Source organism: Geobacillus sp. E263, from assembly GCF_007197795.1.
In the GTDB taxonomy this organism is placed as follows: Bacteria; Bacillota; Bacilli; order Bacillales; family Anoxybacillaceae; genus Parageobacillus_B; species Parageobacillus_B toebii.
In genome coordinates, this window is sequence record NZ_CP041632.1 from 115,344 (window position 1) to 173,014 (window position 57,671).

Sequence of the window (57,671 nt, forward strand, 5' to 3'; positions counted from 1 at the left end):
CCATAAAAGAAGAGGAAGTAAAGCGGGCAAGTATAGCAACGACGCCGTCTCCGTTTGTAGCAGAAAATGATCAACCTGTGGAAGTCAAATTTTTCGTGAAAGAACTTATTGAACAATTGATTCCATAATAGTTTGTGGATAAATGTGTAAAACTCACTCACATATCCACAAACTTATCCACTAAAATAACACATTTATCCACATTTTGTGGATAAATTTTGCGAAACTTTTTTTCTTTTTTTCATTTTAAGATATAATTCTCGAAGAGATTGTTGATATTTTTATACTATTTTGCTAGCAAGCAGCAACGATAGTTGGGGGGAACAGAGTGGAAACGAATATTTGGGTTGTGGATAATATTGTTGATAAACAAAGTATTTATCCACAGGTTAAAGAGGCTGCACAACTATTGAAATCCGGCGAGGTTGTCGCTTTCCCAACGGAAACGGTGTATGGACTGGGGGCAAACGCAAAAGATGCAAAAGCAGTGAAAAAAATTTTCGCGGCAAAAGGCCGCCCAAGTGATAATCCGCTTATTGTCCACATCGCTCATCTTAAACAGCTAGAAGAGATGGTTTCTGCCATTCCTGATGTGGCGCATACGTTAATAAAACGCTTTTGGCCAGGACCGCTTACGCTCGTTCTGCCAAAAAAAGAAGGAGTGATTTCTGATCCAGTAACAGCAGGGTTGCCTACTGTAGCGGTGCGCATGCCAGCACATCCAGTCGCCCTTGCGTTAATTGAAGCCAGCGGATTGCCATTGGCCGCGCCGAGTGCCAATATATCAGGGCGTCCGAGCCCAACGACAGCGGCGCATGTGTTCGCTGACTTAAATGGACGGATTGCTGGCATTGTTGATGGCGGGGAAACAGGTATTGGAGTGGAATCGACCGTTCTTGACTGTACGACGAAAGTGCCGACAATTTTACGTCCGGGCGGTGTAACAAAGGAAGCACTCGAGAAAGTGATCGGAAATGTTTTCGTAGATAGCGCGCTAACCGATGAACGGCAAACACCGAAATCACCGGGAATGAAATATACACATTACGCCCCAAAATCACCAATGGCGATTGTTCAAGGCTCTCCGGCTTTTTTGCAAACGCTTGTGAATAAACAACGTACGCTTGGAAAAAAAGTCGGTGTCCTAACGACAGAAGAAAACCGCTTTTTTTATGATGCCGATGTAGTGTTAGCGTGCGGATCGCGTCATGATTTACATACCGTAGCAAGCCATTTATATGATACGCTTCGAAAATTTGACGAAACAGATGTTGATTTCATTTATAGCGAATCGTTTCCGACAGAAGGAATTGGAGAAGCTATTATGAATCGGCTGAAAAAAGCCGCAGGTCATCAAGTGATTGATGAAAAATAAATCTTCTAAAATTCCCGGACATGCATATGTTAACAGTAAGGCAAGTCCGGGAGGGAAATCAAATGAAGATGTTCATCGGCGAACTTGTGGCACTATCGATGATGGCGTTTGCATTAGGAATGGATGCATTCTCCGTCGCATTAGGCATGGGGTTGTTTCGATTGCGATTAAAACAAATTTTTTACATAGGCATTATGATTGGGCTTTTTCATATTATTATGCCGTTTTTAGGAATGTTCCTCGGCCGCTTTTTATCACACCAATTTGGCAGCATCGCCTCTTATATCGGAGGGGCGTTGCTGCTATTGTTAGGAATTCAAATGATTGTTACATCCTTTAAAAAGGAAAGCGATAGATTTGTTTCGCCAATGGGAATAGGACTTATTTTTTTTGCTTTTAGTGTGAGCCTTGACAGCTTTTCTGTCGGGCTTAGTCTCGGCATTTACGGCGTGCGAACATTGCTTACGATTTTATTGTTTGGTTTTTTCAGCACGGTGTTGACGTGGATGGGATTAATGTTAGGGCGTCATTTCCAACAATGGCTTGGTGCTTACAGTGAGGCGCTTGGCGGCAGTATTTTGTTAGCGTTTGGGCTGAAACTATTATTTTCGTTTTAAGTTGGCCGCTGCTCACTAAAAAACAAAAGAGCTGCTCCAAAAAGAAGTTTGAACGTTTTGGGCCGCTTTTTTGACACTATATTTTGCTGGTAATTTTTATTATAATTAATTTGTACGTTAGTCGAGTTATGAACGGTAAGAGGTGTTTGTATGTCGCATCGCATTTTATTTGTTTGCACGGGAAACACATGCCGCAGCCCGATGGCGGCAGCGCTGCTGAAAAGCAAACAATTGCCAGATTTGGAGGTGAAATCAGCGGGGGTGTTTGCTGCGGAAGGAAGCGATGCTTCGCCTCACGCAAAAACGGTGTTGAAAGAAAAAGGAATTGAAGCAGAACATCGTTCGTCATTGCTAAAAAAGGAAGATATCGATTGGGCGACGCATATTTTTGCCATGACGGCTGGGCATAAGCAGTTAATCATTGAAAGATTTCCAGAAGCGAAAGAGAAAACATTCACTCTCAAAGAATTTGTTTTCGGAAAACAAGGGGACGTATCCGATCCATTTGGCGGTTCTGTTGAAACGTATCGCAAGACGAGAGATGAGCTGGAAAATCTGATTGATCATCTTGTATGTAAGCTTGGGGGAAATCAGTAGGGGGATATAGGGAATGGAAAAGCGAAAAAAGAGATATCGCTTTAGTTTACGGCTAAAGCTTGTTGTGTTTACAACCGTGTTAGCGCTTATTACATATTCGACGAGTGCGTTTTTTATTTATATTTTGTATGATTTATTCTTCACTTCGATGAACAAAAGCGCGTTTACCATTATTATACTATTGCTTGGAATCATTTGGTCAGGCTTGCTTGCATACATGGCATCAGGATTGATCGTAAAGCCGTTGCATCGGTTAGAACAGGCGGCAATCAAAGCAGCAAGCGGACAAATTAATGAAGATGTTCCGTTGCCCAAATCAGATGATGAAATCCGCTCATTAGGGATTGCTTTTAATGAAATGTTGCGAAGTTTGCGAACAATTGTGAAAAATATTGAAGATAATTTTTCTCGCACGAATGAGAAAGTCGTGGAAATTACGAACGCTTCCCTTGTTGCGGCAGAGCGCTCGAAAGATATTGCCCACACGATTGAAGAAATTTCTAAAGGCGCGAATGACTCTGCTGTATCGATGCAAACGGCTGCTGAGTCGGTGGATGATGTGCTGCGCATTGCGAATCAAGTGCAGCAAAAGGCGAATCAATCCGAACAATTAGCGAAGGAAATGGTGACAACATTACATAAAAGCCGTGAAGTCATTAGTTCGCTTGTCAGCGGAATCGAACAATTGGCGCGCAATAATCAAACGTCTTTAAGTGCGGTCGAGCGGCTGGAGCAACACGCGAAAGAAGTGGAAAACATTATCTCTCTAGTCGGTGATATTGCCGGGCAAACGAACTTGCTTGCCTTAAATGCCTCCATTGAAGCGGCGCGAGCTGGCGAGCATGGAAAAGGTTTTGCTGTTGTCGCGGAAGAAGTCCGGAAGCTTGCGGATGAGAGCGCAAAAGCGGTTCAAGGGATTTCTGAACTGATTCAAAACATTCAAAAGGAAGTCGCACATGTCGTATCACAAATTCATGAGCAAGTAAAATCCGCGAATGAAGAAGCCGCAAAAGGCTCCGATACGAACGACGCGATTGCGGAAATGACCAAATCGATTCACGAAGTCGTTCGTTCCGTCCATGAAATTGCGGAATTAGCGAAAGAACAAATGTCACATATCGAAAAAGCGTCGATTCAATCACAAGAAGTTGCGGCGATTGCCGAAGAAACGTCGGCTGGGGCGATGGAAGTAACGGCGGCGACACAAGAACAAACTTCTGTTATTCAGCATGTAAACAAACTAGCGGAAGAATTGGCGGAACAAGCGAAAAAATTAAAAGAAACGATCGACCAATTTGGTACAAGATAAAATTAGAAAGGTCGCCTTCTATATCGGAAACATGTAAAATGAATAGAAAGGCGGCTTTTTTCTATATGACAAAACAAGGAGGAAACGAACATGAAAGTAGCGATTGCATCTGATCACGGCGGAATTCATATTCGTGAAGAAATTAAAAAATTAATGGACGAAATGGGGATCGAGTACATCGACTTAGGATGTGAATGCGAAACATCGGTCGATTATCCTGATTACGCGATTCCAGTTGCGGAAAAAGTCGCAAACGGGGAAGTGGATCGCGGCATTTTAATTTGCGGCACCGGAATTGGCATGACGATTGCCGCTAATAAAGTAAAAGGCATTCGTTGCGCGCTCTGTCATGACGTATATAGCGCCAAATTAACGCGCCAGCATAATGATAGCAACATATTAGCGATGGGAGAACGCGTCATTGGGCCAGGATTAGCGCGTGAAATCGCGAAAGTGTGGTTGACGACGGAATTTGAAGGCGGACGTCACGCACGACGCGTGGAAAAAATTACACAATATGAAAACAAACATTTATAACATGGGAGGAATCGTCAATATGTCTTCCCCATTATCCGAATGGAAGCAGCAATGGCAGACGATTATTCGTGAATTTCGAAAGCAAGTCCCGCTTTCATCCGGGCATATTCTTGTCATCGGCTGCAGCACAAGCGAAGTGATCGGCGAGAAAATCGGAACAGCTGGCTCAACGGAAGTCGCCGAAATGCTGTTTGCCGAATTGAGAAAGTGGCATGAGGAAACAGGGGTGCAGCTAGCGTTTCAATGTTGCGAACATTTAAACCGCGCGCTTGTTGTAGAAAGACAGACCGCCATGTCCCGTCAGCTTGAAATCGTCTCGGTCATCCCTGTCCGAACAGCCGGCGGAGCAATGGCTGAATACGCGTATCGTCATATGAACGATCCCGTCGTTGTCGAATTTATTAAAGCAGATGCCGGCATTGATATCGGCGATACATTGATCGGCATGCATTTAAAGCATGTCGCTGTTCCTGTGCGCGTGTCGTTAAAGCAAGTGGGACATGCCCATGTGACATTGGCAAAAACGAGGCCGAAACTGATCGGCGGCGCCCGCGCAGTTTACTCTTTAGAAAATCCGAATACTTCTTGCACTTCCTGATGATTTTGTTCATTTTTTCTTTGAATCTACCCGCAAAAAGCTGGTAAAATAAAAAAGAATATTCATTATTTCGAAATGAGGGGGAGCTAGTGATGAACTACTTGCCACAACAAGATCCGCAAGTATTTGAAGCGATTCAAAATGAGTTGAAACGGCAGCAATCAAAAATTGAATTAATCGCGTCAGAAAATTTTGTCAGCCGCGCTGTTATGGAAGCGCAAGGATCGGTATTAACGAATAAATATGCCGAAGGATATCCGGGACGCCGCTATTATGGTGGCTGCGAATATGTCGATGTCGTCGAGGATCTCGCGCGCGAACGGGCGAAAAAATTGTTTGGCGCGGAACATGCCAACGTACAGCCGCATTCTGGCGCACAAGCGAACATGGCGGTATATTTTACTGTTTTGGAACATGGCGATACGGTGCTTGGGATGAATTTGTCGCACGGCGGTCATTTAACGCATGGCAGCCCAGTCAACTTTAGCGGCATTCAATATAACTTTGTCGAATATGGTGTCGATCCAGAAACACATGTCATTGATTATGATGATGTGCTTGAAAAAGCGCGCATACATAAGCCGAAACTGATTGTAGCAGGGGCAAGCGCTTATCCGCGCGTCATCGATTTTAAACGTTTCCGTGAAATCGCTGATGAAGTAGGGGCGTACTTGATGGTAGACATGGCGCACATTGCAGGTCTTGTTGCGGCAGGTCTTCATCCAAATCCGGTGCCATATGCGCATTTTGTGACTACAACGACGCATAAGACGCTCCGCGGGCCGCGCGGCGGCATGATCCTTTGCAAAGAAGAGTTTGCAAAACAAATTGACAAAGCGATCTTCCCAGGCATTCAAGGCGGACCGCTCATGCACGTCATCGCGGCGAAAGCAGTCGCGCTCGGTGAAGCACTGCAAGACAGCTTTAAAACATATGCGCAAAATATCATCAACAACGCAAAACGCCTCGCGGAAGCATTGAAAAAAGAAGGCTTTACACTCGTTTCCGGCGGAACAGACAACCACTTGTTGTTAATTGATTTACGTTCCCTTGGCCTCACTGGAAAAGTGGCGGAAAAAGTGTTGGACGAAGTCGGTATCACCGTCAACAAAAATACGATTCCGTACGATCCGGAAAGCCCATTTGTGACAAGCGGCATCCGTATCGGCACCGCCGCGGTAACGACGCGCGGATTCGGTTTGGAAGAAATGGATGAAATCGCAAGCATTATTAGTCTTACATTAAAACATCACGAAGACGAAGCAAAATTGGAAGAAGCGCGAAAACGCGTAGCGGCATTAACGGAAAAATTCCCATTATATCGTTGACAAAAAACGCGCCTCTAAGACGAATGTCTTTAGAGGCGCGTTTTTGTTTGTAGTTGAATACACGTATATTTTTCGGTAGAATTAATGGAAGTGTAAACTGCAAACAAAGAGGAGAGTGCAAAATGGGAAAAGTATATGTATTCGATCATCCACTTATTCAACATAAGCTGACATATATTCGCGACAAAAACACTGGCACGAAAGAGTTTCGTGAACTTGTCGAAGAAGTGGCGACGTTGATGGCGTTTGAAATTACGCGCGATCTCCCGCTTGAAGAAGTAGAAATTGAGACACCAGTCAGCAAAGCAAAATCGAAAGTAATCGCCGGCAAAAAACTTGGTGTAATCCCGATTTTGCGCGCAGGAATCGGTATGGTCGATGGCATTTTAAAATTGATTCCAGCCGCGAAAGTCGGCCATATCGGGTTATATCGCGACCCAGAAACGTTAAAACCGGTTGAATATTACGTGAAGCTGCCGACCGATGTAGAAGAGCGCGATTTTATTGTTGTGGACCCAATGCTCGCGACAGGCGGATCAGCGGTAGAAGCGATTAACGCCTTAAAAAAACGCGGCGCGAAAAGCATTAAATTTATGTGTTTGATCGCCGCTCCGGAAGGCGTTGAAGCGGTGAAAAAAGCGCATCCGGACGTTGACATTTATATCGCTGCGCTCGATGAAAAACTAAATGATCATGGTTATATTGTCCCAGGACTTGGGGACGCCGGCGATCGCCTGTTCGGCACCAAATAGGACGGCATTCAAGGACGGATCATTTCGTGGAAATGATGCCGTCTTTTTTTATCAAAAACAAAATTGTGTCTAAAAAAGTAAATATATCATTATACACTAGTTTAGTGAAAAGAAAATTAATAAATGTCACAAATTATTAACATTTTCGTTGTTATAATACAGTTTTTTTCTATGAAACACATTGACATCGACCCCATGGTATTGTATGCTTGACAGGGGATGTATGATAAGGTTTTCAGATACACTATATACATAGTTTTTACGATAGTTTTTACGAATGTGAGGACTATAACGATATGGGGCAAAACCAACGCTATCCTTTCCGGGCAATCGGTTTGATGTCTGCCATTGTTTCTCAGTTGGCTGGTTCTGTTTTAATTGGTATATTCGGCGGCAGATGGCTTGATCGAAAGTTTGACTCCGAACCTCTTTTTCTTATTATTGGTCTCCTTCTTGGACTAGCTGCGGGCATCTCTGCAATGTTAAGAACAATCCGTCAATTTTTTTCAGGGGAATAATAGAATTATGGAACATATAATGCGAAATTTGCGAAAATATTCGTTGTTTCTCCTTTTGATGTATGCGGCAGGCTGGGGGATGACAGAGTATAAAACATTATTTTTGAGCTTGCTGTTCGGAACATCTATAGGATTTTATAGTGTGTGGTTATTAGCCAGCCGAGTAATGAAATTTGGACGAGCCGTAGCGGAAGGGAAGCGTGTTCGCTCACTAGGTACGTTTTCACGAATGGCGCTTGCGGCACTTGCTGCTTTAGTCGTATTGCAATTTCCTAACCATTTTTCCATTGCACCTGTCATATTGGGGTTAATGACACCTTATTTTGTCATTATAATAGATTATTTTCTGCACATACATTCATAAGGCAAGGAAGCGAGGTGATAACTAGTGCATCATGAAGCTCCTTTATATGAATTTCTAGGACTTACCTTTAACTTAGCCAACGTTTTGATGATAACGATCACTAGCGTGATTGTGTTCATCATTGCCGTTGCTGCTACGCGCAATCTTTCTATGAAGCCAACAGGAATGCAAAATTTCCTTGAATGGGTCGTCGATTTTGTCAAAGGAATCATCAAAAGCAACATGGATTGGCAAACAGGAGGGCGCTTTCATTTACTCGGCCTCACTTTAATCATGTATATTTTTGTTGCAAACATGCTTGGTCTTCCATTCTCTATTGTCATCGATAATAAGTTATGGTGGAAATCACCGACGGCAGACCCTGTTATCACATTAACGTTGGCGATTATGGTTGTTGCGCTGTCGCATTATTACGGCATCAAACTTCGTGGATTCCAAGAATACGCCAAAGGCTTTGTCAGTCCAATGTGGATTTTATTCCCGCTTAAAATTATCGAAGAGTTTGCTAACACATTAACATTAGGTTTGCGTCTATACGGGAACATTTATGCTGGAGAAATTTTGCTTGCTTTATTGGCGGGTGGATTGGCTACTGGCGTTGGCGGTACGATCGCAGCGATCATTCCAACGATCGCTTGGCAAGCGTTCAGTATTTTCGTTGGCGCCATCCAAGCGTTCATTTTCACGATGTTAACAATGGTTTATATGGCGCACAAAGTGAGTCATGACCATTAATTTTTTATAAAAACAACTTCAATAAATTTCAATAAATACTAAAAGGAGGACTTTTCAATGGGTGTATTAGCTGCAGCAATCGCAATTGGTTTAGCTGCACTTGGTGCAGGTATTGGTAACGGTTTAATCGTATCTCGTACAGTAGAGGGGATCGCACGCCAGCCAGAGGCGCGCGGTATGCTTCAAACAACAATGTTTATCGGGGTTGCGTTAGTCGAAGCGATTCCGATTATTGCGGTTGTTATTGCCTTTATGGTTCAAGGGCGCTAATTTTTGCGTAGCGCTTGTTCATCAACGTTGGCAAGCAACGTAAAAATCGATAGGACAAGCAAAATCGTTCAATGATGGCGAAGATCATTCCATGCGAACCTTCGCCATTCCTTTATGTTCATTTCATCGTAAAAGATAACAATGACGCTCAAAAAGCGAGAAAAATAGGTCTAGAGGGCGACTCTTGAAGGGAGTGAAACGCGTAATGGCAAACTTTTTTGCATTAGGGGCTGCTGGGCATGGATTCAACGGCGGCGATATGTTATTCCAGCTAATTATGTTTTTATTATTAATGTTATTGCTCCGTAAATACGCGTTTGGTCCATTAATGGGCGTGATGAAACAGCGCGAAGAGCATATTGCAAACGAAATCGATCAAGCGGAAAAACATCGCAAAGAAGCGGAAAAGCTATTGGAAGAACAGCGCGAACTAATGAAGCAATCTCGCCAAGAGGCGCAGGAGCTCATTGAAAACGCGCGCAAAATGGCTGAGGAGCAAAAAGAGCAAATTATCGCGTCTGCCCGTGCGGAAGCAGAGCGTTTAAAAGAGACAGCGAAAAAAGAAATCGAACGCGAAAAAGAACAAGCGATGGCCGCGTTGCGAGAACAAGTTGCTTCACTATCTGTATTAATTGCTTCCAAAGTGATTGAAAAAGAGTTAACCGAGCAAGATCAAGCGAAGTTGATTAGCGAGTACATTCAAGAGGTAGGAGAAGGGCGATGAACAAAGAAATCATAGCAAAGCGATATGCGTTAGCTCTTTTTCAAATCGCCACGGAAAAGCAGCTTCTTGATCAATTAGAGGAAGAAATTCGCGCCGTTTGGCAAGTGTTTGCTGAAAACGATAAATTCTTATCGCTATTGACATACCCGAAGCTATCATTGGAAAAGAAAAAAGCGTTAATAAAAGAAACGTTCGCGGCGGTGTCAAGCCCGTTACGAAATACATTGCTGCTTTTGTTGGAACGTCATCGCATTGATATCGTTCCACAGCTTGCAGAGCAGTTTATCCATTTGGTGAACGAAGCTCGTGGCGTCGCTGAGGCGACCGCATATTCGGCTCGTCCGCTAACGGAAGAGGAAAAACGCGCACTTTCGGATGTGTTTGCGAAAAAAATGGGCAAAACGACGCTTCACATTGAAAATATCGTCGACCCAAGCTTAATTGGCGGCGTGAAGCTGCGCATCGGCAACCGCATTTACGATGGCAGCATCAGCGGAAAATTAGAACGAATTCAACGACAGCTTATCGGCTAAGATTTGAAGATAGGGGTGAAATGAATGAGCATCAGAGCGGAAGAAATAAGCGCGCTCATTAAGCAGCAAATCGAAAACTATGAGTCTGAAATTCAAGTAAGCGATGTCGGTACGGTAATTCAAATTGGTGACGGTATCGCGCGCGCCCATGGTTTGGACAACGTAATGTCTGGGGAACTTGTCGAGTTTTCCAACGGTGTCATGGGAATGGCGCTAAACTTAGAAGAAAACAACGTTGGTATCGTTATTTTAGGTCCATATACAGGGATTAAAGAAGGCGATGAAGTGCGCCGTACAGGACGTATCATGGAAGTGCCTGTCGGTGAAGCGTTAATTGGCCGCGTCGTTAACCCTCTAGGACAACCAGTCGACGGTTTGGGCCCAATCGAAACGACAGAAACTCGTCCAATTGAAAGCCCAGCACCAGGTGTTATGGACCGTAAATCGGTTCATGAACCGTTGCAAACAGGGATTAAAGCGATTGACGCATTGGTGCCAATCGGCCGCGGTCAACGTGAGTTAATCATCGGAGACCGTCAAACAGGGAAAACATCGATTGCGATCGACACGATTATCAACCAAAAAGATCAAAATATGATTTGTATTTACGTTGCGATCGGACAAAAAGAATCAACGGTCCGCACGGTTGTCGAAACATTGCGGAAACACGGTGCGCTAGATTATACGATCGTTGTGACGGCATCTGCATCACAACCAGCGCCACTATTGTTCCTTGCGCCATATGCCGGTGTAACGATGGGCGAATATTTCATGTATAAAGGTCAGCACGTGCTTGTTGTTTATGACGACTTATCAAAACAAGCGGCGGCTTACCGTGAGTTGTCACTATTGCTTCGCCGTCCACCAGGCCGTGAAGCATATCCAGGGGATATCTTCTACTTGCACTCTCGCCTCTTAGAGCGCGCAGCAAAATTAAGCGATGCCAAAGGCGGCGGTTCGTTAACAGCGCTTCCGTTTGTCGAAACGCAAGCTGGTGACATTTCTGCTTACATTCCGACGAACGTCATCTCCATTACAGACGGGCAAATTTTCTTGCAATCTGATTTGTTCTTCTCCGGCGTTCGCCCGGCGATTAACGCTGGTCTTTCCGTATCCCGCGTCGGTGGTGCGGCACAAATTAAAGCGATGAAAAAAGTATCGGGTACGCTTCGCCTTGACTTAGCGGCGTATCGTGAACTTGAAGCGTTCGCACAGTTCGGTTCAGACCTTGATAAAGCGACGCAAGCAAAGCTCGCACGCGGTGCTCGTACGGTAGAAGTGTTAAAACAAGACTTGCATGCACCGATTCCAGTAGAAAAACAAGTGGCGATCATTTACGCGCTTACTCACGGTTTCTTAGACGACATTCCAGTCGAAGATATTCGCCGCTTTGAAAAAGAATTCTTCTTATGGCTCGACCAAAACGGCCAACACTTGCTTGAACATATTCGTACAACAAAAGAACTTCCAAACGAAGAAGATTTCAACAAAGCGATCGAAGCGTTCAAGAAAACGTTTGTTGTTTCTCAATAAAGCAGGGCGGAACAGAAGGATGACGGCTTCTGTTCCTCCTCTATTCTAGATTTCGTGCATAAAAAAGGTGGTGAAACCTTTGGCATCCTTACGCGACATTAAAAAGCGCATCAACGCGACGAAAAAAACAAGCCAAATTACGAAGGCGATGGAGATGGTTTCCGCTTCGAAGTTAAACCGCGCGGAAATGAACGCGAAATCGTTTGTTCCATATATGGATAAAATGCAAGAAGTCGTTGCGAACATCGCCCTTGGTGCCGGCAATGCGACACATCCGATGCTAGTGACGCGCCCGGTGAAAAAGACAGGCTATTTAGTAATCACATCGGATCGCGGCTTGGCGGGAGCGTATAACAGCAACGTTCTTCGCACTGTGTACCAAACGATTCAACAGCGCCATCAATCTCCAGATGAATATGCGATTATTGTCATTGGACGTGTCGGTTTAAGCTTTTTCAAAAAGAGAAATTTCCCGGTCATTTTAAATATTACTGGGCTGCCGGATCAACCGTCTTTTGCGGATATTAAAGAAATTGCGAATAAGGCGGTCGGATTGTTTGCGGATGGTACGTTTGATGAGTTGTATATGTACTACAACCATTACGTCAGTGCGATCCAACAAGAGGTGACAGAAAGAAAGCTGTTGCCGTTAACGGATTTAGTCGATAACAAACAACGGACAACGTATGAATTTGAACCTTCTCAAGAAGAAATTTTAGATGTGCTTTTGCCGCAATATGCCGAAAGTCTTATTTACGGTGCGCTGTTAGATGCGAAGGCAAGCGAGCATGCAGCGCGGATGACGGCGATGAAAAACGCGACGGACAACGCGCACGAGCTTATTCGTACGCTTACTCTTTCCTACAACCGTGCTCGTCAAGCAGCGATTACCCAAGAGATTACGGAAATCGTGGCGGGAGCAAACGCGTTGCAATAACGGTAAATTGGAAGCTGCAATTATATAAACGCAACTTGATATTTCATCTTATCGAAAGAATTTTCGACTGTCGGAGGCAAGTCGATAACTTGCCTTCGTCACGCATAAGCGCAGTCGAAAAAATAGATCGCAAAAGTAGAATTTTCAAGTTTCACTATATAGGTACTGCTGTCCAACTAGCAAGTTAGGAGGGAAAACGATGACAAAAGGACGCGTTATTCAAGTTATGGGTCCGGTTGTAGACGTAAAGTTCGAAAACGGACATCTTCCTGCGATCTACAATGCTTTGAAGATTCAACATAAAGCGCGTAATGAAAATGAAGTCGACATCGACTTAACATTAGAAGTAGCACTTCATCTTGGAGATGATACGGTTCGTACGATTGCAATGGCATCGACAGACGGATTGATTCGTGGAATGGAAGTCATTGACACAGGTGCGCCAATTTCCGTTCCAGTCGGAGAAGTTACCCTTGGCCGCGTATTCAACGTCTTAGGGGAATCGATCGACATGCAAGGGGAAATTCCAGATGATGTGCGTCGTGACCCAATCCATCGTCCAGCGCCAAAATTCGAAGAGCTTGCAACAGAAGTAGAAATTTTGGAAACAGGTATTAAAGTCGTTGACTTGCTTGCTCCATACATTAAAGGTGGAAAAATCGGTCTATTCGGCGGTGCTGGTGTAGGAAAAACGGTCTTAATCCAAGAACTTATTCATAACATTGCACAAGAGCACGGTGGTATTTCCGTATTCGCCGGCGTAGGGGAACGCACTCGTGAAGGAAACGACCTTTACCATGAAATGAAAGATTCCGGCGTTATCAGCAAAACGGCGATGGTATTCGGACAAATGAACGAGCCGCCTGGTGCGCGGATGCGCGTAGCGTTGACAGGATTAACGATGGCGGAATACTTCCGTGACGAGCAAGGACAAGACGTGCTGCTCTTTATCGACAACATTTTCCGTTTCACGCAAGCTGGTTCTGAGGTTTCGGCGCTATTAGGCCGCATGCCTTCTGCCGTAGGTTATCAACCGACGCTTGCGACAGAAATGGGTCAATTGCAAGAACGGATCACTTCTACAGCCACTGGTTCTATCACATCGATTCAAGCGATTTACGTACCAGCGGACGACTACACAGACCCAGCGCCAGCAACAACGTTCTCTCACTTGGACGCAACGACGAACCTAGAGCGGAAACTTGCGGAAATGGGTATTTATCCAGCAGTGGATCCACTTGCGTCCACATCTCGCGCGCTTGCGCCTGAAATCGTTGGTGAAGAACATTACCAAGTAGCGCGCAAAGTGCAACAAACATTGCAACGTTATAGAGAATTGCAAGATATTATCGCGATTCTCGGTATGGATGAGCTATCCGATGAAGATAAACTCATCGTTCATCGCGCTCGCCGCATTCAATTCTTCTTATCGCAAAACTTCCATGTCGCGGAGCAATTTACAGGCCAACCTGGTTCTTACGTGCCTATTAAAGAAACAGTTCGCGGCTTCAAAGAAATTTTGGAAGGAAAATACGATCACATTCCAGAAGATGCTTTCCGCTTAGTAGGGCGCATTGAAGAAGTTGTTGAAAAAGCGAAGCAAATGGGCGTAGAAGTTTAATTGAGGGACATAGGAGGATTTCATGATGAAAACGATCAAGGTCAGTGTCGTTACTCCTGATGGCCCGGTATATGAAGCGGACGTAGAGATGGTAAGCACGAAAGCAAAAAGCGGAGAGCTTGGAATTTTGCCAGGACACATTCCGCTTGTTGCTCCGCTTGAGATCAGTGCCGTTCGCCTGAAAAAAGAGGGGAAAACGGAATATATCGCGGTCAGCGGCGGGTTTTTGGAAGTCCGCCCTGACAAAGTGACGATTTTGGCGCAAGCGGCGGAAAGAGCGGAAGATATCGATGTGGCCCGAGCAAAAGCGGCGAAAGAACGCGCGGAACGGCGTCTGCAAAGCAAAGAGGATGATATCGACTTTAAACGTGCGGAACTGGCACTAAAACGGGCGATTAACCGCTTAAACGTAGCAAACATGAAATAAAAGACGGGAGGAAATCGTTTCCCCCGTCTTTTTTTATTGTTATCGCTGTCGTTATAAGTAAAAATGGATGGTCTGTCGACACTTCTGGATATAAATGTTATAATGGCACTGGAAACATTCGTAATTGTGTAATATTTCAAAACAATATAAAGTAGCATAATAATGAAGGGAGCGAACGGCATATTGTGGAACGTATACGTCAATAACTATGTGATTGTCTTTGTATTTTTGTGCATCGGCATTTTGCTTCCTGTTGGCGCATTAACAATAGGACGATTTCTACGTCCACACGTTCCGAGTGAGGCAAAGCAAACGACTTATGAAAGCGGTAACAATCCGTTCCATGACTCTCGTGTTCAGTTTCAAGTTCGTTACTATATGTTTGCACTATTATTTGTCATTTTTGATGTCGAAACAGTGTTTTTATATCCATGGGCAGTCGCTTATAACAAACTAGGATTATTCGCTTTAGTGGGAATGATTATTTTCGTGTTGATGCTCGTTCTTGGACTTGTCTATGCTTGGAAAAAGAAGGTGTTACAATGGATGTAAAATGGTTGGACGTACCGGAAGGAGATACGGAAGAGTTAAAGCGCAACGTGTTTTTCACTACACTGGAACAATTAAAGGCGTGGGCCCGCAGCAATTCTCTATGGCCGTTAACGTTCGGTCTTGCCTGCTGCGCGATTGAAATGATGGGAGTCGGTGGAGCTCATTATGATTTAGACCGGTTCGGCTCCTTTTTCCGTGCGTCTCCAAGACAGTCTGATGTCATGATTGTATCTGGAACGGTGACGAAAAAGATGGCGCCAATCATCCGCCGTTTATATGATCAAATGCCAGAACCAAAATGGGTCATTGCCATGGGGTCATGCGCAACGGCAGGGGGGCCGTATGTGAAATCATATAGCGTCGTCAAAGGAGTAGATCAAATCGTACCAGTTGATGTATATATTCCTGGTTGCCCGCCGAATCCAGCGGCGTTAATTTACGGGATTAATAAATTAAAAGAAAAAATTCGTTATGAAGCAAAGACGGGGAAGAAGGTGCTGTAATCGATGAGTGAAGAAAAAGATTTACAGCAGCGGAAAAAAGAAGCGGCAGAGCGAGCGAGACAGTTGGCTCGCGAACGATTAGCGGCGAAACGAGCCGCTGAACAAACTGAACAGCCGCTCGAAGAACCAAAAGTTCCAACCGAAGAAAAACTTGCCGAAGATGATCTAGCGCTTGCGAAGAAGAAAGCAGCAGCGGCAGCGAAAGCCAAAGCGGCGGTGTTGGCGAAACAAAAGGCAAAAGAAGCGCAGCAGGCAGAAGGAGAAAACCAAGAAACAGCCGAAGATGATCTGGCGCTTGCGAAGAAGAAAGCAGCAGCGGCAGCGAAAGCCAAAGCGGCGGCATTAGCGAAACAAAAAGCAAAAGAAGCAGCGGGCGACGGAGCGGAAGAAGACCTTGCCAAACAAAAAGCGATTGCGGCAGCGAAGGCCGCAGGAGATTCGGAGCCAGCAGCGAAAAAAGAAGAAACTCCATCGCCAAATCAGCCGCTTCTTGATAAATACGTCAAAGTGATTCGCGAACATCTCGGCGAAGATGTGCTAGAAGATGCCTATATTAACCGCCTTTCCAAAGATGTTCCGACATTGGTCGCAAAAAAGGATACATATTACAAAATCGCCGAGTTTCTAAAATATAACGAACAGCTTAGTTTTGATTATTTGTCGGAGTTGCATGGAACGGATTTCCAAACACATATGGAAGTATATGTGCACTTATATTCTTATAAAAAACAACAAGCTGTCGCATTAAAAGTGAAAATCGACCGCGACCAGCCGGAGATTGATTCGCTCGTTCCGCTTTGGCAGGGGGCAAATTGGCCGGAATGCGAGGCGTACGACCTATTAGGAATCCGCTTTAAAGGGCACCCGAATTTAATCCGTATCTTTTTAGGAGAAGATTGGGTCGGATATCCGCTTCGCAAAGATTATGAACCATACGACGCGGAGGTATAACTATGCTTCGGACGGAAGAAATGATTTTAAACGTAGGACCGCAGCACCCGAGTACACACGGAGTCTTCCGCCTCATTTTAAAAATAGATGGAGAGATCATTCAAGAAGCGAAACCTGTCATCGGCTACCTCCACCGCGGAACGGAAAAGTTAGCAGAAAACTTACAATATACGCAAATCATCCCGTATACAGACCGGATGGATTATTTATCGGCAATGACCAATAACTATGTTATTTGTCATGCAGTGGAAACAATGATGGGCATTGAAGTTCCGGAACGAGCGGAATATTTGCGCGTTTTGGCAATGGAACTTGGCAGAATCGCCAGCCATCTTGTCTGGTGGGGGACGTATTTGCTCGACCTTGGCGCCACAAGCCCGTTTTTGTACGCATTTCGCGAGCGGGAAATGATTATTAATCTATTAAACGAGCTGTCAGGGGCGCGACTGACGTTCAATTACATGCGCGTCGGCGGCGTGAAATGGGATGCGCCGGATGGATGGATTGAAAAAGTAAAACAATTTGTCCCGTATATGCGGGAAAAACTCGCTGGTTATCATGACCTTGTGACAGGAAATGAAATTTTCCGCCATCGTGTCATCGGTATTGGCAAATATACGAAAGAAGAGGCGATCAATTATTCGTTAAGCGGCGTAAACTTGCGTTGTACCGGCGTGAAATGGGACTTACGGAAAAACGAGCCGTATTCGATTTATGACCGTTTTGATTTTGACATTCCGGTGCGGGAAGAAGGAGACTGCCTTGCCCGTTATGAATGCCGTTTGGCGGAAATAGAAGAATCATTAAAAATCATCGAACAAGCATGTGAACAATTTCCAAAAAGCGGAGAAATTATGGGGAAAGTGCCGCGCATCATTAAAGCGCCGCCGGGAGAGACATTTGTCCGCATTGAATCACCGCGCGGGGAAATCGGCTGTTACATCGCCAGCGACGGAAAGAAAGAGCCGTACCGCATCAAATTCCGTCGGCCGTCGTTTTACAATTTGCAAATACTCCCGAAACTGTTAAAAGGGGAAAATATTGCGAATGTGATTGCGATTCTTGGCTCGATTGATATTGTGCTCGGGGAGGTCGACGGATGATGGAACAATTGCTGAATTCTGCTCCAAGCTGGACGAATCTCGTGATCTTCTTCGGACTTGGCATCGCCTTGTTGCTTGCCGTTCTTGCTTTTGTGACGTATGGCATTTTAGCGGAACGAAAAGTCATGGGATTTATGCAAGGCCGTTACGGCCCAAACCAAGTCGGAGGCCGATGGGGGCTATTGCAAACGGTCGCGGACGTATTGAAGCTGCTTTTAAAAGAAGATACGATTCCAAAAGCTGCTGACAAGCCGTTATTCATTTTAGCGCCGATTATCGCTTTTGCGCCGGCGTTTATGGTATTGGCGACATTGCCGTTTACTGACGCATTTCAATTTGCCGATATCGGCGTTGGCCTGCTTTATTACATTGCCGTTTCGGGACTGACGACGATCGGCGTTGTGGCCGGCGGATGGGCATCGAACAATAAATATGCGCTCATCGGCGCAATGCGTGCGGCGGCACAAATGATTTCCTATGAAATTCCGCTTGTTGTGTCTGTGCTTGGTGTTGTTTTGCTAACGGGCAGTTTAAATTTAAACGATATTGTCGAAGCGCAAAAAGATGTATGGTATATTTTCATACAGCCAATTGCGTTTATCGTATTTTTCATTGCTGCTGTCGCGGAGTTAAACCGCACTCCATTCGACTTGCCGGAAGCGGAATCAGAGCTTGTTGCCGGGTTTCATGTCGAGTATTCCGGTTTTCGTTGGGCATTCTTTATGCTTTCGGAATATGTGTATCTTTTTGCTATGGCGGCGCTTACAACGATATTATTTTTAGGTGGATGGCACCCGGTGATGTTTTTAGATTTCATTCCAGGAGCGGTTTGGTTTGCGTTAAAATTCAGCATCGTTGTTTTCGTCCTGATTTGGTTCCGTGTGACATTTCCGCGCCTTAGAGCGGACCAGCTCATGGAATTAGGATGGAAAGTATTGTTTCCTGTGGCGCTTGCAAATATTTTTGTTACCGCGCTGATACAAGAACTATTTTTCTAATAAGAATGGGGTGGCATGCATGATCGGTTTAGCCAAAGGGTTGGCATATACCCTGAAAAATTTAACTCGGGAAAAAGTAACGTACGACTATCCGAATGAACCGCTTCTCCTTCCAGATCGGTTTCGCGGCATTCAAAAATTTTATCCCGAAAAATGTATCGTTTGCAATCAATGTGCTAATATTTGTCCAACCGACTGTATTCAATTGACAGGAAAAAAGCATCCGGATCCGACGAAAAAAGGGAAAATCATTGATACGTACAGCATTAACTTCGAAATTTGCATTTTATGCGACCTTTGTACAGAAGTATGTCCGACAGAAGCCATCGTCATGACGAACAATTTTGAGCTGGCGGAATATAGCCGCGATGCCCTTTATAAAGATTTGGCATGGCTCGATGAAAACGACGCCAATGTCCGAAAGGAGAATAAGCCGTGAGCGGAGAATATCTCGCCTTTTTAGTGCTTGCCCTTGTTGCGATCATCGGCGGAGTGCTCATGCTGAATTTAACGAAAGTCGTTCATATGGTCATCGCGCTTGTGTTTACGTTCATCAGCATCGCGGGCCTTTACGTGCTCTTATCAGCGGAATTTATTGCTGCTGTGCAAGTGCTTATTTACTCTGGCGCCATTACCATTATCATGCTGTTTGGCATCATGTTGACGCGCCATCGGGAGGAAGAAAAAGAAGAAACGACAACAGGCGGATTTTGGCGAAAAACATTCACCGCCATCGCGGTCTTTGCCTTTGGCATCGCCGTTTATCTCGGCATTTATCAGCTTGATTTTGGCGAGGAAGCCGCAAATCTCCATGAAAACAATACGGAACAAATCGGCCTCGCCCTATATTCTCATTATATCATTCCGTTTGAAATTACATCGATCATTTTGCTTGTGGCGCTTGTTGGCGCGATTATACTAGCGAAAAAAAATGATAAGGGGGCGCCAAAAAAATGAGCTCCGTTCCATTATCCGTATATCTGGTACTTGCGCTCATCTTGTTTTGCATTGGGCTGTATGGAGCGCTCACCAAACGAAATACCGTGATTGTGCTCATTTGTATTGAGTTAATGCTGAATGCCGTCAATATTAATTTAGTCGCTTTTGCGAAACACGGGGCTCATCCCGGTATTTCAGGGCAAATTTTTGCCCTATTTACCATCACGGTGGCAGCTGCTGAAGCCGCGGTGGGACTCGCGATTTTAATGGCGCTTTATCGCAACCGCAAAACCGTTCATATCGATGAAATCGATTCGATGAAGCATTAAAGCAAGAAAATGCAAAGAGCTCTTCAAGCTCTTTGATCAAAAGGGGACTGTGATACCATGATGGAAATGGCTTGGATTGTGCCGCTTTTTCCTCTGTTTTCCTTTTTCTTATTGCTGTTTTTTGGAAAACGAATGAAAGAAGCGAGTGCTTATGTTGGAATACTAGCGACGTTCGTTTCTTTCCTTGTTTCCGTCGCTGTGCTGTTTGACCGCATTGGCGGTTCGACTTACAAAGCAGAACAAGTATGGCTTACGATCGGCAGCACGAAATTGACAGCTGGATTTGAGGTGACGGCGCTAAATGCATTAATGCTTGTCGTTGTCTCCCTCGTTAGCTTTCTAGTACATATGTATGCAAAAGGGTATATGCGCGGCGATGAGCGGTTCTCGGTTTTCTATGCGTATTTAGGGCTGTTCACGTTTGCGATGCTCGGTCTTGTCGTTTCGCCGAATTTATTGCAGACATATATGTTTTGGGAACTGGTTGGTCTTGGTTCGTTTCTATTAATCGGATTTTATTTCTATAAAGAAGAAGCGAAAGCGGCTGCGAAAAAAGCGTTTATTATGACGCGGATCGGCGATGTCGGCTTTTTTATCGGCATGATTCTATTATTCTGGCAAGTGGGCAGTTTTGAATATGATGACATTTTTAAAGCCGTGCAAGACGGAACGCTGTCGCAGACGATGGTGACCCTAGCGGCGATTCTCATTTTCGTGGGAGCGATCGGAAAATCTGGCCAGTTTCCGCTTCATACGTGGCTTCCAGATGCCATGGAAGGTCCGACGCCAGTTTCGGCGTTGATCCACGCGGCCACGATGGTAGCCGCAGGGGTTTATTTAGTGGCTGCGCTGTTCCCGTTATACGAAGCAAGCGAAACGGCGATGCTGACGGTCGCGGTTGTCGGGGGATTTACGGCGATTTTCGCCGCATCCATCGGCCTTGTGCAGACCGATATTAAGCGCGTGCTTGCCTACTCGACGGTAAGCCAGCTCGGCTACATGATGCTTGCGCTCGGTTCGGGAAGCTATGTAGCGGGAATATTCCATTTGACGACACATGCATTTTTTAAAGCGCTCTTGTTTTTAGCGGCAGGAAGCGTCATTCATGCTGTCGGCACGCAAGACATTGAAAAAATGGGCGGACTTTGGCGGAAAATGCCGCTTACCGCGCCGCTATTTCTAGTCGGAACGCTGGCCATCAGCGGGGTCCCGCTTTTATCAGGATTCTTTAGCAAAGACGAAATTCTTGCTGCCGCTTGGACGCATGGTCATGTCGTTTTATTCTGGATTGCGGTTTTTGCTTCGTTTTTCACCGCGTTTTATATGTTCCGTCTCTTCTTCCTTGTCTTTAGCGGCGAGGGGCGGCATGAAGCGGAGGAAATTCATGAATCGCCAGCGGTTATGACGTTTCCGATGCTCGTCTTGGCCGTGCTTGCCGTCATTTCCGGGTATATTCATACTCCATGGTTCGGGACATTTCTTGGAGATTGGCTGACAGATGGCCATTATGTTCACAAAGAAGCGCCAAGCTGGATTATGGTCGTTGCTGCCATCGTTTCGTTGCTTGGCATTTTCCTTGCGTGGCTGATGTACGGAAAACGTTCGCTTGCGAGAGATTGGCTTAGCTCGCGCGTTCCGTTTGCGTACAACGTGTTATGGAATAAATATTACATCGATGAATGTTATGCGTGGACGGTTGGCTATGCGGCAAACGCCATTAGTCTATTATTCTATTATATTGATCGCTTTATCGTAGAGGGAATGGCCAGTCTCGTTGCAGCGGCAGTAAACACGGTTGGTTCAATCGGATCGCGGCTGCAAAACGGGCAAGTTCAAATGTATGGCGCGGTGACGTTGATCGGCCTTGCGCTTCTCGTCGTCATTCTCGCGTTCACAGGGGGGTATTTATAATGAATGGAACGTATTTTCTCTCCCTTCTCGTTTTCTCCCCGCTTGTTGGCATTCTTTTGCTTGCGTTTGTACCAAAAACGCAAGAGCGGACGATAAAATGGCTCGGTTTTTTATCTACGCTGCCATCGCTGATTTTATCGCTATTTGCCTTTGTACAATATTTGCGGGGTTACCGCCTGGAACATTTGGCAGAAAAACACGATTGGGTTCGCTTCGCGGATTTTCCGTTTTTAACGGAGTCCACGTTCGCCATCCGTTATGAGCTGAGTATCGACGGCTTTTCGCTTGTCATGATCGTGCTTACGTCGCTATTGGCGACGCTTGCCGCCGTCGCCTCCATTCATATCAAAAAAGAGTGGAAAGGCTATTTCATGCTCTTTCTTCTATTAGAAATCGGCATGCTTGGCGTGTTTGCGGCAGGAAATATGATTTTATTCTTTATCTTTTTAGAAATCACACTCGTTCCGATGTTCTTTTTAGTTGGAAAATGGGGCGGTTTTGAACGGGAGCGCGCCGCATACAGCTACTTGCTTTACAACGGGATTGGTTCGGCGATTTTACTGATTGCCATTATCGTTTTATTTGCCCGCACCGGGACGTCCAATGTCGAGTTGGTAAAAGAAATGCTTCATAACCCGGCGGTCGAGGCGCAGCTTGTCGCGCCGATTTCAAACGATTTGCGCTTAGGATTGTTTATTGCATTGTTGATCGCATTTGGGATTAAGCTGCCGATCGTTCCGTTTCACCGCTGGATTTTGCGGGTGCACGTACAAGCGCCGCCGTCGATTGTGATGCTGCACTCCGGCGTGTTATTAAAAATCGGGGCGTACGGTTTGATTCGGTTCGGCATCGGTTTATTCCCAGATCAATTCCGCGATTTCGCTTTTTGGATTGCGATTTTAGGGGTTGTCAACTTATTGTACGGAGCGTTTTTAGCGTTCGTCCAAGACGATTTTAAAATGGTGCTTGCCTATTCGAGTGTTTCCCATATGGGAATTGTGCTCATTGGATTGGGAGCGCTGAATGAAGCAGGGATTCAAGGGGCGATTTTCCAGGCTGTTTCCCATGGATTTATTTCCGCATTGCTGTTCTTGCTCGTCAGCATTTTATACGAACGAACGAGTACGACGACGATCGACCGTTTAGGAGGGCTGGCGAAAGTGATGCCGCTGACGGCGGGATGCTTATTGGCAGGAGCGATGGCGTCGCTCGGATTGCCGGGAATGTCTGGGTTTGTAAGTGAGTTTACCGCATTTTTAGGTTTGTTCAAAACAGAGCCGGTCGTTGCGGCGATCGGTGCGCTCGGCATTATCATGACCGCGGTTTACCTGCTTCGCGCCGTATTGAACATGACGTTTGGCGCCTCCAAGCGCGATGATGTACAAGCGCTTGATATGAGCCTGGCGGAAGCGATTCCGGTGTTCGTATTGCTCGCATTGATTGTGATGATCGGCGTATATCCGCATATTTTAGCGAAACCATTGCAAGCGACGATTGAAATGATGATGAACGGGTTAGGAGTGTGAGAGAAATGAGCATGCATACATTATTGCAATATAAATGGGGGATGATGGCACCGGAATTCATCGTTCTTGGAACGGCGCTCATTCTCTCGCTGATGGACCTGTTTATGCCGGATGATAAAGACCGCCGTCCGCTTGCATGGATTGCTTTTGTTGGAGTTGCCATTGCGTTGATCGCGACAATCGGACTTATTCCGGCCAAAGTAGTTTCGATTTTGAACGATACGTTTCGCTTAGACGCGTTTGGCAAAGCCTTTAAGCTTCTTTTATTAGCAGGCGGAGCGCTTTCGCTGTTGCTTGCGTTTGATTATCGCCCAAAAGAAGGGTTAAAAGATCGCGGGGAATTCTACTATTTATTGCTTTGCGCCTTGCTTGGCGCGATGATCATGGCCTCCAGCGGCGATTTAATCACCTTATTTGTCGGGCTAGAGCTATTATCGATTTCCTCTTATATCTTGGCGGGAATACGAAAAACATCGATGCAGGCAAACGAATCGGCGATGAAATATGTGATTAACGGCGGGATTTCGACAGCGATTACGCTGTTTGGGATGAGCTATATTTTCGGCTTAACAGGCACGACGAACATAAAAGAAATTGCCTTAGAGGTACAGAAGCTAACCGATAGCGGATACCAATACATCTTGGCGATTGCGTTCTTGATGATGCTTGTCGGTTTATCGTTTAAGATTTCATCCGTTCCGTTCCATATGTGGACGCCGGATGTCTATCAAGGAGCGCCGACTCCTGTTACCGCGTTTTTAAGCGTCGTTTCGAAAACGGCCGGGTTTGTCATCGTTTTACGATTGTTTATCACCATCTTTGCCCAAGCGCCGGCGCAAGGAAAAGATCCGTCTTCGCTATTGTTTTCGATGCAAGATTATATCTCCTTTTTAGCCGGGGCAACGATGATCATTGGAAATACGATAGCGTTAAAGCAGCGGAGCATGAAGCGGCTGTTTGCTTATTCGAGCATTGCCCACGCCGGATATATTCTTGTCGGTTTTGCGGCGATGTCATGGGTCATGATCGATTCGATTTGGTTTTATTTGCTTGCGTATTTGTTCATGAATCTTGGCGCATTTGCGATATTGCAACGAATATCTGACGAAGCCGATTCCGATGATCTCAGCCATTTTGCCGGTCTTTATCAGCGAAACCCGCTTTTAGCGGTTGCGATGGGAATTTTCTTGCTGTCGCTTGCGGGAATCCCGGGTACGGCTGGTTTCATCGGAAAATTGAACATTTTCCTTGGGGCGCTCATGACAGAGCCGGGTCATTATGTGCTTGCTGCGGTGATGATCGCTGCAACGGTTATATCGTATGTATACTATTTTGGCATTTTTGTGCAAATCTTTTTCCGCCCTGCCGGTGAAACATCATCGGTGAGACTATCGATCGGGCTGGCGATCGTTGTTGTCATTTGCGCGCTTGGCACGTTGCTATTCGGTGTCGTTCCAGGGCTAGCTTATCACTTTCTTGAACAATTCGATCACTTTAGCGATTTCCTTCAATAGCGTTACAATAAAGGGGGTTATTCCCCTTTCTTCTTTTATCGCCAAACCGCGAAGTAATGGATGGAAAGAAAGGAGTGAAAAACGATGATGCCCATGCTGGGCCAGCAGGCGTTAGTAAGCATTGTTGTCCATCTCGTGTTTATCGCCATTACGTGGTGGACATTACAAGGAGTTCGGCTCGAGATGATCATCAAACCAAACCGTGTATTTCAGGGACGATTGCTTTATATTTTATTGACGATTATGATCGGTTCGACGGTGGCCAACTTTTTTCTTGACTATTTATCATGGTCAAAACAACTCCCGTTTCTATTTGGAGGCGAGTAATGCCATATTACTCGCTTTTTTTGAATTGACAGCGCTTTCATTTTTGGTTATTGTCGATTTTTTTTATGTATGTTCACTTCCGATCTGGCAACAATAACAATTAAGGAGAGGAAGTGAAACGGATATGAAAAAAAGACAAGTGCGTCCATTCATTTTTTTATGGACATCATTATTTATCATGATTATTGGAATGTATCAATATTCATCCGGAGAAGCGATGGGGAACGAGTCCCTTCAGCCATTAAAAACGATCGCGCGCGTTTTAGAAGACAATGAAGTAGAAATTGAACAATGGACTGTTTACACAAGAGAGTATGCCCCGCATATTCGAAATGATGCAACTTTTTTTAAAAAGCTAGACGAACTCAAAAACGAAAACCGCGCCTTTCATTGGCATTTTGAGGCAAACCACCATATGAAAAAAGCAACGGGTATATACAACCGCCCCTTCTTTCAAGAAAAAATTCAACTCGTCATGACCGACACAAAGGACAAGCCCCAAACGTATATCCTCTATGAACTCAAAGGAGTAGGTTGGAGCAGAAAAATATGGGAAAAAATTGTCGAAACGATAGAGAAAAAGTCGAGCCAATTATTTGTGAAGCAGCCTACATTTTTCACTTGTATCAAAGGGGATTTCAGTGATAATATGGAAGGTGGTTTGTTCTACAATGCTTTACATCTTCTAAGAGAATTTCAAGCAACACCAGTTGAATCATTACAAGAAGAGTCATTTGTTTCCCTGTCTGCATATACTGGGCAGTGGGAATACGTTCTTCCAACTAGCAAACATCAGCCAATGAACATTCAACTTGCATTGCGAGAAAGATTGGGCGGGAAGACGGCTGTCGTCATTGGAACCCCAATCATTACGATTGAATATTAATATAGAGAAATTGGACGCGGAGGGGAATACCTTGGAAAAGATCATCGTCCGTGGCGGAAACCGGTTAAGCGGCACCGTAAAAGTAGAAGGAGCGAAAAATGCCGTTTTGCCTGTGATCGCTGCAACATTATTAGCCAGTAATGGGAAAAGTGTTATTCATGAAGTGCCTGCTCTTTCCGATGTATATACAATCAGTGAAGTACTGCGTTATTTAGGCGCGGATGTAAAAATAGAGGAAAATACGATCACTGTCGATGCATCGCAAGAGCTAAAGTTCGAAGCGCCGTTTGAATATGTGCGTAAAATGCGGGCATCGGTGCTTGTGATGGGATCATTGCTTGCCCGAAATGGCCGCGCCCGCGTCGCGCTGCCAGGAGGCTGTGCGATCGGTTCGCGCCCGATTGACCAACATTTAAAAGGCTTTGAAGCGATGGGCGCCCACGTAAAAGTCGGAAACGGATTTATTGATGCCGAAGTAAAAGGAAGATTGCGCGGCGCAAAAATTTATTTAGATTTTCCAAGCGTTGGAGCAACAGAAAATATTATGATGGCCGCGGTATTAGCGGAAGGTACCACCATTATTGAAAACTGCGCCAAAGAACCGGAAATTGTCGATTTGGCAAACTTTTTAAATGCAATGGGAGCGAAAGTGCGCGGAGCTGGGACCGGCACGATTCGCATCGAAGGGGTAGACCAGCTGACTGGCACGACTCATACGGTCATTCCTGATCGCATCGAAGCAGGTACGTTTATGGTTGCTGCGGCAATTACAGGCGGAAACGTCCTTGTACAAGGTGCTGTTCCAGAACATTTAAGTTCCTTGATTGCCAAAATGGAAGAAATGGGTGTCACTATTATCGAAGAAGGAAATGGACTGCGGGTAATAGGTCCAGAAAAATTAAAAGCGGTGGACATTAAAACAATGCCGTATCCAGGTTTTCCAACGGATATGCAGTCACAAATGATGGCATTGCTGCTTAAAGCAGAAGGTACCAGTATGGTTACGGAAACGGTATTTGAAAACCGCTTTATGCATGTGGAAGAGTTTCGCCGCATGAATGCCGACATTAAAATTGAAGGACGTTCTGTTATTATTAACGGTCCTTGCAATTTGCAAGGCGCGGAAGTAGCTGCTACCGATTTGCGGGCAGCGGCGGCGTTAATTTTAGCCGGCTTAGCGGCGGAAGGCTATACGCGCGTGACCGAATTAAGACACCTCGACCGCGGATATGTTCGCTTTCATGAGAAACTAGCGGCGCTTGGTGCCGACATCGAGCGTGTCAATGACGAAAGCGAAACGGCGGCAGAGGATGTAAAAGTGAAGGATCTCAACATATAAAAATAAAAACGACCGTCAACTACATATGTAGTGAATGGTCGTTTTTATTTTTTTGGCATTTGGGAAAGCTGCCGCCATGTCCCGAGCGATTCTTGCTTCATGCGCGCGCAAGAAAGCATCTCTGTATACGGCGAAAAATACACGTCCTATCAGATGCAAAGGAGCGAATGAAAAGAAGTTGTCATATATACTTGTCCGAGCCCATAACTATATAACGAACAAAAGCACAAACCAAGTGTCCCTAAGTGCAAATATGCAGCTAGCGCCTAACTGGGAACGGATATACGCTTGTGCTTGGAAAATGAATATTGGGGGCTCGGAGTATATGAAACGTATAAAACCACTTATCGCACTCCTTTCTTTTTTATTTGTCGTTGTATTGCTCATTCCAACAGTGCTAGTAATTCCATTTAACGACGGTGAGGTTGGAAAATTGGCTGAAGAGCTTCGCAAACAGGAGAAAGTGCCAAACGTAAAAGCAACCGAAAACGGACCGGCCGTGGAAGTAGCGGTATACCGCAGTAAAGAAAAGCGGATTGAACGGATTCCGCTTGAACAATATGTCATCGGCGTTGTCGCAGCGGAAATGCCGGCGGAATTTGAAATGGAAGCACTAAAAGCACAAGCGCTTACCGCCAGAACGTACATTGTCAAACAATTATTAAATGATCAACCAATCAGCCTGCCAAAAGGAGCGAATGTGACTGATACGGTCATGCATCAAGTGTACTACAGCAATGACGAATTAAAGCGTCTATGGGGAAGCGATTATGAATGGAAAATAAAAAAGATTACAGAAGCGGTACAAGCAACAAGCGGGCAAATTTTAACATACGACAATAAACCGATTGAAGCGTCGTTTTTTTCAACAAGCAACGGTTTTACCGAAAATTCCGAAGCGTATTGGCAAAACGAATTTCCATACTTAAAAAGCGTTGCTAGCCCGTGGGATAAAAAGTCGCCCAAATTCTATCACCAAAAGGTAATTTCGGTGGCGGAATTTGAACGAAAACTAGGTGTCAAACTTCCGCAAGACGGCTCTGTCGGTGTCATTTTATCGCGCACGCCGGGGAAACGTGTCGACGTTGTAGAGATTAACGGGAAAAAACTAAAAGGAAGAGAAGTACGAGAAAAATTAGATTTAACATCCACCGATTTTACGTGGGTTCGAAAAGGCGATCAAATCGTCATCACGACAAAAGGATACGGGCATGGTGTCGGCATGAGCCAATACGGCGCCAATTTTATGGCGAAAGAAGGGAAGACATACGATCAAATCGTCAAATATTATTATCGGGGAGTGAAAATTTCTTCTGCGACCGCTTTTTTAAATAAGCTGACGGTGAAAAAATAGAGGCTGGGATGCCTCTATTTTTTTGCATAAAATCACGCATTTTTTCAAAAAATAAATGAAAAAATTGTTTTTTCGTGTATATATTTTCCTCTTTCTGTTCAAAATGGTTGCTGAGGTGATGAACATGAGAGAGGAAGAAAAGAATCCAATTTCTCCAAAGAAACCAAGTTTACAACGTTTGTTCAGAAAGCGTTGGGTGTTTCCAGCTATCTATTTAACATGCGCCGCCCTCATTGTAGCAGGAGCGCTCTGGTTCCAAAACAAACAGGACGAAAAAACTAAAAAAGACGAATACGAATACAGCCAAGCAGGCACTTCGCAACAAAATGAGCCGGCCGTTCCAGTCAACGAAGCGGTAGAAAAATTCGCGATGCCGGTTCTTGATCCAAATTCCGTGGAAATCCAAAAACCGTTCTACGATTACCATGCGTCAAAAGAAGAACAGGAAGCAGCTCTCGTCTTTTATGATAATACGTATCATCCAAACCGCGGAATCGATATCGTGAGAAAGGACGGCAAAGCGTTTGATGTTACTGCTTCGTTAAGCGGTACAGTAACCAAAGCGGAAAAAGATCCGATTTTAGGTCATGTCGTGGAAATCGACCATGAAAACGGCGTCGTCACCGTTTACCAATCGCTTGCCGATGTGAAAGTGAAAGCTGGAGATACGGTAAAACAGGGACAAGTGATCGGAAAAGCGGGACAAAGCCAATTTAACCAAGAAGCCGGCATTCATGCTCACTTTGAAATCCGCAAAGACAATAAGCCGGTCAACCCGATTGATTACATCGACCAACCGTTTACAGCGCTAACGGAACAAAAAGCTGGAAACGAAAACGCGACTGAACAAAACAATGCAACGTCAACCGATGAGCAAACAAAAGAAAACGAACAAACAACATCTGATGAACAAAGCCAGTTGAATGAAGAAACACCGTCAACGGAACAATCAACCGATGAAGAAACAACGACACCGAGCGATGAACAATCTTACAAAACGCCAGACGCCTCGATCGGCATGGCAAGAACGTAAACCATCGCCTGTTTCCTTCCTATTAGATGGAGGGAAGCAGGCGATTTTTTTATGAAAAAAGGAAAAACATTTCGGAAAGCGAATAATAGCGATAGATTCACTGGTATAGGGGGGAATGCAATGGACTATTTACACTATCCGTATCCGTCACAGCGGATGACGACGTTTGCGGCAAACGGCATGGTGGCGACATCACAGCCGCTCGCGGCGCAAGCGGGGCTAGAAATACTAAAAAAAGGCGGAAATGCCATCGATGCGGCGATTGCGGCCGCCGCGTGCTTAACGGTGGTGGAGCCAACATCCAACGGCATCGGCAGCGATGCGTTCGCGATCGTTTGGACGAACGGAAAGCTTTATGGGCTAAATGCAAGCGGGTACTCGCCGAAGTCGATTTCTATCGAAGCAGTAAAAGAGCGCGGATATAAAGAAATTCCAAAACACGGCTGGATTCCGGTCACCGTCCCGGGCGCGCCGGCGGCGTGGGCCGCGTTATCCGAACGATTCGGGAAGCTCCCGCTTACCGAAGTGTTAAAACCCGCCATTGACTACGCGGAAAACGGCTATCCGGTGTCCCCGACGTTAGGGAAGCACTGGCAGGCCGCATTTCAAACATATCAAAAAACGTTAAAAGGCCCGGAGTTTGCCAGCTGGTTTGAAACGTTCGCGCCAAACGGACGCGCTCCAAAAATCGGGGAAATATGGGCGTCCAAACATCATGCCAATACGCTTCGCCTCATTGCGGAAACGAATGCAGAAAGCTTTTACCGCGGCGAATTAGCGGAAAAAATCGCGGCCTATTCCAAACAATATAACGGCTTTTTAGATATCGATGATTTAGCGGAATATGAAGTGGAATGGGTCGAGCCGATTTCGGTTCATTACCGTGGTTATGACGTATGGGAAATCCCGCCGAACGGACAAGGACTTGTCGCCTTAATGGCGCTGAATATCATGAAAGGGTTCGCCGTTCCAGAAACGCCAACGGTCGCGACATACCACCAGCAAATCGAAGCGATGAAGCTGGCGTTTGCCGACGGAACGGCTTTTATTACCGACCGCCGTTATATGCAATATCGCGTCGAAGAATTATTGTCCGAATCATTTGCTAAGGCAAGACGAGCGCTTATTGGAGAAGAAGCATTGCTTCCAAAGCCGGGAACGCCTCCAAAAGGAGGGACGGTCTATTTAGCCACTGCGGACGGCGACGGCAATATGGTATCGTTTATTCAAAGCAATTACATGGGCTTTGGCTCCGGCCTTGTTGTGCCAGGCACGGGCATCGCCCTGCAAAACCGCGGGCATAATTTTTCCTTTGATGAACATCATGTAAACCGGCTGGCCCCAAGGAAAAAACCGTACCATACGATCATTCCGGGGTTTTTAACAAAAGGAAACGAGCCGGTCGGACCGTTCGGCGTCATGGGCGGATTTATGCAGCCGCAAGGGCATTTGCAAGTCGTGATGAACATGATTGACTTCCATCTTAATCCGCAAGCGGCGCTCGATGCGCCAAGATGGCAATGGGTTGAAGGAAAAAAGGTGCTCGTTGAACCTCATTTCCCTCGCCATATTGCCGAAGCGCTGGCACGAAAAGGGCATGAAATCCATGTTTCCCTCGATTCCGGGACATTCGGGCGCGGTCAAATCATTTGGCGGAATCCGCGCACAGGAGTGCTCGCGGGCGGTACAGAGCCGCGCACGGATGGAGCGATAGCGGCATGGTAAAAGAAATCATCTTAAAAACGAAACCTGCCTTGTTGGAAAGAGGCAGGTTTTCATATGCTTATTCTACCGTAAACATAATCGTCGCTTTTGCGTTTGGCCAATTTTTATCCGCAAGCCACCATTCGAGCTTGTAATTTCCTTTTGGCAAATCGGCAAACGTTTCGGTAAAAACGAGCGCTTCTCCTTGTTTTAACGGACGTTCTTCATAAATTTGCGTAAACATTTTCCCTTCGCTGAACTGTTTCACTTTTTTTCCGTCGCGGTACAAAATGTAATCATATTTTTTTCCGCTCGTAAACGTCACTGTTTGCACGCGATTGGTTTGATTTTTTACCGTAAACGTCACCACGTAATTTCCATCTTTTTTCTCATACGTTAATGAAGGTTTGAGCGTCCCATTGCTCATCCCTCGCTCTACTTGCGATTTTGCTTGCGAAGCCTCCTCTTTTGCCTTTGGCCGTTCTCCTCCATTGTTGGAAAAAAGCATACCGATTGCCGCCACCCCCACAGCGATGACCGCTAGCCCGATCATCCGCCCTTTTCCCATAAAGCTCACTCCTTTCTATATATAGTCGTCCCCATTTTTCATCTTGTTACAAGAAACGAAAAAAATTATGAAAAAATCCTTGTCCTCCTTGATATTTCTGGCATATATGCCCGATATGTCTAATAAACTGTTACAAATTGAACAACAACGAGAGTGTTTGAGGTGGGGATCGTTCATAACAGCACGGATACAAGCTCTAGATATTTTCGAAATGCACAAGCAGAAGTGGTTTTCATCATCCACGAGGCGAGTCTCATTTCACACTCCTCACATCCAACTTAGGGAGGGCGAGTGGTGTGCACGATTACATCAAAGAGCGTACTATCAAGATTGGAAAGTACATCGTGGAGACGAGGAAAACCGTTCGCGTGATCGCGAAAGAATTCGGGGTTTCCAAAAGTACGGTTCACAAAGATTTAACAGAGCGGCTCCCTGAAATTAACCCGGAGCTGGCACAGGAAGTCAAACAAATTCTCGATTACCATAAATCGATTCGCCATTTGCGCGGGGGGGAAGCGACAAAGAAAAAATATAAAAAACAAGCCGTGAAAAATAACTAAGAAGTTTTCTTCCTTGCGTCATACCTTCGTAACAAAAATAGTATGATTCTCCTAATAGAATATGGTAAAATAACCAATTAGGAGTGATTTGAGGGTAGAGGCAAGGAGGATCATATATGTTCTCGAGGGATATTGGGATTGACCTTGGCACGGCGAACGTACTCATTTTTGTCAAGGGAAAAGGAATCGTGTTAAATGAGCCGTCCGTTGTCGCGATTGATAAAAATACAAACAAGGTGCTGGCTGTCGGCGAAGAAGCGAGACGAATGGTAGGACGTACTCCTGGGAATATCGTTGCCATTCGGCCGCTAAAAGATGGAGTAATCGCCGATTTCGACATCACGGAAGCGATGTTGAAATACTTCTTAAACAAGCTCAACGTCAAAGGCTTTTTCGCCAAACCGCGCATTTTAATTTGTTGCCCGTCGAATACGACATCGGTGGAACGGAAAGCGATCAAAGAGGCAGCGGAAAAAAGCGGCGGCAAAAAAGTTTACTTAGAAGAAGAGCCAAAAGTAGCGGCCATTGGCGCGGGAATGGATATTTTCCAGCCATGTGGGAATATGGTAGTCGATATTGGCGGTGGCACAACCGATGTGGCAGTCCTCTCGATGGGAGACATTGTCACCGCCTCCTCCATTAAAATGGCTGGGGACAAGTTTGACATGGAAATTTTGCATTACATCAAGCGGGAATATAAGCTGTTAATTGGGGAACGAACCGCAGAAGAAATTAAAATCAAAGTCGCAACTGTATTCCCAGGCGCACGTGATGAGGAAATTGACGTCCGGGGCCGCGATCTTGTCACAGGCTTGCCGCGCACGATCACGATCCGCTCTGGGGAAATTGAAAAAGCGCTTCGTGAATCGGTCGCGATGATTGTACAAGCTGCCAAAAGCGTATTAGAGCGCACCCCGCCAGAATTGTCAGCCGATATTATTGACCGCGGCATTATTTTAACGGGCGGCGGCGCGCTGTTGCACGGCATTGACCAATTGCTTGCCGAGGAACTAAAAGTACCTGTGCTTATCGCGGAAAATCCGATGGATTGCGTTGCGCTCGGAACGGGGCTCATGCTTGAAAACATCGACCGCGCGCCAAAGCAAAGTTTTGCGTAATTTTTTGATGAACAAAGCGAATAGATGCCGTTAGGAATTGGTACCTATTCGCTTTTTTCGCCCCACTGTCTTATAATGGTAATATATGACCACATGCGAGGTGACATCCCTTGTTGCGAGGGTTTTATACAGCGGCCAGCGGCATGATGGCCCAGCAGCGCCGCATCGAAATGTGGACAAACAATATCGCCAACGCCAATACGCCTGGATACAAGTCTGACCAAGCGGCATTGCGCGCATTTCCGGAACTGCTTCTTTCGCGATTGGACAAGGCAACCGTGCCAACGAAAACGCCGCGTTCATTTCCGTTGCAGCCAACGATTGGTTCGATCAACACAGGCGTCTATATGCAAGAACTCATCCCGAATTTCCGCCAAGGCGATATAAAAGAAACCGGACAGCCAACCGACATTGCGCTGATCAACGGGACGCTTCCTGTTGATGCGGAAACGGGGAAGGAAGGAACGCTGTTTTTCGTCGTGCAAAACGAAAACGGTGACATCCGCTATACGAGAAACGGCAATTTCACCTTGAATCCACAAGGTTTTTTAACGACGAACGACGGCTGGTACGTATTAGATGAAAACGGCCGGCGCATCCAGCTCCCAAGCACGAATTTTGCCGTGAACGCTGATGGAACGATTGTCGCAAACAACACCCGCATCGCAAGAATCAACATTGCGTTTGCGGCGAATCCAAATACGCTTGTCAAAGAAGGAAACGGCTTATTCCGCAGCGAAAACGGCGTCTTGCCGAGCGCGCTGAATAATCCGAACGTTACATATACGCTGAAACAAGGCTTTTTAGAACGATCAAACGTGGACCTCAACCGCGCGATGACGGAAATGCTTTCTGCATACCGCGCTTTTGAAGCAAACCAAAAAATCGTACAAGCTTATGATCGAAGCATGGATAAAGCCGTGAACGAAATCGGGCGGCTCAAATAACGAGTAGGGGGATCAATACGTGTTACGTTCGATGATTACCGCTGCCAATACGATGGCGCAGCTCGGGCAGCAGCTCGACGTCATTAGCAACAACATCGCCAACAGCAACACAACCGGATTTAAACGGCGCGAAACGAACTTCGGCGAACTGCTTGCCCAACAATTTACGAATTTACCAAATGACAAGGCCACTCGCCTTACCCCAAACGGCGTACGGTACGGCGTCGGCGCGCGCCTTGCCGAAACAAACCTCGTGCTTGCACAAGGGGCGCTGACGAAAACGGACCGCGCCTTAGACGTTGCCCTTGCAAAAGAAGGACAATTTTTCCGCGTCCTCGTCCAAGGAGAAAATGGCGCGCAAGAAATCGGCTATACAAGATCTGGCGCATTTTATTTAACTCCGTCCGCTGAAAATCCAAATGAGCTGATGCTGGTCACAAGCGATGGCCATCCAGTGCTTGACGAAAACAATGCGCCGATTTTGCTTCCGGAAGGCTTTAAAAACATTGCAATTTCCAATAATGGCACCATTGCCGCTGTCGCTTCCGACGGCCGTGTGATGACAAGAGCCAATATCGGCATTACAACGATATTGCGGCCGCAGCTGTTGCAATCGGTCGGCGATAATATATTTACCCTCCCGGATTTAAACGCGCTGAACGTCAATGAAACCGATGTCGCGGTGAACATGATCGGCAATTTGCGCAATCAAATCAGCATGACGCAGGGCGCTCTCGAACAATCGAACGTCGACCTCAGCGCGGAATTAACCGATATGATGATCACGGAGCGCTCGTACCAATTGAATGCCCGCGCGATTTCCCTTTCCGACCAAATGCTTGGTTTAATTAACGGAATCCGTTCATCATAAGGGGACATTTATATGAATGAACAACACCAAGAAGAAAAACAAGAGCATAAAGAAGAAGCGAAGACAGAGCGCCGCCGCAAATTTCAGCGCACCCGCCTCATTCCGATTTGGCTTCGCCTCGTGATCGTTTTTGTCCTGATGACGGTGAGTCTTGCCGCTGGCGCGATGATCGGCTATGGCGTGATCGGCGATGGCAGCCCGTTTGATGTCTTTAAACGCTCGACATGGCAGCACATCATCGATTTTGTCGAGAAGCAATAACAAGGCGAACATAGAAAGGAGACTATGTATGCTTGACATCCAACAAATTCAAGCGATCATTCCGCACCGCTATCCGTTTTTATTAGTGGACCGCATCTTGGAAATCGAAGAAGGAAAACGCGCCGTCGGCATCAAAAACGTCAGTGCCAACGAATCATTTTTCGTCGGCCATTTTCCGGAATATCCGGTCATGCCTGGCGTCTTAATCGTTGAGGCATTGGCGCAAGTCGGCGCGGTCGCGATGCTGAAAAAAGAAGAAAACCGCGGACGCCTCGCCTTTTTCACCGGCATCGACAACTGCCGCTTTAAAAAGCAAGTAAAACCAGGTGACCAGCTTCGCCTTGAAGTCGAAATCATCCGCGCCAAAGGCCCGATCGGAAAAGGAAAAGGTGTCGCAACAGTGGACGGCGAACTCGTTTGCGAAACGGAAATTATGTTCGCCCTTGGCGACAAGAAAAACGACTGATGCCTCGCTCTCCTTTCGGCAGCGAAAGGAGAGCCTATTTTGTTTGTCCGGGAAAGCTGATTTTTGTGGTAAAATGGACGTCAAGAAGGAGGTGAGGAGACGGTGGAGCGGCTGATGGAACAAATTCTTTTTGAGTTGAAAGAAATGCGTGTGGATCTAAACGAAGTGAAGCAAGGCCAAAAGCAATTAGAATCGGACATTCGCGAGCTGCGCGCAGGTCAAAAGCAATTAGAATCGGACATTCGCGAGCTTCGCGCAGGTCAAAAGCAATTAGAATCGGACATTCGCGAGTTGCGCGCAGGCCAAAAGCAATTAGAATCGGACATTCGCGAGCTTCGCGCAGGTCAAAAGCAATTAGAATCGGACATTCGCGAGCTGCGCGCAGGCCAAAAGCAATTAGAATCGGACATTCACGAGCTGCGCGCAGGCCAAGAGCAATTAGAATCGGACATTTGCGAGCTGCGCGCAGGCCAAAAGCAATTAGAATCGGACATTCGCGAGCTGCGCACAGGCCAAAAGCAATTAGAATCGGACATTCACGAGCTTCGCGCAGGCCAAGAGCAGCTGGAATCGGATGTACGTGAACTTCACTTAGGCCAACAACAGCTAAAGTCCGATGTTCGCACGTTGCAGAAGGCGGTTGCTGAACTCCAGGAGGGGCAAGTGCGGGTCGAACAAACCATCGACAAACTTTCTCAAAGTATCATTGACAACTTAGCTCCTTATTTTGACACAATTACCCACCATATCGATGAACGATATGAAGAAATAAACGAGAAATTACAGCGCCACGACCGGATGATCGAAACCCTCTCCTATCGTTCCCTCGCGCAAGAAACCGAACTCAAAGACTTCAAAAGAATGATACAAAATTCCTCATAAAATGCATGAATTTCTCCTTTCTGGGAAACATAAGCAAGGACCGGTCTTTACATAAGGTCAACAACATTCCCAGAAAGGAGAAGAACCGATGAAGAAAAAGTGGCTTTTATTCAAACTGCTCAGCGCTTTCGTCGCCCTATTCATTGCGGCTGGCTGCAATGGTGACAATGACAACGACAATCCGCCGCCGCCAAACAACAACGTGGATCAAAATGACAATAACAACATCAACGATCGGGACATGAACCCGGCGGACGACATCAATCAAAACGATGACGCCGACAACGATATGAACAATAACGGCGATCTCAATGACAATAAAAATGATCAATTGCCGCCAGGCGACGATACGAACAACACACCAGGCGATGATGAAAACGATAACGTTCCGGACCGTGAAGACCCAATCGAAGACCCGCAAGATGCAAATGATAAAGACAATAAAGACGAATAATGAAACAAGGTTGCCCTACAAGCAAGGGGCAGCCTTATTTTATTTATGCGAAGACGCAATTTTTGTCAGCGGATGACCAGGCTACAATCATATTGTGAACGCTTTCTTAGCTACACAGGAAAAAATGTTGCCTAGATATATCTATCCTTATCGTTTATAATGGTTACGGTATGATATTTGTTAGACGACAAGGGATTTATTTCTAGGAGGTATAATCATCATTATGGAAGAAACCATCAGCCTGCGCGAACTGTTCGAAACATTGCGGAAACGTTTAATGCTTATCGTACTCATTACTGCCTTAGCGACAATTATAAGCGGCGTAGTCAGCTACTTTTTTTTAACGCCGATTTACCAAGCATCGACACAAATCTTAGTCAACCAGGCAAAATCGGAACAGCAGTTATACAATTATAACGAAATTCAAACGAACGTGCAGTTGATTAATACGTATAGCGTCATTATAAAAAGCCCGACAATTCTCGAAAAAGTAAAAGAAGAATTAAACTTGGACCTTACAGTGGACAAGCTCAACGAACAAATCCAAGTTTCAAGTGAAAAAGATTCGCAAGTGTTCTCGGTGACCGTTCAAGACCCGGATCCTGCCATGGCCGCCAAAATCGCCAACAAAACGGCAGACGTCTTTAAAAACGAAATCGTCAAAATTATGAACATCGACAACGTCACGATTCTTTCGAAGGCCGAAGTAAAAGAGAATCAGGCGCCCGTGAAGCCGAAACCGATGTTGAACATGGCGATTGCCTTTGTCGTTGGTTTGATGACCGGCGTTGGACTTGCCTTTTTACTGGAATATTTGGATAACACGATCAAAACAGAAGCAGATGTCGAAAAACATCTTGGACTGCCAGTGCTCGGTGCAGTAAGCATCATTTCGATGGAAGAATCGAGAAAAGCGAAAAAACAAGTAAGCATGGTGAAAACAAGAGGTGAAACCATTGGCTCGTAGAGATCGGAAAAAAATACAAAAAATAGAGCGAAGTTTAATTACGATGGAAGACCCGAAATCGCCAATTTCGGAACAATACCGGACGATTCGGACGAACGTGCAATTCTCGTTTGTCGACAAAACGATGCGTTCCCTAATGGTCACTTCGGCAGGTCCTGGGGAAGGAAAATCAACGACAGCGGCAAACTTAGCGATTGTCTTCGCCCAACAAGGGAAAAAAGTGTTATTGATTGACGCGGACTTGCGCAAGCCGACGATGCATTACACGTTCCGCCTAAACAACTATACGGGGTTGACCAATGTACTAACCAACTCCGCGCCGTTATTGCCGTCATGTCAAGAAACGAGTGTAGAAAATTTATATGTTCTTACATCCGGCCCCATTCCGCCAAACCCAGCGGAGCTTCTGAGCTCCAAGACGATGGAACAATGCATACAACAACTGTATAACGAATTTGACTTGCTCATTTTTGACACGCCACCGGTGTTGGCGGTGACGGACTCGCAAATTTTAGCGAATCAATGCGACGGGACAATATTGGTCATCGAAAGCGGCGGAACGGAAATCGAGGCTGCCGTAAAAGCGAAGGAACTATTGGAAGCGGCCAACGCGAAACTGCTTGGCGTTGTGCTGAACAAACGGAAACACCGCGAAGGCGGCTACTACTATTACTATCGATATAAATAAGGAAGGGAGGCTTCCCGATGATGGGAAGCCTTCGATATGGTGCATAGAGGGTGAGAGTGATCGTGAAAAATTTTCTCTTAACGGTGTTGCTTTTGGTAAGCTGCGTGTCATTTATTATAGCGGGGCAGCTGTATTGGCAGAAAAAAATTGATGACACGGTGAAGCAGGCGATGGCCGAAGCACCCAAGCAAGAAGCAATCGAAAATGAAAGCAAGCTGATGAAATATGCAGCTCAGCTGCCTTCCGAAGTGCAAAACAAGATCAAAAATGCGATCCATACAAACCACCCGGTGCGGCTTGTCATTGTCGGTTCGAAAGCCATTTCTTCTTCCGAGAAAAGCTGGCCGGCTTTGTTCAAAAACGAATTGGAATCTACATACGGTCAACAAGTATTCGAAGTGGTCGTCAAAGAATATGGAGATATGACAACGAAAGAAGCATTAGAGGCGAATGTAGACAAAGAAATCATCGATGCGAAGCCAGATATTTTGTTATGGGAGTCGTTTTTATTAAACAATAACGGTGTCATCGAAATCGAAGATACGCTGCAACAGATTGACACCATCATCCAAAACATCCAATCCGCATTGCCGGATGTGACGGTGATGCTGCAGCCGCCGCATCCGATTTATAACGCTACATATTACCCAACCCAAGTGGAAGAGCTTAAAACGTTCGCGAAAGAAAAAGGATACACTTACTTAGACCATTGGAAAGCATGGCCGGATTACAAAAGCGAAGAGCTCAACGATGTTGTCAATGAAAACACAGACTTGCCAAATGAACGAGGCCACCAGCTATGGGCGGATTTTTTGATCAACTATTTTATCGCCAAATAAGAAGCGCACCACACTTTCATGCGGTGCGCTTTCCTTATTACGATGATGTTTTCAATTCCAAATGCTCTTTTAATTTATTCGAAATCGCTAGTCTCTCTTCTTCTGGAACAATCAAGTAATAAGTACCGTTAATTTTCGTCCCTTTTCCGGTAATATGAAGCTGCTCAATATGGCGGCGGGCCTCTTTATAGTTCGCTTGAATCTCTTGCATTTCGTCAAACGTTAAATTTGTTTTCATGTTTTTTCCGATTGCTGCTAACACTTCATCATAATTTGTAAGGGAAGAAAAGCTCGCCCCTTTTTGAATGATCGCTTCAATAATTTGCTTTTGCCGGTCTTGGCGGCCAAAATCACCACGCGGGTCGCTTTTGCGCATGCGCGAATATTTCAACGCTTTCTCCCCGTTTAACGTAATTTCTCCTTTCGGGAACGTCACCCCTTCATACGTAAACGCAAACGGGTTGTTTACCGTTACACCGCCGACCGCATCGACAATATCGCGGAAGCTTTCCATGTTGACTTTAATATAATAGTCAATCGGAATATCTAAGAAATGTTCGACGGTCGCCATTGTCATCTCTACGCCGCCAAACGCATACGAGTGATTGATTTTATCTTTTTTGCCTTTTCCGATGATTTCCGTGCGTGTATCGCGCGGAATACTGACCATTTCTATTGATTTTTTATTTGGATTGACCGTCATCACAATTAACGAATCAGCGCGGCCGCGGTCTCCTTTCCTCTCATCGACGCCAATTAACAAAATGGAAATTGGTGTTTTCTCCTTAAATGATACTTCGTCATCCCGCTTATCGGATTTCCAGTCTACATTTTCATACATTTGATTTGCCGTCTGTTTTACATGGTGATAGATCGAATAAGCGTATGCTCCAATACCGATGAGAAGGGCAGCGACAATCCCGCCAACCCAGCGCAGCCATTTTTTCTTTTTTCGACGTTTTGCTCTCATGTGCAACCTTCCTTTTAGCATCAAATTTGCATGTTGCTATTAAGATTATAGAGTGTTTTTTCATGCTATACAACCAGGAGAAGTATAACAATTAGGAATTCTTTACTATCATAACCACAAGTTTCTCAAAAATGCAAAAAATATCTTATATTCGACAAAATTCTACAAAATACACTGATTGATAGTGCTAACTTCCTATGCTAACATAATAGTTGTTTGGTTAGTCGAATAGCAAGGAGGAGCGAGGATGATCGATATACATAGTCATATTTTACCTGGCGTCGATGACGGCGCGCAAACAATCGAAGATGCTATAGCAATGGCACGCGCCGCGGTGAAAGAAGGAATTACGACCATCATCGCGACTCCTCATCATAAAAACGGAAAATACGAAAATCCGAAACACTCCATCATCACATTAGCCGCACAATTGAACGATATCATGAAGCAGCACGATATTCCGATTACGGTACTGCCGGGGCAGGAGGTCCGTATTCATGGGGATTTATTGAAAAACTTAGAAGCAAACGAAATCATGACCCTAGCAGAAACTTCGTATTTATTCATCGAATTCCCTGCAGACCACGTACCCCGTTATGCCGAACAGCTATTGTTTGATTTACAGCTAAAAGGCATGATCCCAATTATCGTACACCCAGAGAGAAATGCAGAAATCATCGAACGTCCGGAGCGTCTCTACCAACTGGTGAAACGAGGCGTGCTGACACAGCTGACGGCTTCAAGTGTATCAGGACATTTCGGAAAAAAAATAAAAAAATTTTCCTTACAGCTGATAGAAGCAAACTTAGCGCATTTCATCGCTTCTGATGCGCATAATACGACAACCCGTCCATTCCGTATGCGGGAAGCATACGATGTCATCAACAAGGAATTTGGCATGAACGCCGTGTATTTCTTCCAAGAAAACGCCGAGCTTCTCATCCGCGGGCAAGCGGTCTATCGCGAAGAGCCGGAACGAATAAAAAAGAAAAAGTTTTTAGGCTTGTTCTAATATGTTTTATGGTAACATCGTTGTCATAAAACATATTTTTCTTTTCTCCTGTTTTTGTCGAATCGTTGCTGATTTCTACGAACGATGGCAAAAATGGGGGCGAAAGATGGATGAAAAAATGACGCAATAATGGTAATCTATGTGAAATAGAAAAGAGATTATGGGACTAGGCAGTCGCCTGCGCTTTTCGATTTCGGTGATGTCTAGCTTCGCCGCCTAGCTCTCTTGTGCCAAATAACCTTCTCCCTTGAAGTGCAAGCACTTCCACGGTCGAAGAACATTTGGCTTCGGGGGAGCCAGGATGGCGACATTTCGCCGTTGCCCGCAGGACGCGGGCCGCTTTTAGGCGAAATTGGGGCGGCTCAGCTTTTCGGTGATGTCTAGTTCCAGCGGCTATCCCCTCGCGACGCTTCGGTCCTGCTGTGGCGGCGACAGCCTCCTCGCAGGCCCTCCAGCGCGTCTCGGGGATAAGCAAGCCGCCTCCACTTTTCGCGGTGATGTCTCCTTACCGTTATCAATGGAGGCACTCGGCCATGCCGTGGGTGGGGACGATGACGGTCCTGCCACCTTAGACGCTAGTCGTCGAGGGTGTGGTGTGAGGGCGGGTTAGATGCCCGGTTTTTATCTATATTTTTGTTTATGCCTCTGTTGGACATGTTATAATGGGAGAAAGGGGAAAGGAGGGGTGAAGATGAGTCAAGAATTGAGAGATTTGCTGCGTTCGGTTTTGAAGGAAGAATTAGAACCGATTCGAGATAGGCTAGACCGTGTTGAGCAAACACAGCAAAAATTAAGCAGCGATGTCGGACAAATTCAGAAGGATGTTGCTAGGCTGCAGCAAGGCCAGCAAGAACTGCGCAATGATGTAGCTCAACTGCAAAATAATGTATCTCAACTCCAAAATGATGTCTCCCAACTTCAAAACGATGTTGCCCAACTTCAACAAGGTCAACGGGCACTCCAGCAAGACGTTGCGCAACTTCAAGAAGGCCAGCATGCGTTACAGCATGATGTGGCACAACTGCAAATCGGCCAACAGAAATTAGAACACGAGATGGCCGCCATGAAGCAAACGCTCGGAAATGTGGAGCAGACACAAGAAAAGATCCTTGAGGAACTCCGCATCTCGAAAAACAATCAAGCGCATATTTTGAATGACCTTACAAGCATGAAACAGTCCGTCGAGGTAACTGTCACGTATTTACAAAGGCGGACAGATGTCATGTTCGATAAAATGATCGAACACGAAAGAGAGATTTTAAACTTAAAATCCCATTTGCAAAACTAAGTCCCAACAAAGGGGCTATTTTTATTCGATGCGCATCGACGTATGTTCTATTCATCCAATAGCCCATACGTCGGCGCGTATCGCAAATACATAAAGAAAAGAGGGGTTTTCATTGAAAAAAGTACGCAAAGCGATCATCCCGGCGGCGGGGCTCGGAACAAGATTTTTGCCGGCAACGAAAGCGATGCCGAAAGAAATGCTCCCGATCGTCGATAAACCAACGATTCAATACATCGTTGAAGAAGCGATTGCATCCGGCATTGAAGATATTATTATCGTCACAGGAAAAGGAAAACGTGCGATCGAGGACCATTTCGACAACGCCTATGAACTTGAACACATACTAATGAAACAAGGAAAACTAGACTTGCTTGAAAAAGTAAAAGAACCATCGAAAGTCGACATTCACTACATTCGCCAAAAAGAACCGAAAGGGCTCGGCCACGCCGTCTGGTGCGCGCGCAACTTTATCGGCGACGAACCGTTTGCCGTTCTGCTTGGTGACGATATCGTCCAAGCGGAAACACCGTGCTTAAAACAATTAATTGACCAATATGAACAAACTCTCAGTTCCGTTATTGGTGTCAAAAGAGTGCCTGATAACGAAACGCACCGTTACGGCATCATCGATCCAATTGAACAACACGGACGCCGTTACCAAGTCCGCCAATTCGTCGAAAAACCAGCGCCAGGCACCGCACCATCGAACTTAGCCATCATGGGACGATACATACTCACGCCGGAAATCTTCTTATTCCTTGAAAAACAAGAAGCCGGCGCCGGCGGCGAAATCCAGCTCACCGACGCGATTCAAAAGCTAAACGAAATCCAGCGCGTCTTCGCCTACGAATTCGAAGGCAAGCGCTACGATGTCGGAGAAAAGATCGGGTTTATTAAGACGACGATTGAGTTTGCGGTGCAGCACGATGAGTTAAGAGAAGATTTGCTTCAATTTATGGAACAAGTTCTTAAAAAGGAAAAGGACTTTGGAGAAGTTTAAGGGACTCCTGTAATCAATAATTTAGGAGGAGAGATAGAAAGTGGGGGTTAGCTCCAGCAAAAAAAATGATTTTTTTAGGGAATACGCAGTTGCAATAGATACGCAGTACACAATAAGAAATCAAAAAGCAAACATAAAATATTATCCGTATGTAAAGCGGTTTTTAGATATATTGCTATCATTGTTAGCATTACCAATTGCTATTCCTATTATTTTAATTTTTGCTGTTATTATTAAACTAGAAACACCTGGTCCAGTGTTTTTTCTACAAGAGCGGGTGGGTTTACATGGAAAGTATTTTAAAGTGATCAAATTACGTTCCATGGGAGTAGACGCAGAAAAGAATGGCGCACAATGGGCGACAAAAAATGACCCTCGTGTTACAAAAGTAGGAGCATTTATCCGAAAAACGAGAATTGATGAACTCCCTCAATTATTTAATGTGCTGAAAGGCGATATGAGTTTAATTGGTCCAAGACCGGAAAGACCAATGTTTACCGCGCAATTTAATGAGGAAATTCCAGGCTTTATTGATCGTCTGCAGGTGAAGCCAGGAATTACAGGATGGGCGCAAGTGAATGGGGGATACGACATTACCCCTAGAGAAAAATTAGAATTAGATCGTTATTATATTAATAATATGAGTTTTTGGCTTGATCTTAAAATTATTTTAAAGACAATAAAAGTTTGTATAACAGGTGATGGGGCGAGATAGAACAAATTGGAGGAATACATAGATGGAAAAGGTGCTTGTTACAGGGGGAGCGGGATTTATTGGTTCTCACATAGTGGATAAATTGCTTGAAGAAGGTTATGAAGTAGCGGTTTTTGATAATCTCTCAACAGGTAAATTAGAAAATTTAAGAGATAAGGCCTATACTTTTTATGAAGGGGATATCACTAATAAAGAACAATTATATGGCGCTGTTGCTGATTTTCAGCCGCATTATATTATTCATCAGGCGGCACAAGTAAGCGTAGCGAAATCAGTAGAAAATATGGAAGAAGATGCTCGGATTAATATTATGGGTTCTATTAATGTAATTAATGCTGCAAAAGATTACGGAGTAAAGAAAATTGTTTATGCATCCAGTGCAGCTGTGTACGGTGAGCCTCAATATTTGCCAATTGACGAAAATCATCCAATAAATCCTCAATCACCTTACGGTATCTCTAAATTTTCGGTAGAATTATACTTAAAAGTAGCGCATGAACTATATGGGATTGATTACACTATTCTACGTTATGCAAATGTGTACGGACCGAGACAAGATGTTAAGGGTGAAGGTGGAGTTGTAGCCATTTTTGCGGAAAAAATCGCAAATGAAGAAACTCCAACAATCTTCGGTGATGGTGAGCAGACGAGGGATTTTGTTTATGTAACTGATGTAGCTACAGCGAATGTTTTGGCTATTCAAGGAGGCAGAAATAAAATTTTTAATATATCAACTAATACTATAACTAATATTAACTATCTACTTAATTTAATTAATAGGACATTTCATAAAGAAATAACTCCTATTTATGAAGAAGAGAGAAAAGGGGATATCAAATCAAGTGTTTTAAATAATAAAAGTTCTAAAGAAGCTTTAAATTGGGAACCACGAATTTCAATTGAAGAAGGTATAGACAAAATAGCTGAATATTACAACAAAATGAACAAAATTCATATTTAAAATTTAAAAGTTTCGATGGAGGATTTTTGTATGGAACGTTCATCAAAAATTTATATTGCAGGACATCGAGGATTAGTAGGTTCGGCAATTTTAAGAAAGTTACAAGCAGATGGGTATACTAACCTTGTTTATAAAACAAGCCAAGAGCTGGATTTACGTGACAAAAATCAAGTAGATAAATTTTTTGCTGAAGAAAAGCCAGAATATGTCTTTCTTGCCGCAGCGAAAGTTGGGGGCATTGTTGCAAACAATGAATATCCAGCGGACTTTATTCGCGACAATTTAATGATCCAAACCAACGTCATTGATGCAGCATATCGAAACGGGGTCAAAAAGCTGCTATTCTTAGGAAGCACATGTATTTATCCAAAATTTGCTCCACAGCCATTAAAAGAAGAATATTTGTTAACGGGCGAGCTAGAGCCGACGAATGAACCATATGCGATTGCAAAAATTGCTGGCATTAAGATGTGTCAGTCATACAATCGCCAATACGGTACGAAATATATTTCCGTCATGCCGACGAATTTATATGGTCCAAATGATAATTTTGATTTACATACGTCTCACGTATTACCAGCATTAATTCGCAAGTTCCATGAAGCAAAAGAAAACAATGCTCCATATGTCGAAGTATGGGGAACAGGAACACCAAGACGCGAATTTTTGTATTCGGATGATTTGGCTGATGCTTGTGTCTTTTTAATGAAAAACTATGAAGACAATGAAATTATTAATATCGGTGTCGGCGAAGATATTTCTATTAAAGAACTAGCAGAAAAAATTAAAGAGGTAGTTGGTTATCAGGGAGAAATTAAATTTGATACAACAAAACCAGATGGTACTCCTCGTAAACTAGTGGATGTGTCAAAAATCAACGCATTAGGCTGGAGAGCAAGCATTTCGCTAGATGAAGGCTTACAGAAAGTGTATCAATGGTTCTTAGAAAACGTAGCAGTGAAAACAAATTAAAAAATGGAGGATACAATGAAACGAGCGTTAATTACAGGTGTAACAGGACAAGATGGATCTTTCTTAGCTGAGTTTTTGTTGGAAAAAGGTTATGAGGTACATGGCATTATTCGCCGTAGCTCTTCCTATAACCAAGAGCGCTTAGAAGATATTCTGTCGCAGGAAGAAGCGGATGCGCTAATAAATATAATAAATAACAAAAACTTCTATTTACACTATGGTGATATTACAGATACATCCAATGTAATCCGTTTAATCGGTGAAATTCGTCCGGATGAAATTTATAACTTAGCCGCACAATCGCATGTTCGCGTATCATTTGATATGCCGGAATATACGGCTGATGTAGATGCGTTAGGTACATTGCGCATTCTAGAAGCAGTGCGTATTTTAGGGTTGACAGAGAAGACACGTATTTATCAAGCATCCACATCCGAATTGTTTGGAAAAGTTCAGGAAGTTCCACAAAAGGAAACAACGCCATTTTATCCACGTTCACCATACGGCGTGGCGAAACTTTATGCGTATTGGATTACGAAAAACTACCGTGAATCATATGGGATGTTTGCAGTGAATGGAATTTTGTTTAACCATGAATCAGAGCGACGCGGCGAAACATTTGTCACACGTAAGATTACATTAGCTGCGGCTAGAATTGCTCAGGGTAAACAAGATAAATTATACTTAGGTAACCTAGATGCACTTCGCGACTGGGGATATGCAAAAGACTACGTAGAATGTATGTGGCTAATGTTGCAACATGATACTCCTGAAGACTTTGTAATAGCTACAGGAGAGATGCACTCTGTACGCGAATTTGCGACTTTAGCATTTAAATATGCAGGCATTGAAATTGAGTGGCAAGGTGAAGGACTAAACGAAAAAGGTATTGATAAAGCTACTGGTCGTGTATTAATTGAAGTAGATCCGAAATATTTCCGCCCAGCTGAGGTGGATCAATTATTAGGAGATCCAACAAAAGCAAAGAAGTTGTTAGGCTGGAATCCAACAAAAACTCCATTCGAAGAACTAGTTCGTATCATGGTTGAAGCAGATATGAAGAAGGTTGAAAAGGAAGATAAGTTGAAAAAGATGTTTGATTAAGAATACTTGAATAGATTCATGAAGACTTAACAAACTTTGCTTTTTTATGATGGGGTTGCAAAACTAGAGTAAAAAATCGAAGTTATGCATAAGGATACAGCATAACACATGCAGTACATATCGATGAAATCCATACCATCGCGGCTGTTCCACCCCATCACTTTTTAACTCATTAAATACCCGTTCAATCCCGCGGCGAAGCCCAAACAGCCATTGGCCAAACCTCGTTTTCAAAAAGACAGGAAGAACCCGGCCATAGGCATCTTTCCGTTCCTCGCTATTGCGGCGGTTGATAGGGGAAATGAATAGGATTCCTGACTGCTCTGCTGTTTGACGAACCTTTTCACTGTCATACGCGGCATCGCCCAATACAAATTCGATATCCCACTGCTTTAAAGAAACAAGCAATTCTGGTGCTACTGCCGCATCATTTCGATTCGCTGTGGTTAACACATGAGATAAAATGATTCCCTCGGCAGTGGTGCAGAGATGGAGCTTATATCCTTTAAACCAGTGATATCGGGTGGACACTCCCCACTTTGCCTGTGAATCGTAAAGACTGCTTCGAAGGGCCGTACTGTCGATCAGCACAATTTTGGGATACCGTACTTCTAGATCTTTGAGCACCTGTGCATGAAAAACAGGAAATCCTTGTTCCCGGAACCACTTCGCCGCGCGGGAAAACGTAGACAGATGAGGGACTTCACCAAGCCCGCAAGCCCGTTGAAAACAGCGAAAACGCTGTAGGACGCGTACTAATTTTCGCAAGGAATCAATAGCAAAATAGGTTTTCAAAAAGAAACATTTCAACAACGATTTTTTCGACACTGGCGGCCTTCCTGTCACATACGGTGTTTCTGGTAATGACAGAGAGTCAATATATCGAAATAAGGATGCTAAAAGTGGATCGATTTCATAAGACCATGCATGTTCGCTGTTCAAATTGGAAATCATGATAGTGTCTACCCCTTGGAGAGTTGTTTTTTGGTCACTGTATATGATTTCCAAGGTGGTGGATTTTTTATGTACATTTATGCATTCGTTATGCGTTTTGCAACACGTTCTATTATTGTAAATCGTTTCTATGGCAAGTAAGGAGATATTTAAGAGTCAGTCATTTCTTTTTTTGAACTACGTAGCTGATATACTAGGAAAAACACTACAATAATTATACAAGTTTATATTTTATTTAAGTTAGATTTATATAGAATATTATATCTATTTGTTTGTAAGTCTTTAACTTTACTTTAGGGCTTAAAGACCCATTAATAGTGCGTTGGTCTAAATTAATTTTCATTAAGAAAAACTATAAGGTAAGTTTTAGCTAAAAACTTAAAAGTAGAGGTCAACATCTTTATGTCATTAAGAGAGAAAGTCACAAAATCTGCAATAAGTATTATGTTAATCATAATTTTCAGCAAAATATTAGGGTTATTTAGAGAAATATTAATTGCTGCAAAATTTGGTTCTAATGATGAAACAGATGCTTATTTTACTGCAATGACAGTTAGTTCTATTGTAATTGCTCTAATATTGGATACTCTTAATACAACTCTAATTCCTATATTTTCTGAAATACAGGTAAAATACGGAAAAAGAAGAGTAAATGATTATATTAATAATATCATAAATATTGTTATATTATTTTCAATAGCGCTTATATTATTAAACTACTTATTCTCTCCTTATATTATTAAATTATTAGCAAGTGGATTTACTGGTGAAAAGTTCGATATAACTGTCTATTTAAATAGAATTGGATTTCCAATAATTTTATTTATGGGATTAACAATTATATATAAAAGTTATTTGCAACATAACGAGCAATTTTCTATACCTGCAGCTACTGGTCTAATATTAAATGGTGTATATATTGTTTTTCTGTTATTCTTTCATAGTAGTTTTGGTATAGAAGGCCTAATGGTTACAACATTAATATCATATTTAGCACAATTAATAATTTTATTACCTTTAGTTTATAAGACAGGATATTCTTATAAAATCACTTTGAATATTAGAGATAAATATGTGAAGAAAACATTATATTTAACAAGACCAGTTATTTTAGGATCAATGGTTTATCAAATTAATACTATTATAGATAGAACCCTAGCATCAAGATTAGAAGATGGGAGTGTATCTTCATTAAATTATGCACTTACACTGAACTGGCTAGTAATTAGTATCTTCATTACTGCGATAACTACAGTCATTTATCCAATACTCTCAAAAGAAGTGAATAATCCGGAAGATGATAATTTCAAAAAAATAGTAGAATTTGGTATAAATATTGTTTTGTTAATTACTGTTCCAGTAACAATGGGGGTTATAATATTAGCCTATCCGATTGTACAGGTATTTTTTGAAAGAGGGGCCTTTGATTCAAATGCAACTCATATGACAGTTATAGCATTAATTTATTTTTCACTGGGGCTTCCAGGGATAGGGCTTAGGGAGTTATTAAGCAAAGTTTTTTATTCAATTCAAGATACAAAAACACCAATGGTTAATGCAGTTATTGGAATTTTATTAAATATAGTGTTAAATACAATATTAGTAAAATACATGGCACTTGGTGGATTAGCTTTAGCTACCAGTGTATCATCAATTGTAACAACTATACTTTTGCTCTTGAGTTTGAAAAAAAGAGGTAAAATAATTAATTTAAGAAAAATTCTTACTTACTTAATTAAAATTTTTGCAGCAACAGGAATAATGGGTAGTATTTTATATTATTTAAATCCCCATTTTCTTGTTAATGTGAATTCTCTACTTATTAAAATAACAGTCTTGTTTATGTATATATTTTTAGGTGCGATTGTATATATTATTTCTTGTAGTTTTCTAAAAGTAAAAGAAATAAAGGTAATAGAAAGAATGCTAATACAGCGAATAAAAAGATAGTGAAGGGGCATGGGAAAATAAAAAGACCTAAGTGGAAATTATGTTTTCTTGATAAAATTAATATGTACTTTAGGAAATAATTTAACTAGTTAATTGTCATAGAGGAGTTCTGGTATGAAAATTTTACATTGCGCTGAATCATACCCTCCATTAATAAGTGGAGTAGGTAAAGTTGTTCAAAAATATGCCGAATATTTCGGACAAAAAGGAATAGAATCTTGGGTAGCAACAAGTAAAAAAGGAGTAATGAACGATTATGAAATAATTAATAATGTTCATGTAAAAAGATTTGATATAACTGGAAATGATGTGAAAAGGATAAAAGGGAATCAACAAGACTTTATAAGATTTATAAAAGAACAAAAATTTGATGTAATTGTAACATATGCAGCGCAAACATGGCATTTTGATATATTAAAAAGAATCAATAAGGAAGAGATCGGTAATCCATTGTTATTAGCCTTTCCTTGTGGTTTTTCAGGATTGGTTAGTTTTAGGCGTCCAATTTATTATAGATATTTTAAAGAGTTGCCGAAATATCTAAAAAATTTTGATATTATAATTCTGCATTCAAGAAACTATATTGATTATGATTATATAAAACAAAATTACTTAGGTGATATTTGGGTATTACCAAATGGTGTGGATATTAATGAATTTGAGATGGGAAATAGTACAATTAACGCAGAAAAATTATTATCTTCGTACGGTATAAATGTTGAAAAGAAAATAGTATTAAATGTCAGCAATCATATGTATGCAAAGAATCATAGAGATTTTATAATCCTTGCAAATAAATTTCCGGATATGGAGTTTGTACAGGTGGGTCTTGATCAAAAATCTTTTGGTTCATGCTATAAAAAATGTAAGAAAAAATCAAATGAAATAAAAAACTTCTATTCATTACAATTAAGCAGAGAAGAATTGATAGAAGTATATAAAAAAAGTTGGGTTTTTCTTTTAACTTCTAGATTAGAGTCATTTGGATTAGTCTTACTTGAAAGTATGATCTCAATGACGCCATTTATAAGTTATGATGTTGGAGTTGCGAATGAATTAAATGGTGGGTTTGTTGCTCAGGATAGAAAAGATATGGCTCGAAAAATAAGATATTTACTTGATAATGAAGATTTGTATTTACTGAAAAAAGAGCAAGGATATTTAGAGGCACGAGAGAAATATTCTTGGGAGTATATACTGAGGAATTACTACGAAAAAATAATAAATAAAGTTGGTAAATCTTAAAAATAATTTTTTACAAGAAGGGGGAAATTATGCCTAAAATAAGTGTTATTATGCCTTGTTATAATGAAGAGAAAAGTATAGGTAAATCTATAAAGAGTATTTTAAACCAATCATTTACAGACTTTGAGTTTATAATTGTTGATGATTGCTCAACAGATAATACAGTTAATGTTATTAACTCATTTAAAGATGAAAGAATTAAGCTTATAAGAAAAAAGGAAAATTCTGGGGTTGCAGCATCGTTGAATTTAGGATTGCAAAATGCAACAGGTAAATATGTTGCACGCATGGATGCAGATGATATATGCGAAAGGGAAAGGCTTCAAGTACAGTACGAATATATGGAGAACAACGAGGATGTAGTAATTGTTGGAACGTGGGCATACACAATAAATCCAATTACTAATTCTATAAGGGAGAGTAGGACACCTGTAAGTGATTCTGAAATACGTAGGTATATGCAAAAAGATAGTCCGTTTATTCATCCAAGTGTCTTATTTAGGAGGATTGTAAATAGGAGTCCGGTATTTTATAGTGAATTGAAAGGATTTGAAGATTACGACCTTTGGATAAGACTATCAAAACACGGTAAAATGGCCAATATTCCTAAATTTCTAGTTACTAGATACGATGCAAATAACTTTAAAACTAAGAATACATGGAGTGGATTAGGGAAAGTTGATGTATATAAAAGGAGATTATATTATCAATGGCAAGCTGTAAAAGCATTTGGTATTTTTCCTCAAACACCTTTTTATTTATTGAAAACTATAATTTCTATAATCTTGGCAAAAAAAGAGGGTTAAAATAAAATGCTCAAAGCATTAACAGAAAATATCGTCCTAATATTAATGCTTATATCAATCATAACTTATCCTATTCCACAATTAAGATTATTCGGGAATATACCAATTGGTATTATATTTATTTGTTATCTTCTAATCATAGTATTACCTAAAATTGCAAAAGGTAAGATGAAAGTAAATACTAGTAGGAAATTCTTACTTCTATCTTCTTACTTTATACTTTTTTCTATATTTTTGACTTCTCTTTTTTCATATGAAATTAGAACAGAATCAATTATTAATATATTGATATTCATAGTTATGGTATTCCTATTAAATATACAATCAGAGCATTTTGATTATTCCAAGGTTTTGTTTGTTATTATAATAAGTGGGTTTTTATTATCTATTTATGGATTTTATGGTTATTTTACCGGAAATATAGGAGAAGAAGCTAAAACGGAGGTTTGGAAAAACTATTCAAGATACTTTGGTTTGCATTATACAGCTTCCACAAGAAATGCGGATGTACATTATGTTGCTATCCCTTTTTTAATTAGTTTTTCATATCTAAATTTTAGTAACCATTTGAGTTTGTTAAAGAGATGTTTTTTAATAATAGTTGCTTTATTGTCATTTACAGGAGTTATTTTATCTTTTTCAAGAAGTGCATGGATATCTGTAACTGTAGCGATATTATATACTATCGTTGTATCTCGTATTAATTTTAAGAAACTTAATAAGCTCATTATATTGGGTATTATTGGAGTTATATTAGGATCTTATATTTTATTTAAATTTAATTTAACTAATTATTTTTTAGGAAAATTAATTAGTATTGTATCTCCAGAAAAGAGTAAAGAATTTTTAATAGAAAATTCATCTAATTCTGAAAGATTTGATACAATATTAACTTCCTTGGAACTATTTTTTCTTCATCCGTTAGGAGTAGGCCTGGATAACTTGCGATATTATTATCCAAAATACGGTTTATACTTAAACCATGCCGAGAACAGTTATTTAACGGTTCTAAGTGAAACAGGTATTGTTGGATTCATTGGATTTATGATCTTTTGGCTTTATCCGTTAATAAAAATAAATAATATTATTAAAAATCAAGAGACTAACATAGTATTTGTAAGTACTCTATTTATTACAATCTATTTAGCAATTACTTTTTTATTTAACACAGAAGTACTCAACTTTTATATTTGGGTTATTTATTCAGTTATTTGGAGTATAGTAGTTAATTTAGAAAAAAATAATAATAGGAATGTAACTATTCACTCCGATAGTAGTATGTAAAGAAGCGCAACACAAATAGGGCATCCCCGTAATAGAAAATGCCCTAAGTGGTAGAAAGAACACGATCGAGCGTTTCGCCTGTCAACAGAAGACATAACGAGTCCCACACGTTTTTTTCGTGTTTCGTCAGTGTGGAAACGATGCTTCTTGTGATGCAAAACGACTGGGCGAATGTTTCTTCGCGGAACGTACCCGAAATGTTCTCTTTGACTTTGACCATACGAAGATCGCGTTCGGCTTGGTTGTTGTCAAAGGGAACGTGAGCTTCGCGTAAGAAACGTAGCGCTTCTTCCTTTCGTTTCTGAAGCCGTCGAACAAAAGCGAGTGCTTTTTTCGGAAGAGGCGTCATCGTTTCTAATCGGTGCTGTGCTTTCGCTAGGATGCGATCATACACTCGTTCCCACCGTTTCGCTTCTTTTTCGGAAAGTGCACCGTGATGAGCTTCGACGGCCTGTTTGGCGGCTAACAGAAACGTGGTCATGCGCGATGCCCATGTATGCCCTTGTTCGATGAAACCCTTCAATTCACGCAAATGATGGGCGTGACAAAGGGCATGGGTGGCTTGCGTGTATTTTGGATACGTACCGAACCCATCGTGCATCATCGTTCCTTGATATCGGGGAAGAATCCCGATGTCATCGGTCGCTTTTTTTCCACGAGAAGCGTGAGGAGCCAAGTACGTATATTTCGATGTGCACGCGACATGCACCCATGCGAGTTTCCCCTTGATGCGCAAACTCGTTTCATCGACATGCAGGATGTTGGATTCAAGTAAGGCGTCTTCGATGATGTCCATATTTGATTCCAGCGCTTCACGTCCTCGTTTCACCATATTGGCAAGAGTTCCTGTACTGATTGAGTGTTGATATAACGCTTCGATTGTATCACTTAAACGCTTGTACGGGATCAATTGGATATGATGTAAATAAACAACGAGCGCCGTGAGCCGTGGACCGTATTGCACATGATTCGTGACGTGGGATGGGAATTCGGCTTGTTGAACACATCGACAATGTGGACACGATTTCACTTCACGTTCATGTTGTGTCACCTCGATCGTCACAGGAGGAAGATCAAACACTTGACGGATATCGACTTTGAACGGTTTGACTTCACGCAAAGAAGCCCCACATCCTTGACACGTATGCACACGGTGGACGACACGATGATGTGGATGTTCCACTTGACGAAGCGTCGTTCCTTGATGTCCTTCTTGTCCGCCTGGCTTGTTGCCAGATGGCTTGCGAGAAGAATGGGTGTGAAAACGGTCAGAAGATGGGGGCAAATGGCTATTGGAGCTGTTTTTTTTCGTGCGTGCTTCCAGCTCTTGAACACGGTACTTCAGTTGTTCATTTTCTTTGCGTAGTTGTTTGTTTTCGTGACGCAAATGTTCATTTTCTTGAACGAGTTGATGAATGAGCTGTTTTTGTTGTTGAACTTTGCCGATTAAGCTCTCAACTGTAAATACAGCTTGTTGTACCGTCAACATGCGATTCACCTCCTTGTCTATCAGTATTCACATCATAGACAAGGAAAGAAGAAAATATTCAGCTCACTTTATGATGTGGCTGAATAGTTACATAGGAATAATACAATTACAATTTAAAGGAGATTATTATGAAAATTGTTAAAGTAATTGGCGGTCTAGGAAATCAAATGTTTCAGTATGCATTTTATAGAAACCTTAAAGCTAAATTTCAAGAAGTTAAATTAGATATTACTGCATTTGAAACTTATAAACTTCACAACGGTTATGAATTAGAAAGAGTCTTTGATATCAAACCCGAATACGCTACCAAAAAAGAAATATATCCATTAACAACAAATAGAAACAGTAAAATTTCTAAAATAAAAAGACGTATATTCGGAGGGAAGGAAACAGAATATATTGAAAAAGATTTGAAATTTGATCCAGAAGTTTTTAAGGTGACTGGTGACGTTTACTTTGAAGGATATTGGCAAACTGAAAAGTATTTTAAAGAGATTGAAGATCTTATTCGAAAAGATTTTCAATTCAAGAATCCATTAACAAATAAAAACTTGGAATTAAGTAACAAAATTAAAAATGAAAACTCTGTTAGTATTCATGTTAGAAGAGGGGACTATTATACAAGTAAAAAGGCGGAAAGGAAACACGGGAATATTGCAACAATAGAATATTATCAGAAAGCAGTTCGTAAAATTACGGAATTTGTTGATAATCCCGTATTTTATATCTTTTCTGATGATATCCCTTGGGTAAAGGAAAATTTAAAGTTGGAGAATGAAGTAATTTATGTAGATTGGAATAAGGGGTTAGACAGTTACATTGACATGCAACTTATGAGTATTTGTAAACATAATATTATTGCTAATAGTACATTTAGCTGGTGGGGTGCTTGGTTAAATCAGAATAAAAACAAAATAGTCATTGCTCCTTCAAGATGGATAAATAATAAAAGACTTGATACTAGTGATGTAATTCCAAAAGAATGGATTAAGATTTAAAAAGTTAGGCTCTTCACCAAAAGTTGTACTTGATTTTTTCTGAACATACTCTATTTACGCTTGTGAGGGAAAATCAACAAATCAGTGATTTTTGCACATCTTTGGGCAGGAAACCGTATTGCTTGTCAAGTACATGTTGTGGTGAAGAGCCTAAAAAGTTATTAGTTTAAACATATACCTTTTGTAACTATGAAAATAGTAAAGAGTTGGAGGTGAGGATTGTGAAAATAGGCTTCTTTTCGGATACTATAATAGATAGTGACATATCGATATCAAAAGAGTTAGAAAAAATTATACTAAGTAATGATATAAACATTCTAAATTTAGAAGCACCTTTTAAAGAAGAGGGATTTCCTAAGCTGAAAAAGGGTATAAATGTATATCATGGCACCGATAATGTGGACTTTTTAATAAAATATAAGTTTAAATATGTTAATTTAGCTAACAATCATATCTTTGATTTTATGGATAAGGGATATTATAAGACTATAAATATCTTAAGAGAAAACAATATAGGGTATTTTGGAGTAGGGGAGAACCTTGAAAATGCATTAAGGC

At 42.9% G+C, this 57,671-nt stretch carries 64 protein-coding genes (2 of these 64 cut by a window edge); 60 read left to right on the top strand and 4 right to left on the bottom strand.

Going from position 1 to position 57,671, the window contains the following annotated elements; genetic code table 11:
- The 36 genes from spoIIR to FNL97_RS00730 form a co-directional block, all read left to right on the top strand.
- A protein-coding gene (gene spoIIR, locus FNL97_RS00555) for a stage II sporulation protein R (protein ID WP_015865326.1) crosses the window boundary here: on the top strand, positions 1–128 show its final stretch. Its footprint begins 637 nt before the window's first position; the window shows 128 of its 765 coding nt (coding positions 638–765); its start codon lies off the left edge, out of view; its stop codon occupies positions 126–128.
- Between the two features lie 200 nt (positions 129–328).
- Complete coding sequence (locus tag FNL97_RS00560) at positions 329–1,375, top strand: L-threonylcarbamoyladenylate synthase (RefSeq protein ID WP_143414787.1); 1,047 nt, start codon at positions 329–331, stop codon at positions 1,373–1,375.
- Positions 1,376–1,437: 62 nt separating this feature from the next.
- Positions 1,438–1,992 carry a manganese efflux pump MntP gene (locus FNL97_RS00565; RefSeq protein WP_143414788.1) on the top strand — a complete coding sequence of 185 codons (555 nt, stop codon included), beginning with the start codon at positions 1,438–1,440 and terminating at the stop codon, positions 1,990–1,992.
- 150 nt (positions 1,993–2,142) lie between these two features.
- Positions 2,143–2,589, top strand: coding sequence for a low molecular weight protein arginine phosphatase (locus tag FNL97_RS00570; protein ID WP_015865323.1), 447 nt, complete (start codon positions 2,143–2,145; stop codon positions 2,587–2,589).
- Positions 2,590–2,602: 13 nt separating this feature from the next.
- A complete protein-coding gene (locus tag FNL97_RS00575; protein ID WP_143414789.1) occupies positions 2,603–3,898 on the top strand; it encodes a methyl-accepting chemotaxis protein in 1,296 nt (431 codons plus the stop codon).
- 90 nt (positions 3,899–3,988) lie between these two features.
- Positions 3,989–4,435 carry a ribose 5-phosphate isomerase B gene (rpiB, locus tag FNL97_RS00580; protein ID WP_015865321.1) on the top strand — a complete coding sequence of 149 codons (447 nt, stop codon included), beginning with the start codon at positions 3,989–3,991 and terminating at the stop codon, positions 4,433–4,435.
- Between the two features lie 19 nt (positions 4,436–4,454).
- Positions 4,455–5,033 (top strand): TIGR01440 family protein, encoded by a 579-nt coding sequence (locus FNL97_RS00585; RefSeq protein WP_143414790.1) that lies wholly within the window; start codon positions 4,455–4,457, stop codon positions 5,031–5,033.
- A gap of 92 nt (positions 5,034–5,125) precedes the next feature.
- The gene (gene glyA / locus FNL97_RS00590) at positions 5,126–6,361 is read left to right on the top strand and encodes a serine hydroxymethyltransferase (RefSeq protein ID WP_089098254.1); all 1,236 of its coding nucleotides are present in this window, start codon (positions 5,126–5,128) and stop codon (positions 6,359–6,361) included.
- Positions 6,362–6,483: 122 nt separating this feature from the next.
- A complete protein-coding gene (gene upp / locus FNL97_RS00595) occupies positions 6,484–7,113 on the top strand; it encodes a uracil phosphoribosyltransferase (protein WP_015865318.1) in 630 nt (209 codons plus the stop codon).
- Positions 7,114–7,409: 296 nt separating this feature from the next.
- Positions 7,410–7,631 carry an AtpZ/AtpI family protein gene (locus tag FNL97_RS00600; RefSeq protein WP_015865317.1) on the top strand — a complete coding sequence of 74 codons (222 nt, stop codon included), beginning with the start codon at positions 7,410–7,412 and terminating at the stop codon, positions 7,629–7,631.
- Between the two features lie 7 nt (positions 7,632–7,638).
- Entirely contained in the window at positions 7,639–7,995 is a 357-nt protein-coding gene (locus FNL97_RS00605) for an ATP synthase subunit I (protein ID WP_143414791.1), read from the top strand.
- A 24-nt stretch (positions 7,996–8,019) separates the two neighbouring features.
- A complete protein-coding gene (gene atpB, locus FNL97_RS00610; protein ID WP_143414792.1) occupies positions 8,020–8,730 on the top strand; it encodes a F0F1 ATP synthase subunit A in 711 nt (236 codons plus the stop codon).
- A 57-nt stretch (positions 8,731–8,787) separates the two neighbouring features.
- A complete protein-coding gene (gene atpE / locus FNL97_RS00615; RefSeq protein WP_003253662.1) occupies positions 8,788–9,000 on the top strand; it encodes a F0F1 ATP synthase subunit C in 213 nt (70 codons plus the stop codon).
- A 205-nt stretch (positions 9,001–9,205) separates the two neighbouring features.
- Positions 9,206–9,724, top strand: a complete 519-nt coding sequence (locus tag FNL97_RS00620) for a F0F1 ATP synthase subunit B (RefSeq protein WP_062678128.1) — start codon at positions 9,206–9,208, stop codon at positions 9,722–9,724.
- Complete coding sequence (locus FNL97_RS00625) at positions 9,721–10,257, top strand: F0F1 ATP synthase subunit delta (RefSeq protein WP_015865313.1); 537 nt, start codon at positions 9,721–9,723, stop codon at positions 10,255–10,257. Before FNL97_RS00620 ends, FNL97_RS00625 begins: the two co-directional genes overlap by 4 nt.
- Positions 10,258–10,281: 24 nt before the next feature.
- Positions 10,282–11,790: a F0F1 ATP synthase subunit alpha gene (atpA, locus tag FNL97_RS00630; protein WP_015865312.1), complete on the top strand. Its 1,509-nt coding sequence runs from the start codon at positions 10,282–10,284 to the stop codon at positions 11,788–11,790.
- Between the two features lie 79 nt (positions 11,791–11,869).
- Positions 11,870–12,727, top strand: coding sequence for a F0F1 ATP synthase subunit gamma (locus FNL97_RS00635; protein ID WP_015865311.1), 858 nt, complete (start codon positions 11,870–11,872; stop codon positions 12,725–12,727).
- Between the two features lie 199 nt (positions 12,728–12,926).
- On the top strand, positions 12,927–14,348 hold the full coding sequence (atpD, locus tag FNL97_RS00640; protein ID WP_143414793.1) for a F0F1 ATP synthase subunit beta: 1,422 nt from the start codon (positions 12,927–12,929) through the stop codon (positions 14,346–14,348).
- A 25-nt stretch (positions 14,349–14,373) separates the two neighbouring features.
- Positions 14,374–14,775, top strand: a complete 402-nt coding sequence (locus FNL97_RS00645; protein ID WP_062754416.1) for a F0F1 ATP synthase subunit epsilon — start codon at positions 14,374–14,376, stop codon at positions 14,773–14,775.
- Between the two features lie 183 nt (positions 14,776–14,958).
- Positions 14,959–15,327 carry an NADH-quinone oxidoreductase subunit A gene (locus FNL97_RS00650; RefSeq protein ID WP_143414794.1) on the top strand — a complete coding sequence of 123 codons (369 nt, stop codon included), beginning with the start codon at positions 14,959–14,961 and terminating at the stop codon, positions 15,325–15,327.
- Positions 15,318–15,830: a NuoB/complex I 20 kDa subunit family protein gene (locus FNL97_RS00655; RefSeq protein ID WP_015865307.1), complete on the top strand. Its 513-nt coding sequence runs from the start codon at positions 15,318–15,320 to the stop codon at positions 15,828–15,830. Before FNL97_RS00650 ends, FNL97_RS00655 begins: the two co-directional genes overlap by 10 nt.
- A 3-nt stretch (positions 15,831–15,833) precedes the next feature.
- Positions 15,834–16,781: an NADH-quinone oxidoreductase subunit C gene (locus FNL97_RS00660; RefSeq protein ID WP_143414795.1), complete on the top strand. Its 948-nt coding sequence runs from the start codon at positions 15,834–15,836 to the stop codon at positions 16,779–16,781.
- A gap of 2 nt (positions 16,782–16,783) precedes the next feature.
- The gene (locus FNL97_RS00665) at positions 16,784–17,884 is read left to right on the top strand and encodes an NADH-quinone oxidoreductase subunit D (protein ID WP_062678123.1); all 1,101 of its coding nucleotides are present in this window, start codon (positions 16,784–16,786) and stop codon (positions 17,882–17,884) included.
- Positions 17,881–18,882 (top strand): NADH-quinone oxidoreductase subunit NuoH, encoded by a 1,002-nt coding sequence (nuoH, locus tag FNL97_RS00670; protein WP_062678122.1) that lies wholly within the window; start codon positions 17,881–17,883, stop codon positions 18,880–18,882. The genes FNL97_RS00665 and nuoH overlap by 4 nt, the downstream gene beginning before the upstream one ends.
- 19 nt (positions 18,883–18,901) lie before the next feature.
- Positions 18,902–19,321: an NADH-quinone oxidoreductase subunit NuoI gene (gene nuoI, locus FNL97_RS00675; RefSeq protein ID WP_143414796.1), complete on the top strand. Its 420-nt coding sequence runs from the start codon at positions 18,902–18,904 to the stop codon at positions 19,319–19,321.
- Positions 19,318–19,839: an NADH-quinone oxidoreductase subunit J gene (locus tag FNL97_RS00680; RefSeq protein WP_062678121.1), complete on the top strand. Its 522-nt coding sequence runs from the start codon at positions 19,318–19,320 to the stop codon at positions 19,837–19,839. The genes nuoI and FNL97_RS00680 overlap by 4 nt, the downstream gene beginning before the upstream one ends.
- On the top strand, positions 19,836–20,150 hold the full coding sequence (gene nuoK, locus FNL97_RS00685; RefSeq protein ID WP_062754406.1) for an NADH-quinone oxidoreductase subunit NuoK: 315 nt from the start codon (positions 19,836–19,838) through the stop codon (positions 20,148–20,150). The genes FNL97_RS00680 and nuoK overlap by 4 nt, the downstream gene beginning before the upstream one ends.
- 57 nt (positions 20,151–20,207) lie before the next feature.
- Positions 20,208–22,061, top strand: coding sequence for an NADH-quinone oxidoreductase subunit L (gene nuoL, locus FNL97_RS00690; protein WP_143414797.1), 1,854 nt, complete (start codon positions 20,208–20,210; stop codon positions 22,059–22,061).
- Positions 22,061–23,587 (top strand): NADH-quinone oxidoreductase subunit M, encoded by a 1,527-nt coding sequence (locus FNL97_RS00695; protein ID WP_143414798.1) that lies wholly within the window; start codon positions 22,061–22,063, stop codon positions 23,585–23,587. Before nuoL ends, FNL97_RS00695 begins: the two co-directional genes overlap by 1 nt.
- A 5-nt stretch (positions 23,588–23,592) precedes the next feature.
- Entirely contained in the window at positions 23,593–25,101 is a 1,509-nt protein-coding gene (gene nuoN, locus FNL97_RS00700; RefSeq protein WP_143414799.1) for an NADH-quinone oxidoreductase subunit NuoN, read from the top strand.
- Between the two features lie 84 nt (positions 25,102–25,185).
- Positions 25,186–25,428: a DUF1146 family protein gene (locus FNL97_RS00705; RefSeq protein ID WP_015865297.1), complete on the top strand. Its 243-nt coding sequence runs from the start codon at positions 25,186–25,188 to the stop codon at positions 25,426–25,428.
- A 124-nt stretch (positions 25,429–25,552) separates the two neighbouring features.
- Positions 25,553–26,314, top strand: coding sequence for a YwmB family TATA-box binding protein (locus FNL97_RS00710; protein WP_062678116.1), 762 nt, complete (start codon positions 25,553–25,555; stop codon positions 26,312–26,314).
- A 31-nt stretch (positions 26,315–26,345) separates the two neighbouring features.
- Entirely contained in the window at positions 26,346–27,653 is a 1,308-nt protein-coding gene (gene murA / locus FNL97_RS00715) for a UDP-N-acetylglucosamine 1-carboxyvinyltransferase (protein ID WP_062678115.1), read from the top strand.
- 325 nt (positions 27,654–27,978) lie between these two features.
- Positions 27,979–29,007, top strand: a complete 1,029-nt coding sequence (gene spoIID / locus FNL97_RS00720; RefSeq protein ID WP_062678114.1) for a stage II sporulation protein D — start codon at positions 27,979–27,981, stop codon at positions 29,005–29,007.
- Positions 29,008–29,131: 124 nt separating this feature from the next.
- Positions 29,132–30,040, top strand: a complete 909-nt coding sequence (gene spoIIQ, locus FNL97_RS00725) for a stage II sporulation protein SpoIIQ (protein WP_062678113.1) — start codon at positions 29,132–29,134, stop codon at positions 30,038–30,040.
- 120 nt (positions 30,041–30,160) lie between these two features.
- Positions 30,161–31,765 (top strand): gamma-glutamyltransferase family protein, encoded by a 1,605-nt coding sequence (locus FNL97_RS00730; RefSeq protein WP_143414800.1) that lies wholly within the window; start codon positions 30,161–30,163, stop codon positions 31,763–31,765.
- Positions 31,766–31,823: 58 nt separating this feature from the next.
- On the opposite strand, the gene FNL97_RS00735 is transcribed toward FNL97_RS00730, so the two are convergent.
- Entirely contained in the window at positions 31,824–32,312 is a 489-nt protein-coding gene (locus FNL97_RS00735) for a BsuPI-related putative proteinase inhibitor (protein ID WP_062678111.1), read from the bottom strand.
- Positions 32,313–32,608: 296 nt separating this feature from the next.
- Between FNL97_RS00735 and spoIIID the strand changes: the two genes are divergently transcribed.
- From spoIIID to FNL97_RS00790, 11 genes are all read left to right on the top strand, one after another.
- On the top strand, positions 32,609–32,872 hold the full coding sequence (gene spoIIID, locus FNL97_RS00740; protein WP_008880665.1) for a sporulation transcriptional regulator SpoIIID: 264 nt from the start codon (positions 32,609–32,611) through the stop codon (positions 32,870–32,872).
- 116 nt (positions 32,873–32,988) lie between these two features.
- A complete protein-coding gene (locus FNL97_RS00745) occupies positions 32,989–33,990 on the top strand; it encodes a rod shape-determining protein (protein ID WP_143414801.1) in 1,002 nt (333 codons plus the stop codon).
- A 110-nt stretch (positions 33,991–34,100) separates the two neighbouring features.
- Positions 34,101–34,937: a flagellar hook-basal body protein gene (locus FNL97_RS00750; protein WP_143414802.1), complete on the top strand. Its 837-nt coding sequence runs from the start codon at positions 34,101–34,103 to the stop codon at positions 34,935–34,937.
- A 19-nt stretch (positions 34,938–34,956) separates the two neighbouring features.
- Positions 34,957–35,808 carry a flagellar hook-basal body protein gene (locus FNL97_RS00755; RefSeq protein ID WP_172713557.1) on the top strand — a complete coding sequence of 284 codons (852 nt, stop codon included), beginning with the start codon at positions 34,957–34,959 and terminating at the stop codon, positions 35,806–35,808.
- A 12-nt stretch (positions 35,809–35,820) separates the two neighbouring features.
- The gene (locus tag FNL97_RS00760) at positions 35,821–36,069 is read left to right on the top strand and encodes a DNA-directed RNA polymerase subunit beta (RefSeq protein WP_062678107.1); all 249 of its coding nucleotides are present in this window, start codon (positions 35,821–35,823) and stop codon (positions 36,067–36,069) included.
- 28 nt (positions 36,070–36,097) lie between these two features.
- Entirely contained in the window at positions 36,098–36,535 is a 438-nt protein-coding gene (gene fabZ, locus FNL97_RS00765) for a 3-hydroxyacyl-ACP dehydratase FabZ (RefSeq protein ID WP_015865286.1), read from the top strand.
- 102 nt (positions 36,536–36,637) lie between these two features.
- Positions 36,638–37,417, top strand: coding sequence for a coiled-coil domain-containing protein (locus tag FNL97_RS00770; protein WP_143414803.1), 780 nt, complete (start codon positions 36,638–36,640; stop codon positions 37,415–37,417).
- Positions 37,418–37,505: 88 nt separating this feature from the next.
- Positions 37,506–37,871, top strand: a complete 366-nt coding sequence (locus FNL97_RS00775; protein ID WP_143414804.1) for a hypothetical protein — start codon at positions 37,506–37,508, stop codon at positions 37,869–37,871.
- A 223-nt stretch (positions 37,872–38,094) separates the two neighbouring features.
- Positions 38,095–38,838: a YveK family protein gene (locus tag FNL97_RS00780; RefSeq protein ID WP_143414805.1), complete on the top strand. Its 744-nt coding sequence runs from the start codon at positions 38,095–38,097 to the stop codon at positions 38,836–38,838.
- A complete protein-coding gene (locus FNL97_RS00785) occupies positions 38,828–39,526 on the top strand; it encodes a CpsD/CapB family tyrosine-protein kinase (RefSeq protein WP_143414806.1) in 699 nt (232 codons plus the stop codon). The genes FNL97_RS00780 and FNL97_RS00785 overlap by 11 nt, the downstream gene beginning before the upstream one ends.
- A 62-nt stretch (positions 39,527–39,588) precedes the next feature.
- Positions 39,589–40,365 carry an SGNH/GDSL hydrolase family protein gene (locus FNL97_RS00790; protein WP_286173429.1) on the top strand — a complete coding sequence of 259 codons (777 nt, stop codon included), beginning with the start codon at positions 39,589–39,591 and terminating at the stop codon, positions 40,363–40,365.
- Between the two features lie 37 nt (positions 40,366–40,402).
- On the opposite strand, the gene tagU is transcribed toward FNL97_RS00790, so the two are convergent.
- Positions 40,403–41,335, bottom strand: coding sequence for a polyisoprenyl-teichoic acid--peptidoglycan teichoic acid transferase TagU (gene tagU / locus FNL97_RS00795; protein ID WP_143414808.1), 933 nt, complete (start codon positions 41,333–41,335; stop codon positions 40,403–40,405).
- 247 nt (positions 41,336–41,582) lie between these two features.
- Here tagU and FNL97_RS00800 point away from each other — a divergent pair, with 247 nt between their 5' ends.
- The 7 genes from FNL97_RS00800 to gmd all read left to right on the top strand — a co-directional run bounded on the left by FNL97_RS00800 (position 41,583) and on the right by gmd (position 48,387).
- Positions 41,583–42,347 carry a tyrosine-protein phosphatase gene (locus FNL97_RS00800; RefSeq protein ID WP_143414809.1) on the top strand — a complete coding sequence of 255 codons (765 nt, stop codon included), beginning with the start codon at positions 41,583–41,585 and terminating at the stop codon, positions 42,345–42,347.
- 691 nt (positions 42,348–43,038) lie between these two features.
- On the top strand, positions 43,039–43,635 hold the full coding sequence (locus FNL97_RS00805; protein ID WP_143414810.1) for a hypothetical protein: 597 nt from the start codon (positions 43,039–43,041) through the stop codon (positions 43,633–43,635).
- 112 nt (positions 43,636–43,747) lie between these two features.
- The gene (galU, locus tag FNL97_RS00810; RefSeq protein ID WP_143414811.1) at positions 43,748–44,635 is read left to right on the top strand and encodes a UTP--glucose-1-phosphate uridylyltransferase GalU; all 888 of its coding nucleotides are present in this window, start codon (positions 43,748–43,750) and stop codon (positions 44,633–44,635) included.
- 40 nt (positions 44,636–44,675) lie between these two features.
- A complete protein-coding gene (locus tag FNL97_RS00815) occupies positions 44,676–45,350 on the top strand; it encodes an exopolysaccharide biosynthesis polyprenyl glycosylphosphotransferase (RefSeq protein WP_143414812.1) in 675 nt (224 codons plus the stop codon).
- Positions 45,351–45,372: 22 nt separating this feature from the next.
- The gene (locus tag FNL97_RS00820; protein WP_143414813.1) at positions 45,373–46,311 is read left to right on the top strand and encodes an SDR family NAD(P)-dependent oxidoreductase; all 939 of its coding nucleotides are present in this window, start codon (positions 45,373–45,375) and stop codon (positions 46,309–46,311) included.
- Positions 46,312–46,341: 30 nt separating this feature from the next.
- A complete protein-coding gene (gene fcl, locus FNL97_RS00825) occupies positions 46,342–47,283 on the top strand; it encodes a GDP-L-fucose synthase (protein WP_143414814.1) in 942 nt (313 codons plus the stop codon).
- A gap of 15 nt (positions 47,284–47,298) precedes the next feature.
- Positions 47,299–48,387 (top strand): GDP-mannose 4,6-dehydratase, encoded by a 1,089-nt coding sequence (gmd, locus tag FNL97_RS00830; protein WP_143414815.1) that lies wholly within the window; start codon positions 47,299–47,301, stop codon positions 48,385–48,387.
- A 63-nt stretch (positions 48,388–48,450) separates the two neighbouring features.
- On the opposite strand, the gene FNL97_RS00835 is transcribed toward gmd, so the two are convergent.
- Positions 48,451–49,341: a transposase gene (locus tag FNL97_RS00835; protein ID WP_143414816.1), complete on the bottom strand. Its 891-nt coding sequence runs from the start codon at positions 49,339–49,341 to the stop codon at positions 48,451–48,453.
- A 402-nt stretch (positions 49,342–49,743) separates the two neighbouring features.
- On the opposite strand from FNL97_RS00835, the gene murJ reads away from it, so the two are divergent.
- The 4 genes from murJ to FNL97_RS00855 all read left to right on the top strand — a co-directional run bounded on the left by murJ (position 49,744) and on the right by FNL97_RS00855 (position 54,626).
- Positions 49,744–51,291 carry a murein biosynthesis integral membrane protein MurJ gene (gene murJ / locus FNL97_RS00840; RefSeq protein WP_143414817.1) on the top strand — a complete coding sequence of 516 codons (1,548 nt, stop codon included), beginning with the start codon at positions 49,744–49,746 and terminating at the stop codon, positions 51,289–51,291.
- 114 nt (positions 51,292–51,405) lie between these two features.
- The gene (locus tag FNL97_RS00845; protein WP_143414818.1) at positions 51,406–52,536 is read left to right on the top strand and encodes a glycosyltransferase family 4 protein; all 1,131 of its coding nucleotides are present in this window, start codon (positions 51,406–51,408) and stop codon (positions 52,534–52,536) included.
- A gap of 29 nt (positions 52,537–52,565) precedes the next feature.
- Positions 52,566–53,342: a glycosyltransferase family 2 protein gene (locus FNL97_RS00850; protein WP_143414819.1), complete on the top strand. Its 777-nt coding sequence runs from the start codon at positions 52,566–52,568 to the stop codon at positions 53,340–53,342.
- Positions 53,343–53,348: 6 nt separating this feature from the next.
- Positions 53,349–54,626 (top strand): O-antigen ligase family protein, encoded by a 1,278-nt coding sequence (locus FNL97_RS00855; RefSeq protein ID WP_143414820.1) that lies wholly within the window; start codon positions 53,349–53,351, stop codon positions 54,624–54,626.
- 43 nt (positions 54,627–54,669) lie between these two features.
- Here FNL97_RS00855 and FNL97_RS00860 read toward each other — a convergent pair whose 3' ends face one another.
- Positions 54,670–56,115 carry an IS66-like element ISGka5 family transposase gene (locus FNL97_RS00860; protein WP_143414821.1) on the bottom strand — a complete coding sequence of 482 codons (1,446 nt, stop codon included), beginning with the start codon at positions 56,113–56,115 and terminating at the stop codon, positions 54,670–54,672.
- Positions 56,116–56,243: 128 nt separating this feature from the next.
- Between FNL97_RS00860 and FNL97_RS00865 the strand changes: the two genes are divergently transcribed.
- Together FNL97_RS00865 and FNL97_RS00870 are read left to right on the top strand one after the other, a co-directional pair.
- Positions 56,244–57,113, top strand: coding sequence for an alpha-1,2-fucosyltransferase (locus FNL97_RS00865; RefSeq protein WP_143414822.1), 870 nt, complete (start codon positions 56,244–56,246; stop codon positions 57,111–57,113).
- Between the two features lie 221 nt (positions 57,114–57,334).
- Positions 57,335–57,671: the 5' portion of a CapA family protein gene (locus FNL97_RS00870; protein ID WP_172713558.1), read on the top strand. The gene runs 752 nt beyond the window's last position; the window shows 337 of its 1,089 coding nt (coding positions 1–337); its start codon is at positions 57,335–57,337; the stop codon falls past the right edge of the window.

Bases quoted from the DNA above. Each gene is read 5' to 3' on its own strand.
- FNL97_RS00850 (WP_143414819.1), top strand. From the start codon at position 52,566: ATGCCTAAAATAAGTGTTATTATGCCTTGTTATAATGAAGAGAAAAGT.
- fcl (WP_143414814.1), top strand. From the start codon at position 46,342: ATGGAACGTTCATCAAAAATTTATATTGCAGGACATCGAGGATTAGTA.
- FNL97_RS00730 (WP_143414800.1), top strand. From the start codon at position 30,161: ATGGACTATTTACACTATCCGTATCCGTCACAGCGGATGACGACGTTT.
- FNL97_RS00855 (WP_143414820.1), top strand. From the start codon at position 53,349: ATGCTCAAAGCATTAACAGAAAATATCGTCCTAATATTAATGCTTATA.
- FNL97_RS00835 (WP_143414816.1), bottom strand. From the start codon at position 49,341: ATGATTTCCAATTTGAACAGCGAACATGCATGGTCTTATGAAATCGAT.
- FNL97_RS00775 (WP_143414804.1), top strand. From the start codon at position 37,506: ATGAAGAAAAAGTGGCTTTTATTCAAACTGCTCAGCGCTTTCGTCGCC.
- nuoL (WP_143414797.1), top strand. From the start codon at position 20,208: ATGATGGAAATGGCTTGGATTGTGCCGCTTTTTCCTCTGTTTTCCTTT.
- FNL97_RS00625 (WP_015865313.1), top strand. From the start codon at position 9,721: ATGAACAAAGAAATCATAGCAAAGCGATATGCGTTAGCTCTTTTTCAA.
- FNL97_RS00780 (WP_143414805.1), top strand. From the start codon at position 38,095: ATGGAAGAAACCATCAGCCTGCGCGAACTGTTCGAAACATTGCGGAAA.
- gmd (WP_143414815.1), top strand. From the start codon at position 47,299: ATGAAACGAGCGTTAATTACAGGTGTAACAGGACAAGATGGATCTTTC.
- FNL97_RS00865 (WP_143414822.1), top strand. From the start codon at position 56,244: ATGAAAATTGTTAAAGTAATTGGCGGTCTAGGAAATCAAATGTTTCAG.
- FNL97_RS00655 (WP_015865307.1), top strand. From the start codon at position 15,318: ATGGATGTAAAATGGTTGGACGTACCGGAAGGAGATACGGAAGAGTTA.
- FNL97_RS00760 (WP_062678107.1), top strand. From the start codon at position 35,821: ATGAATGAACAACACCAAGAAGAAAAACAAGAGCATAAAGAAGAAGCG.
- nuoH (WP_062678122.1), top strand. From the start codon at position 17,881: ATGATGGAACAATTGCTGAATTCTGCTCCAAGCTGGACGAATCTCGTG.
- atpE (WP_003253662.1), top strand. From the start codon at position 8,788: ATGGGTGTATTAGCTGCAGCAATCGCAATTGGTTTAGCTGCACTTGGT.
- atpD (WP_143414793.1), top strand. From the start codon at position 12,927: ATGACAAAAGGACGCGTTATTCAAGTTATGGGTCCGGTTGTAGACGTA.
- FNL97_RS00645 (WP_062754416.1), top strand. From the start codon at position 14,374: ATGAAAACGATCAAGGTCAGTGTCGTTACTCCTGATGGCCCGGTATAT.
- FNL97_RS00705 (WP_015865297.1), top strand. From the start codon at position 25,186: ATGATGCCCATGCTGGGCCAGCAGGCGTTAGTAAGCATTGTTGTCCAT.
- FNL97_RS00805 (WP_143414810.1), top strand. From the start codon at position 43,039: ATGAGTCAAGAATTGAGAGATTTGCTGCGTTCGGTTTTGAAGGAAGAA.
- FNL97_RS00710 (WP_062678116.1), top strand. From the start codon at position 25,553: ATGAAAAAAAGACAAGTGCGTCCATTCATTTTTTTATGGACATCATTA.
- fabZ (WP_015865286.1), top strand. From the start codon at position 36,098: ATGCTTGACATCCAACAAATTCAAGCGATCATTCCGCACCGCTATCCG.
- FNL97_RS00600 (WP_015865317.1), top strand. From the start codon at position 7,410: ATGGGGCAAAACCAACGCTATCCTTTCCGGGCAATCGGTTTGATGTCT.
- nuoK (WP_062754406.1), top strand. From the start codon at position 19,836: ATGAGCTCCGTTCCATTATCCGTATATCTGGTACTTGCGCTCATCTTG.
- FNL97_RS00745 (WP_143414801.1), top strand. From the start codon at position 32,989: ATGTTCTCGAGGGATATTGGGATTGACCTTGGCACGGCGAACGTACTC.
- glyA (WP_089098254.1), top strand. From the start codon at position 5,126: ATGAACTACTTGCCACAACAAGATCCGCAAGTATTTGAAGCGATTCAA.
- FNL97_RS00820 (WP_143414813.1), top strand. From the start codon at position 45,373: ATGGAAAAGGTGCTTGTTACAGGGGGAGCGGGATTTATTGGTTCTCAC.
- FNL97_RS00845 (WP_143414818.1), top strand. From the start codon at position 51,406: ATGAAAATTTTACATTGCGCTGAATCATACCCTCCATTAATAAGTGGA.
- murJ (WP_143414817.1), top strand. From the start codon at position 49,744: ATGTCATTAAGAGAGAAAGTCACAAAATCTGCAATAAGTATTATGTTA.
- nuoI (WP_143414796.1), top strand. From the start codon at position 18,902: ATGATCGGTTTAGCCAAAGGGTTGGCATATACCCTGAAAAATTTAACT.
- spoIID (WP_062678114.1), top strand. From the start codon at position 27,979: ATGAAACGTATAAAACCACTTATCGCACTCCTTTCTTTTTTATTTGTC.
- rpiB (WP_015865321.1), top strand. From the start codon at position 3,989: ATGAAAGTAGCGATTGCATCTGATCACGGCGGAATTCATATTCGTGAA.
- upp (WP_015865318.1), top strand. From the start codon at position 6,484: ATGGGAAAAGTATATGTATTCGATCATCCACTTATTCAACATAAGCTG.
- atpA (WP_015865312.1), top strand. From the start codon at position 10,282: ATGAGCATCAGAGCGGAAGAAATAAGCGCGCTCATTAAGCAGCAAATC.
- FNL97_RS00800 (WP_143414809.1), top strand. From the start codon at position 41,583: ATGATCGATATACATAGTCATATTTTACCTGGCGTCGATGACGGCGCG.
- FNL97_RS00585 (WP_143414790.1), top strand. From the start codon at position 4,455: ATGTCTTCCCCATTATCCGAATGGAAGCAGCAATGGCAGACGATTATT.
- FNL97_RS00620 (WP_062678128.1), top strand. From the start codon at position 9,206: ATGGCAAACTTTTTTGCATTAGGGGCTGCTGGGCATGGATTCAACGGC.
- FNL97_RS00570 (WP_015865323.1), top strand. From the start codon at position 2,143: ATGTCGCATCGCATTTTATTTGTTTGCACGGGAAACACATGCCGCAGC.
- FNL97_RS00575 (WP_143414789.1), top strand. From the start codon at position 2,603: ATGGAAAAGCGAAAAAAGAGATATCGCTTTAGTTTACGGCTAAAGCTT.
- spoIIQ (WP_062678113.1), top strand. From the start codon at position 29,132: ATGAGAGAGGAAGAAAAGAATCCAATTTCTCCAAAGAAACCAAGTTTA.
- FNL97_RS00695 (WP_143414798.1), top strand. From the start codon at position 22,061: ATGAATGGAACGTATTTTCTCTCCCTTCTCGTTTTCTCCCCGCTTGTT.
- FNL97_RS00605 (WP_143414791.1), top strand. From the start codon at position 7,639: ATGGAACATATAATGCGAAATTTGCGAAAATATTCGTTGTTTCTCCTT.
- FNL97_RS00735 (WP_062678111.1), bottom strand. From the start codon at position 32,312: ATGGGAAAAGGGCGGATGATCGGGCTAGCGGTCATCGCTGTGGGGGTG.
- FNL97_RS00565 (WP_143414788.1), top strand. From the start codon at position 1,438: ATGAAGATGTTCATCGGCGAACTTGTGGCACTATCGATGATGGCGTTT.
- tagU (WP_143414808.1), bottom strand. From the start codon at position 41,335: ATGAGAGCAAAACGTCGAAAAAAGAAAAAATGGCTGCGCTGGGTTGGC.
- FNL97_RS00860 (WP_143414821.1), bottom strand. From the start codon at position 56,115: ATGTTGACGGTACAACAAGCTGTATTTACAGTTGAGAGCTTAATCGGC.
- nuoN (WP_143414799.1), top strand. From the start codon at position 23,593: ATGAGCATGCATACATTATTGCAATATAAATGGGGGATGATGGCACCG.
- FNL97_RS00660 (WP_143414795.1), top strand. From the start codon at position 15,834: ATGAGTGAAGAAAAAGATTTACAGCAGCGGAAAAAAGAAGCGGCAGAG.
- FNL97_RS00665 (WP_062678123.1), top strand. From the start codon at position 16,784: ATGCTTCGGACGGAAGAAATGATTTTAAACGTAGGACCGCAGCACCCG.